At 62.5% G+C, this 43,409-nt stretch carries 35 protein-coding genes and 1 tRNA gene; 11 read left to right on the top strand and 25 right to left on the bottom strand.

Annotated elements, in window-relative coordinates; all coding sequences use genetic code 11:
- Nucleotides 1–17: 17 nt before the first annotated feature.
- The 3 genes from Y703_RS16985 to Y703_RS0100360 all read right to left on the bottom strand — a co-directional run bounded on the left by Y703_RS16985 (nt 18) and on the right by Y703_RS0100360 (nt 3,526).
- A complete protein-coding gene (locus Y703_RS16985) occupies nt 18–527 on the bottom strand; it encodes a hypothetical protein (protein WP_035763178.1) in 510 nt (169 codons plus the stop codon).
- 154 nt (nt 528–681) lie between these two features.
- Complete coding sequence (locus Y703_RS16980; protein ID WP_035763187.1) at nt 682–1,704, bottom strand: MraY family glycosyltransferase; 1,023 nt, start codon at nt 1,702–1,704, stop codon at nt 682–684.
- The gene (locus tag Y703_RS0100360) at nt 1,697–3,526 is read right to left on the bottom strand and encodes a polysaccharide biosynthesis protein (protein ID WP_026551149.1); all 1,830 of its coding nucleotides are present in this window, start codon (nt 3,524–3,526) and stop codon (nt 1,697–1,699) included. The genes Y703_RS16980 and Y703_RS0100360 overlap by 8 nt, the downstream gene beginning before the upstream one ends.
- A 169-nt stretch (nt 3,527–3,695) precedes the next feature.
- Between Y703_RS0100360 and Y703_RS0100355 the strand changes: the two genes are divergently transcribed.
- From Y703_RS0100355 to Y703_RS0100345, 3 genes are read left to right on the top strand one after another with little or no spacing between them, the layout of a single operon-like run.
- Entirely contained in the window at nt 3,696–4,595 is a 900-nt protein-coding gene (locus Y703_RS0100355; RefSeq protein WP_026551148.1) for a glycosyltransferase, read from the top strand.
- A 1-nt stretch (nt 4,596) separates the two neighbouring features.
- Entirely contained in the window at nt 4,597–5,583 is a 987-nt protein-coding gene (locus tag Y703_RS16975; RefSeq protein ID WP_051427158.1) for a glycosyltransferase, read from the top strand.
- Complete coding sequence (locus tag Y703_RS0100345; RefSeq protein WP_026551147.1) at nt 5,571–6,518, top strand: NAD-dependent epimerase/dehydratase family protein; 948 nt, start codon at nt 5,571–5,573, stop codon at nt 6,516–6,518. The genes Y703_RS16975 and Y703_RS0100345 overlap by 13 nt, the downstream gene beginning before the upstream one ends.
- Here Y703_RS0100345 and Y703_RS0100340 read toward each other — a convergent pair.
- The 9 genes from Y703_RS0100340 to argS all read right to left on the bottom strand — a co-directional run bounded on the left by Y703_RS0100340 (nt 6,460) and on the right by argS (nt 18,484).
- Nucleotides 6,460–7,176, bottom strand: coding sequence for an L-threonylcarbamoyladenylate synthase (locus Y703_RS0100340; RefSeq protein WP_026551146.1), 717 nt, complete (start codon nt 7,174–7,176; stop codon nt 6,460–6,462). The genes Y703_RS0100345 and Y703_RS0100340 overlap by 59 nt on opposite strands.
- A gap of 4 nt (nt 7,177–7,180) precedes the next feature.
- On the bottom strand, nt 7,181–8,077 hold the full coding sequence (gene prmC, locus Y703_RS0100335; protein WP_026551145.1) for a peptide chain release factor N(5)-glutamine methyltransferase: 897 nt from the start codon (nt 8,075–8,077) through the stop codon (nt 7,181–7,183).
- Between the two features lie 11 nt (nt 8,078–8,088).
- The gene (gene prfA / locus Y703_RS0100330; RefSeq protein WP_026551144.1) at nt 8,089–9,165 is read right to left on the bottom strand and encodes a peptide chain release factor 1; all 1,077 of its coding nucleotides are present in this window, start codon (nt 9,163–9,165) and stop codon (nt 8,089–8,091) included.
- Nucleotides 9,166–9,317: 152 nt separating this feature from the next.
- On the bottom strand, nt 9,318–11,510 hold the full coding sequence (rho, locus tag Y703_RS0100325) for a transcription termination factor Rho (protein ID WP_026551143.1): 2,193 nt from the start codon (nt 11,508–11,510) through the stop codon (nt 9,318–9,320).
- Between the two features lie 352 nt (nt 11,511–11,862).
- Nucleotides 11,863–12,819 carry a homoserine kinase gene (thrB, locus tag Y703_RS0100320; RefSeq protein ID WP_026551142.1) on the bottom strand — a complete coding sequence of 319 codons (957 nt, stop codon included), beginning with the start codon at nt 12,817–12,819 and terminating at the stop codon, nt 11,863–11,865.
- 46 nt (nt 12,820–12,865) lie between these two features.
- Nucleotides 12,866–13,993, bottom strand: a complete 1,128-nt coding sequence (thrC, locus tag Y703_RS0100315; protein WP_026551141.1) for a threonine synthase — start codon at nt 13,991–13,993, stop codon at nt 12,866–12,868.
- Complete coding sequence (locus Y703_RS0100310; RefSeq protein WP_051427157.1) at nt 13,994–15,346, bottom strand: homoserine dehydrogenase; 1,353 nt, start codon at nt 15,344–15,346, stop codon at nt 13,994–13,996.
- 16 nt (nt 15,347–15,362) lie between these two features.
- Nucleotides 15,363–16,832: a diaminopimelate decarboxylase gene (gene lysA / locus Y703_RS0100305; protein WP_026551139.1), complete on the bottom strand. Its 1,470-nt coding sequence runs from the start codon at nt 16,830–16,832 to the stop codon at nt 15,363–15,365.
- Between the two features lie 2 nt (nt 16,833–16,834).
- On the bottom strand, nt 16,835–18,484 hold the full coding sequence (gene argS / locus Y703_RS0100300) for an arginine--tRNA ligase (RefSeq protein ID WP_026551138.1): 1,650 nt from the start codon (nt 18,482–18,484) through the stop codon (nt 16,835–16,837).
- Between the two features lie 149 nt (nt 18,485–18,633).
- Here argS and Y703_RS0100295 point away from each other — a divergent pair.
- Nucleotides 18,634–18,706: transfer RNA gene (locus Y703_RS0100295), tRNA-Arg, on the top strand.
- Between the two features lie 61 nt (nt 18,707–18,767).
- On the opposite strand, the gene Y703_RS16970 is transcribed toward Y703_RS0100295, so the two are convergent.
- Complete coding sequence (locus Y703_RS16970; protein WP_051427156.1) at nt 18,768–19,112, bottom strand: hypothetical protein; 345 nt, start codon at nt 19,110–19,112, stop codon at nt 18,768–18,770.
- 62 nt (nt 19,113–19,174) lie between these two features.
- On the opposite strand from Y703_RS16970, the gene Y703_RS0100285 reads away from it, so the two are divergent.
- Nucleotides 19,175–20,131, top strand: coding sequence for a helix-turn-helix transcriptional regulator (locus Y703_RS0100285; RefSeq protein ID WP_026551137.1), 957 nt, complete (start codon nt 19,175–19,177; stop codon nt 20,129–20,131).
- 42 nt (nt 20,132–20,173) lie between these two features.
- Entirely contained in the window at nt 20,174–24,154 is a 3,981-nt protein-coding gene (gene hrpA / locus Y703_RS0100280) for an ATP-dependent RNA helicase HrpA (RefSeq protein ID WP_026551136.1), read from the top strand.
- 30 nt (nt 24,155–24,184) lie between these two features.
- Here hrpA and Y703_RS0100275 read toward each other — a convergent pair whose 3' ends face one another.
- Complete coding sequence (locus tag Y703_RS0100275) at nt 24,185–24,616, bottom strand: HIT family protein (RefSeq protein ID WP_026551135.1); 432 nt, start codon at nt 24,614–24,616, stop codon at nt 24,185–24,187.
- Nucleotides 24,617–24,721: 105 nt separating this feature from the next.
- Complete coding sequence (locus Y703_RS0100270; protein WP_026551134.1) at nt 24,722–25,552, bottom strand: sulfurtransferase; 831 nt, start codon at nt 25,550–25,552, stop codon at nt 24,722–24,724.
- A 138-nt stretch (nt 25,553–25,690) separates the two neighbouring features.
- On the opposite strand from Y703_RS0100270, the gene Y703_RS0100265 reads away from it, so the two are divergent.
- Together Y703_RS0100265 and Y703_RS0100260 are read left to right on the top strand one after the other, a co-directional pair.
- Complete coding sequence (locus Y703_RS0100265; protein ID WP_026551133.1) at nt 25,691–26,773, top strand: PLP-dependent cysteine synthase family protein; 1,083 nt, start codon at nt 25,691–25,693, stop codon at nt 26,771–26,773.
- A 44-nt stretch (nt 26,774–26,817) separates the two neighbouring features.
- The gene (locus tag Y703_RS0100260; protein ID WP_026551132.1) at nt 26,818–28,476 is read left to right on the top strand and encodes an alkaline phosphatase D family protein; all 1,659 of its coding nucleotides are present in this window, start codon (nt 26,818–26,820) and stop codon (nt 28,474–28,476) included.
- On the opposite strand, the gene Y703_RS0100255 is transcribed toward Y703_RS0100260, so the two are convergent.
- Nucleotides 28,473–29,132 carry an MBL fold metallo-hydrolase gene (locus Y703_RS0100255; RefSeq protein WP_026551131.1) on the bottom strand — a complete coding sequence of 220 codons (660 nt, stop codon included), beginning with the start codon at nt 29,130–29,132 and terminating at the stop codon, nt 28,473–28,475. The two genes, Y703_RS0100260 and Y703_RS0100255, sit on opposite strands and share 4 nt — an antisense overlap.
- A gap of 108 nt (nt 29,133–29,240) precedes the next feature.
- Here Y703_RS0100255 and Y703_RS0100250 point away from each other — a divergent pair, with 108 nt between their 5' ends.
- The gene (locus tag Y703_RS0100250) at nt 29,241–29,678 is read left to right on the top strand and encodes a Fur family transcriptional regulator (protein WP_026551130.1); all 438 of its coding nucleotides are present in this window, start codon (nt 29,241–29,243) and stop codon (nt 29,676–29,678) included.
- Here Y703_RS0100250 and Y703_RS0100245 read toward each other — a convergent pair.
- The 6 genes from Y703_RS0100245 to Y703_RS0100220 all read right to left on the bottom strand — a co-directional run bounded on the left by Y703_RS0100245 (nt 29,675) and on the right by Y703_RS0100220 (nt 36,749).
- The gene (locus tag Y703_RS0100245; protein ID WP_026551129.1) at nt 29,675–30,565 is read right to left on the bottom strand and encodes a metal ABC transporter permease; all 891 of its coding nucleotides are present in this window, start codon (nt 30,563–30,565) and stop codon (nt 29,675–29,677) included. The genes Y703_RS0100250 and Y703_RS0100245 overlap by 4 nt on opposite strands.
- Before the next feature lie 2 nt (nt 30,566–30,567).
- A complete protein-coding gene (locus tag Y703_RS0100240) occupies nt 30,568–31,353 on the bottom strand; it encodes a metal ABC transporter ATP-binding protein (protein ID WP_026551128.1) in 786 nt (261 codons plus the stop codon).
- A 99-nt stretch (nt 31,354–31,452) separates the two neighbouring features.
- Nucleotides 31,453–32,436 (bottom strand): metal ABC transporter solute-binding protein, Zn/Mn family, encoded by a 984-nt coding sequence (locus Y703_RS0100235; protein WP_026551127.1) that lies wholly within the window; start codon nt 32,434–32,436, stop codon nt 31,453–31,455.
- Nucleotides 32,437–32,532: 96 nt separating this feature from the next.
- Complete coding sequence (locus tag Y703_RS0100230; RefSeq protein ID WP_026551126.1) at nt 32,533–33,627, bottom strand: hemolysin family protein; 1,095 nt, start codon at nt 33,625–33,627, stop codon at nt 32,533–32,535.
- Nucleotides 33,624–34,970, bottom strand: a complete 1,347-nt coding sequence (locus Y703_RS0100225) for a hemolysin family protein (RefSeq protein ID WP_026551125.1) — start codon at nt 34,968–34,970, stop codon at nt 33,624–33,626. The genes Y703_RS0100230 and Y703_RS0100225 overlap by 4 nt, the downstream gene beginning before the upstream one ends.
- Before the next feature lie 315 nt (nt 34,971–35,285).
- Nucleotides 35,286–36,749, bottom strand: a complete 1,464-nt coding sequence (locus tag Y703_RS0100220) for a GMP reductase (RefSeq protein WP_026551124.1) — start codon at nt 36,747–36,749, stop codon at nt 35,286–35,288.
- Between the two features lie 265 nt (nt 36,750–37,014).
- Between Y703_RS0100220 and Y703_RS0100215 the strand changes: the two genes are divergently transcribed.
- Nucleotides 37,015–40,932: a multifunctional oxoglutarate decarboxylase/oxoglutarate dehydrogenase thiamine pyrophosphate-binding subunit/dihydrolipoyllysine-residue succinyltransferase subunit gene (locus Y703_RS0100215; RefSeq protein WP_026551123.1), complete on the top strand. Its 3,918-nt coding sequence runs from the start codon at nt 37,015–37,017 to the stop codon at nt 40,930–40,932.
- Between the two features lie 62 nt (nt 40,933–40,994).
- Nucleotides 40,995–41,594 (top strand): GDSL-type esterase/lipase family protein, encoded by a 600-nt coding sequence (locus Y703_RS0100210; protein WP_026551122.1) that lies wholly within the window; start codon nt 40,995–40,997, stop codon nt 41,592–41,594.
- Between the two features lie 94 nt (nt 41,595–41,688).
- Here the strand turns inward: Y703_RS0100210 and Y703_RS22465 are convergent, their stop codons facing one another.
- The 3 genes from Y703_RS22465 to Y703_RS0100195 form a co-directional block, all read right to left on the bottom strand.
- Nucleotides 41,689–41,859: a hypothetical protein gene (locus Y703_RS22465; RefSeq protein ID WP_173400593.1), complete on the bottom strand. Its 171-nt coding sequence runs from the start codon at nt 41,857–41,859 to the stop codon at nt 41,689–41,691.
- A 67-nt stretch (nt 41,860–41,926) separates the two neighbouring features.
- Nucleotides 41,927–42,625, bottom strand: coding sequence for a hypothetical protein (locus tag Y703_RS16965; RefSeq protein ID WP_051427155.1), 699 nt, complete (start codon nt 42,623–42,625; stop codon nt 41,927–41,929).
- Nucleotides 42,626–42,634: 9 nt separating this feature from the next.
- On the bottom strand, nt 42,635–43,409 hold a 775-nt coding region (locus Y703_RS0100195; protein WP_026551121.1), incomplete at its 5' end, for a YsnF/AvaK domain-containing protein.

Raw genomic sequence — 43,409 nt, 5'->3', positions numbered from 1 at the left:
CATTGTCATTGTCATTGTCATTGTGCTTCATGGTCGCGCTCCTTTCCACTGGTGCGGTCTACTGTCTCAGGATCGTCATAGAGCAGGTGGCGGGACTTAGAGAACAGATACAGTTCAACGATCTGCCATAAGACCACCGTGGCCAGTCCTCCGACGAGGAACCATGTCCGGTCCAGCCAGTCCGGGGTACCGACGACGATTAGTAGCGCGCCAAAACCGACAACTTTGACCAGGTACGTCAGGGCAAAAAGGGTCATGGCGCGGGTTGGATTGCGCCGACCTCCGTAGTGGCCGACGAGAAGACTGATAGAGAAGAACGTCGCTACCAGGCTGAAGCTAGCTACGTAGCTGAGTGCTGCCCGCAGATCAACTGCCACCAATCCCAACAGGAAGGCAAGCAACGCCAGCGCGCCAGTGACCGTTAGGCAACCCCGCAAGATCATCATCCACAGTGACCCGGTTGGCCCTGAGATTGGGAGCACTGCGTCACCTGGTGAGCCAGCGCGTACTGCATCCGGTGTACTCATGGGTGATCCATCCATAGATTTGGGCGCAGGGCACAGCTGAAGCTTGCCGCGGCGAGAACGCTACAAATTCTACCGTAGATAGAAATCACTGAGGAACACCCGTTGCATGAAGCAATGAGGCCAGAGCGCGATCTTCCTGAGGTAGTCGGTAGATTCATCGCTCCAACGAGATACGGCCGGTGGACTTTTTGGCCAGCAACCGCGGTGTGTAGAGATACAGCACAACCGCTGCTGCGGCGAGGAGCGAAAAGGCCACAGCGACCAGCGGCGGGGCGGTCGCGGCGACAAACCCCGCAGCGCCGGTCAGCATCGACGCAACCGTTACCACCAGTGCCGACTGCACATGGGTCAGCCCCACGTCGGTGAGACGTTGGTAGACATGTTCCCGGTGTGGGGCGTACCAGCGGTCACCGGCGCGCACCCGGCGCAGGAAGGTGGTGAACGTATCAGCGAGGTAGATCAGCACCGGCGAGAGCAGATATTCGAGATATACCCCCGCGAGGAGGCCGGTGACAGCAATAGCAGCGACCGATGCGCCCAACAGGTAGCTGCCGACGTCGCCGAGGAACACGGTTCCCCTGCCGAGGTTCCAGGGCAGGAAGCCAGCGAAGGCAGCGGCGAGGACCAGTCCCGCGACGACCAACCACAGCTGGGAGCTGAGCATCCCAGCAACCGCATAGAAAATACCGACCACCACACCATGCATGCCGGAAATTCCGTTGATTCCGTCCATAAAGTTCGCTGCGTTAACGTAGGCTGCCACAGCGAGCGCACCGACCGGCACCCACCAGAAGCTCTGGCCAATGGTCCAGGCTAAAGCTGCAGTGCCTACGGCCCCGATGGCCAGCTGGAGGAGCACCCGCACCTGAATCGAGATCCCACGATAGTCCTCAATCCAGCCGAGGAGCGCTGCCGCGGAGAGCATGGCCAGGATAATCAGGATCAGGGAGCGATCCACCGCCACCAGACCTGTCACCAGAGAGAGCGCCAGTCCTGCCGCAATACCCACTGCAACAGTGATGCCGACGCCGCGGATGACTACCGCTGTGTGGGACGAGCGTTCGTTGGGAATATCCAGCACACCGAGCTTCGCCAGCAAGGGCTTGAGGGCAAACGGGAGCAATGCGCTCAGGACCAGAGCCACGCCGACCACCAGTGCGAGCTGCAGCTCATTCACTGAGAATCCCACCCTTCCGCTTCCAATCGATCAGATTGAGTTGCAGGGGGTCAAGGGTGGATACGGAGGTGTGGGAAATCTTTGGATGCAGCGGCCGGGCTCCGTCCTCACCGAATCCCACCAGATCCTCGTGCATCTTCTCCCCGGGCCGAAGCCCGGTGAAGACCACTTCAATGTCTTTCCCGGACATGGCGATCATCCGCTGGGCGACGTCGAGAATTTTCACTGCCTCGCCCATGTCAAGGATCAGCACCTCCCCGGGACGCCCGATGGCACCCGCCTGAATAACCAGCTGGCAGGCCTCCGGGATGGTCATGAAGAATCGGGTGACCTCGGGATCGGTCACCGTGATGGGCCCACCCACCCGGATTTGCTCGGTGAACAATGGCAACATCGACCCCCGGCTCCCGATCACGTTGCCGAACCGAACCGACACGTAGCTATTGGCCGTCTGGATGGCTTGCCAGGCCGTGAGCTTCTCGGCGACCCGCTTGGAGTGTCCCAGCACGCTGGTGGGATTCGCTGCCTTATCGGTCGAAATGTTAACGAAGTGCTTTACGCCCGCCGCTGTGGCGGCGTCCAACACGTTCTGCGTGCCGAGCACATTGGTCTTCCAGGCCTCTTCCGGGTACTGCTCCAGCAGCGACACGTGTTTGAGGGCCGCTGCATGGAAGACCACCTCGGGTCTGCGCGACTCAAAGATTCCCAGCAGAGTGTCCGCGTCGCGGATGTCGGCAAGCACCGTGTCCTTGCCGGTCAGCAGGCCGCGCCCGGTCATGGACAGCTGGGTGGACTGCAACCCTGTTTCGTCCCGGTCCAACATGATGAGCTCGGCCGGACTGAAGTGCGCGAGTTGGCGGCATAGCTCAGATCCAATGGAACCGCCGGCACCCGTGACCAGGATCTTCTTGCCGGTGATATACCCGGCCACCTCGTCAGCGTGGATATCCACCGGACGGCGGCCAATCAGGTCCTCGACCGCTACCTCGCGGAAGTCCGAGAACCCTGCGCCTGAGCTGCTGGTGGCCAGCATGTCCCGCAGCGGCGGGAGCACCAGTACCCTGATATTCATCCCTGCCACCAGGTCGGACACCTTGCGCACCTGGGCCGCCTCGACGTCGGCAAAGGCTATGACCAGAATCGAGGCACGGGTACGCGAAATAATGCCCGGGAGATCCTCGAGCCGGCCCAGCACCGGTACGGTCGCCAGCCGAAGGTGCTTCTTTGCCGGGTCGTCGTCGATCAGGCCCACGGGGAAGTACGGAGAGTCCCGGTCCTGGAGCATCCGGCCAACCAGGGAACCGCCCAGGAAGCCCGCGCCATAGATAAGGGTGCGCTGTGCATCTTCACCGGGTTTCGCCTTGCTCTCCACGAACATGCGTTTCAGATAGCGGGTCGACGCCATGAACATGCAGGCAAAGGGAAAGGCGATGATGCCGATGCTGCGGGGAATCTCGATGATCGAGAAGAACGCAATGCTCACCAGTAGCAGGATGACCGAGACGATGACCGTCACGATGACAAGCAGTTTCGCTTCGTGGAAACTGCCGAAGCTGTACCGCCCGCGATAGAGGGCAAAGCTCAGGCCGACCGCCAGCTGCGCGACAAGGGCGACCGCGCAGAACACCACTACGCCGGGCACGTTGATCTGATTGATGAGTAGTTCGTACCGGAGGACCAGCGCCAGCAGAATTGCCACGACCCAGGCGACTGAATCGAAAATGTACTGCGACCAGAGCCAGAGGGCTGGCTTCTCCGACCGGGTGGTCCTGCGGTTCCCGGGCCCGTCCCGGGCTGGATCCACGCTGTCAGCGAGTTTCATGGTTCCTAACAACGGCTCGGCGATTATTGCAAACGTGCTCTTCGAGTCCTCACGGCAGAATCTCAGCTCGTGCTGGTGTAATAGACTCTCTCTACCCGAGAATACTAACCGCACTACCCGGCCCTGACCGCTTTCGAGGCGTGTTGCGAGTGGACCGGAAAGGACTGTTTTGCAGGATACCGTGGCCGTTGCGGCAGTAACATTTGACCGCCCCGACGACCTCCGTACCCTCCTGCTGGCATTGTCCCAGCAGAGTGTGAACCTCACGTCGGTAGCGCTGGTTGACTCCGGAACCCACAATATCGAGGCCATCGCCGCCGAGTCTGATGCACCAGTGAACTACATCCGTTCTCTGAGTAATCTAGGCGGCGCTGGCGGCTTTTCCCTGGCAATACTCTCCGCGATGGCGAGCGGCGCCGAGTGGGTCTGGATTATGGACGACGACGCCCACCCCGAAGACCCCCTCGCACTCGCGACCCTGCTGGAGGCGGCAAAAACCCAGCGGCTCGACGTCGTCGTCCCGCTGATAGTTGCCCCCGGTGAACCGACAAAACTATCTTTCCCCTTCCGCATGGCGGGCCGTTCGGTGCACGACCGCGCCGAAGTCGAGAAGCTGGGGATCATCAGGGATGTCGGTCAGTTCTTCAACGGTGCCCTGATCCGCACTGAAGTGTTTTTCCGGGTGGGGCTTCCTGACCTGCGACTGTTCATCCGCGGGGACGAGACTGACTTCATGCTGCGCCTGCGCAAGGCTGGAATCCCGTTCGGCACTGTGACCACTGTTGCACTCAGCCATCCGCCGGGCTGGGCCGAGACGCAGCAGGTGCTCGGTGACCGGCTTCATGTTCTGGTCCCTGAGACAGCATTCAAACGTTTCTACTACTACCGCAACCGCGGATACCTGACCCGCCGCTACGGCCGGGTGAGATCGCTGATCGCCGATGGGGTGGGCTACCCGCTGTATTTCCTGAAGCACCGCGATTTGCGCGGCTTCACCGAATGGTTCTCTGCATACTTCACTGGCGTCCGCGCGCGAGGCTTCGGACCGCCGTCGGACCAGGGCTTTTAGGATGTCAGCTGCTGGCGCCTCCGTGACGGTGGTGGTCACCACCTTCAACCGGGCCGGTTACCTGCGAGTCCTGCTGCAGACAATCGCGCGCCTGGACCCTGCACCCAGCGCCGTCATAGTGGTCAACAACGCGAGCACCGACGACACGGACGAGGTAATCGCCTCGGCGAACCTGCCCGTTCCGCTGATTCACCATCGCCTGCACAAGAACGTTGGCGGGTCCGGCGGCTTCTCTGTTGGCGCTGAACGAGCCCTCGCGGAGGGCGCAGAATGGCTGTGGCTGATGGACGACGACGTCGAGGCCTTGCCTGGCGCGATCGCTGCGTTCCAGCCCTGGATGGGAACCTACCGGTGCCTGCACGGTCGCCGCTACGACCACTCTGGCAAGCCCTTTTTCTGGCAACACCACTTCAACGCATTCCTTGGTGTTCATTTTCCGGTTCGCGGAAACGTCTTCCGACACCGCGAAGTGTTTCTTACCAACGTGGGCTGCTTCGAAGGAATGCTGGTGCACGCCGATGTGGTGCGCCGCGTCGGCCTGCCAGATCCGCGATTCTTCCTCAACGGTGACGACACCACCTACGGCTGGCTGATAGCCCAGTCTGAGCCCGTCGCCTACATCAACGGGTACGTACTGAAGAAGGCTCGTCCGCAGAAGCAGATCGACCTCGGAGTCCGGCATCTCAATGATTCCAATGACCTGGGCCGGTATTGCGGCATGCGGAACCGGGGCCATCTGGCACGCTATCTGAGGGCCAATGGCAAGTTCAACCGCTGGGGATTCGGAATGGGCACGCTGCTCACCGCTGCCAAGGAGTTGCTGCGACTTGTCGCGGTGGAGCATTCGCTTTCCGGACTGGCTTCCCTGTGGCGGGGGTGGCGCGAGTCGCGTGGGATCCTCACGGACCCCGGATGGCAGCCGATGCCGCCAGTGGATCCTGACCGGATAGAACAGCAGAAGGGACGACGCTCACGATGCCCTGGCTGATCCTTGGTGCCACCGGTTTTGTCGGTTCAGCGGTGATGCACGCCGCGGAAGCCGCCGGTCTAGACGTCGCAGCAATTTCTGCGCCCCGCCTGACCAGTAACGCCACAACGGTAGTCGAACTTATCGCGGAGGCGGCCGATCACCCGGCTCTCGCCGAGCTCACCGCTGCAGTAGCTGGTGGAACAGTAGTGGTAAATGCCGCCGGCCTTGCCGCTCCGCGAAGCGGTGACACTCCCCAGCTGCGCGGTGCCAACTCGCTGCTCCCCGCGTTACTGGCGCAGGCCTGCGCTGCGGCGGGTGTCGATCGCCTGATCCATCTCAGCAGCGCTGCAGTCCAGGGACAACGGGATGTGCTTGACGAGTCATTCGAACTCGCGCCGTTTTCGCCCTACTCCCGGAGCAAGGCTCTGGGGGAGCAGACGCTCCGGGGTGCCGTGGCCGGTCTCAGCACAGTTGTGCTCCGGGCTACCTCAGTTCAGGGTCTTGATCGGCCGACAACTACTGCCCTGGCCAAGCTGGCCGGTTCGCCTCTTGCGTCGGTAGCTGCCCCCGGCACCGCTGCGACTCCCGTCACATCGGTGGAATCATTGGCGGATTTTGTTGTCCAGATCGGAACTTTTGAGGGATCGGTTCCGGCAGTCGTTCTGCAGCCGAGCGAGGGAATGACAGTCCGCTCCGTCCTGGAAGCTGCCGGCGGTACCCCGATCGTGCTACCCCGGCGGCTGTGCCGCGTGCTGCTCCGCGTGGGCTACGCTGTGTCGGCGGCTGCCGGAGAACGACTCCATGGCAGCCTGCGCCGCGTGGAGCTAATGTGGTTTGGGCAAGCTCAGGAGACGGGCTGGTCGGACACCCACGGCATACGCGTAGAACACCGAGTCAGCGGGGTGTTGGAGAAGGCTGCGTCCCGGCGTCGTCAGGGCCGTGCGGGACGTTAAGGTCAGTCGACTCGCTAGGGGTGTCCTTGAGCCCAGGGACAACTTCCTGCAGTTCCTCAAGAGAGATGCTGCCCGTGCGGACCAGGACCAGGTCCTCCCCCGTCGCATCGACGATTGTCGACGCGGTGGCACTGCGCGGTCCACCCTCTAGGTATACCTCAACCGCTGCGGCTAGCTGATCGAACGCCTCAGCCCCAGTGGTCGAGGCAGGGGCGCCCGTGCGGTTGGCTGAGGAAACGGCCAGGGGGCCAGTGAACGCCAGCAGATCCAGTGCCACCCGATCGTCGGGTACACGCAACGCCACCGTGCCAAGGGTGTCACCAAGGTCCCACGTCAGGGAAGGCTGCGCCCGGAATATCAAGGTCAGCCCGCCGGGCCAGAACGCCTCGGCCAGCTTTCTGGCATCTGGGTGAATATCCGCAGCGAGTCCATCCATCGTCTGAACCCGGGGAATCAGCACCGGCGGCGGCATGCTCCGGCCACGCCCCTTCGACGCCAGGAGGGTAGCAACGGCCTGCGGCGAGAACGCGTCAGCGGCGATGCCATACACGGTGTCGGTGGGGAGCACCACACACTGATTGGCTGCGATAGCTCGTTGGGCATGGGCTAACCCGTCGCTGCGTTGAGCGGGATCGGAACAGTCATAGCTGGTGGTCACTGACTTATTCTTTCACTGGTGCGCCTGAGTTGGCGTATTGGCTGCGCACAGCCGAGGTTGAGCGGTCACGCCCGGTAAGATCCTGATGGCTCTGCACTGTTGACCAGCGGGGGTCGGAGGCCAGGAGCGCGGCGATCGACTGGGCCTGCACTTCAGCATGCTCCATCACAAAGTATCCGCCGGGGACTAGGAGCCGCGCTGCACTTTGCGCCGCGGCCAAAGGGAGTTCCAGCCCGTCCCTTCCACCGCCGTAAAGCGCAATGTGGGGGTCATGATCAGCCACTTCAGGTTCTCGGGGCACAGCTGCCGACGGAATGTAAGGAGGGTTGGAGACCACTACATCGAACGTGCCGTCAGCGTCATCCAATGCGTCCCGCAGGTCCCCCAGGATTAACCTCACACCCCGGCCTGAGAGGTTACGTTCCGCCCACGCATGAGCCAGCGGGCTGTATTCCACCGCGTAGACGTCGGCATCAGGCACCTCATCGGCGATAGCTGCGGCTATCGCGCCGCTTCCCGTGCCGAGGTCAACCACTTTGGGCCGTGTCAGCGTCAGTGAGTGATCGATGGCGAGCTGCGCCACCGATTCCGTTTCAGGGCGCGGGATGAACGCGCCGGGCCCAACCGACAGCTCCACCCGACGGAAATAGGCCGTTCCCGTGATGTGCTGCAGCGGCACCCGCTGCGCGCGCTCGGCGACCAGCTCGAAGTAGCCTGCTGGTGCGCCGGCACCGAGCAGCGCCAGCGTCTTCACCCGCCCTACCGGCTCCCCCAGCACGTGCGCTGCCAGCAAATGGGCGTCGACCCGCGGGCTGGGCACACCGGCGTCGGCAAGGATGCCAACTGCACGCTCGAGGGCGCTCTCCAGCGACTCTTCAGACGGTCGTTGATCATTAGTCATTCAGAGGGAACTCAGTCGTCCTCGCCAATTGCGTCAAGCCGGGATTGCTCGTCCATTTCGATGCCTGCCTGGACCACCGCTTCGAGGTCACCGTTCATTACCGCATCAAGGTTGTAGGCCTTGTACCCGGTTCGGTGATCAGCGATGCGGTTCTCAGGGTAGTTATAGGTGCGGATGCGCTCGGAGCGATCCATCGTGCGGATCTGCGACTTCCGGATATCGGAGTTCGCTGCATCAATCTGCTCCTGCTGGTGTGCCAGAATCCGGGACCGGAGCACCCGCATCCCCGCTTCACGGTTCTGCAGCTGGGACTTCTCGTTTTGCATCGCAACCACAATTCCCGTCGGGAGGTGAGTGATCCGCACGGCCGAGTCAGTAGTGTTCACTGACTGACCGCCAGGCCCTGATGAGCGGTAGACGTCGATCTTCAGATCGTTCTGGCTGATCTCCACTTCCTCCGGCTCGTCAACCTCAGGCAGGATGAGAACTCCCGCTGCGGAGGTGTGGATCCTGCCCTGCGATTCGGTGACTGGAACACGCTGCACGCGGTGAACGCCACCCTCGAACTTCAGGCGGGCGTAGACGCCCTCCCCGGGGTCGTTGGACGAGCCCTTAATCGCCATCTGGACATCCTTGTACCCGCCAAGATCGGACTCGTTGGCGGAGATGATCTCGGTCTTCCAGCCGCGGGTTTCAGCGTAGCGGGTGTACATGCGCAGCAGATCGCCGGCGAACAATGCTGCCTCGTCGCCGCCTTCGCCGCCCTTGACCTCAATGATGACGTCACGGCTATCGTTGGGGTCGCGTGGGATCAGGAGACGGCGCAGACGTTCCTGTGCCGCGGCCAACTGTTCCTCGAGGACCGGCACTTCGGCCGCGAATTCGGGGTCGTCAGCCATTTCCTGCGCTGCCTCAAGGTCGTCCTTGAGCGCCTCCCACTTGGTATGCGCATCGACAATACCGCTGAGCTCGGCGTACCTGCGGCCGAGCTTGCGGGCCAGGACCTGGTCGGAATGCACTGCCGGGTCCGAGAGCCGTAGCTGCAGCTCGGCGTGCTCGTCGAGCAGGTTCTGGATCGACTCAAACATTTGGAAAATACCTCTTTCGGACGAATTCCATTCAACAGATATAACCTACCCCGGGCGGCAAACCGGTCATTTCTGTTGACTCGATTGGTTAAGCACAACACCGCCCACGCTCTATCCGGCGGACCGGACGAGCGTGGGCGGCGGCTGGCTTGCTAGTCGTCGTCGTTCTTGGAACCGAGCGTGGTCTTCTGGACCTGCATCAGGAACTCGACGTTCGACTGGGTTTCCCGAATCTTGTTGGTCAGTAATTCAAGTGACTGCTGCTCGCCCAGTCCGGACAGAACCCGGCGCAGCTTCCACATGATCTTGACCTCGTCCGGGGACAACAGCTTCTCTTCACGACGGGTACCTGACGCGTTCACATCAACCGCCGGGAAGATCCGCTTGTCGGCGAGGTTCCGGGACAGGCGCAGTTCCATGTTGCCGGTGCCCTTGAACTCCTCAAAGATGACCTCGTCCATCTTGGACCCGGTCTCCACGAGTGCAGTGGCAAGGATGGTGAGGGATCCACCGTTTTCGATGTTGCGGGCTGCACCGAAAAAGCGCTTCGGCGGGTAGAGAGCAGCGGAGTCCACGCCACCGGACAGGATCCGGCCGGAGGCCGGCGCTGCCAGGTTGTAGGCACGGCCCAGACGTGTCATCGAATCGAGCAGCACCACCACATCCATTCCCATCTCCACGAGACGCTTGGCGCGTTCGATGGAGAGTTCGGCGACCGTGGTGTGGTCATCAGCTGGCCGGTCGAAGGTCGAGGCAATGACCTCCCCCTTGACCGTGCGCTGCATGTCGGTGACTTCCTCGGGCCGTTCGTCGACCAGCACCATCATGAGGTGAACCTCAGGATTGTTGATGGTGATCGCGTTGGCGATGGCCTGCAGGATGAGTGTCTTGCCTGCCTTCGGCGGCGAAACGATCAGACCGCGCTGGCCCTTGCCGATGGGCGCCACCAGGTCGATGACTCGAGGCCCGATTTTCTTCGCCTCAGTCTCAAGGCGCAGGCGTTCGGTGGGATACAACGGGACCAGCTTGGCGAACTCAACGCGGTCCTTGAGGTCCTCTGCGGGCTTGCCGTTCACCGAAGTGACGCGGATCAGCGCGTTGAACTTCTGGCGCGTGTTGTTCTGGTTCTCGCCGTCACGGGGCGCCCTGATGGCGCCAACCACGGCGTCGCCCTTGCGCAGATTGTGCTTCTTGACCTGGGCCAGGGATACGTAGACATCGTTGGGGCCGGGCAGGTAGCCCGAGGTCCGCACGAACGCGTAGTTTTCCAGGACGTCGAGGATGCCAGCGACGGGCAGCAGGACGTCGTCGTCAGTGACCTCGACGTCGTCGACCTCGGGGTTCTGGTTGCGGTTGCGACGACGGTCGTTCCTGTCGTTGCGGTCACGGAACCGGCTGCCACGGTCATTGCCCTGTCCGCGGTCGTTTCCGCGATCATTGCCGCGGTCGTTTCCGCGATCATTTCCGTTGCCGCTGTCATCGCGGGAATTACGGTTGCGGCGGTTGCGGTTGCGGCCCCGGCTGTCATCATCCCGGTTGTTGTCGTTCCGGTTGTCGTTGTTCCGGTTGTCGTTGTTGTCGTTCCGGTTGTCATTCCGGGTGCGTCCGCCACGATCATTGCGGCCGTTCGACTCGGTCTGCTCGTTGGAACCGGTGGCCGAGTCGCCACCCTGGCTGCCCCGGTCGGCGCCACGCGAGGATTCATCGGACGACGACTCGGCTGCCTCACTCGACGTGCCCTCAGCGCGCTCTTCGCCGCGACGGCCACGGCGATTCTCGCGGGGGGAACGTCCACGTGACCGCTCTCCGCTGTTGTCACGGCCGCTGTTGTCGCTGCCGTTGTTGTCGGCATCGTCGCCTGTTGAACCGTTAGTCGCCTCCGGCTGGGCGGCGTCAGCGGTCGGTACGCTTACAACGCCGTCGGATCCGGCACGCCGATTACGGTTCCGGGTACGCGAAGGACGTTCGGTCTGCTCTGGTGCAGTCTCCTCGCCGTCCGATGAAGCGGCAGCGGCGGGGCTTCCGGCGCGGCCGGACGAACGGCGCGAGGAACGGGTGGACCCGTTTGACTGGCTGGATTCTGGCTCCGCGGCACCGTTTCCTTCGGTTGCTGAGCCGTCCTTGGGACGGTCTGCAACCGCTGAACCACGCTGATGATCTGAGATGGCCGAGACCAGGTCGCCTTTGCGCATCCTGGACCCGCCGGTGATACCCAGTTGGCCGGCAAGGGCCTGGAGCTGGGCGAGCTTCAGCCCGGCAAGGCCGGAGCTTTTGGAAGCGGGAGCGTCGGCTGTGCCGGCGGTTGATGTGTCCACACCTGATAACAGGTCAGTGGTTTCAGTCACGAAGGATCCTTCCCCCTCGTCGGGCGGTCCAACTCTGATGTGGACCGCGTTTGGTTAGCCCCGCCGCCGTTATACGAACTGGCGGTAAGGGTTCGGTCCTGCCGGAAGAGTCCGGCCTGGCCGTACGTGCTAGGAACCTTCGGAAGTAAGTAGGCTTTCGGTTTATCTTCAAACCGATGGCACTCTGACGTTCGTGGGAGGTTACACCGGAGGTGATGCGACTGCTGATAATCATGCAGCTTTGCAGCGGTCAAAAGACAATGACGGCCATTTCAGCAGAAGCACTCAGCTGAACAGTAATCCATCCTGCCACCTTGCGACTGCTTGAAACAGTTACGACAGTAAAGACGGGTCACGGTCCATTCCGTTGGTGCACCACCAGTTTAGCACCCTCAACGGCCACAGGCAGCTTTAGGACGCGCCACCGGGGCAGGGAATCTGCATTGGTTTGATCTACGGATAGCGACTCAATGACTTCCTTGACCGCCTCAGCCTCGGCATCACTGGTGGCCAGGGTCATTACTGTCGGGCCAGCACCGGAGATCACCGCCGGAAATCCCTGCGCCCGAAGTTGCCGCATGAGAGTGGCACTGGGCAGCATCGCCTGAGCGCGATAGTCCTGATGCAGTAAATCGGCAGTGGCGTCCAACAGGAACTCAGGCCTGTGCGACAACGCGTGGACCAGGAGTGCGGCGCGACCAGCGTTGGTCGCGGCGCTTGAGTGGGAAACGGAAGCCGGAAGCAGCGCCCGTGCTGTCTCAGTCGACAGGGAAGTCGAGGGGATTGCCGCTACGGGGACAATCGCTTGATGAACCGGCACACGGGTGCTTCGAAAAAGTCTTCCCGTTTCCCACGAGATAGCCAGGGCCCCCAGCAGGGCAGGTGCCACGTTGTCAGGATGACCCTCAAGAGTCGAGCACAGTTGGAGGACTCCCGCCTCGTCCACCCGGTTATCCTCCGGAAGCAAAAAATTGGCAGCCAGGACGGCCGAGACAATAGCCGCCGCAGAGGAACCGAGGCCCCTGCCGTGGGGGATCAGATTCTGTGTTTCCAGTTCAAGGCCGGGGCAACCGAATCCTGCCCTTTCGAGGGTGCTCAGGAGAGTACGGGCGACCAGATGGGTTCCGTCGCTGGGCAGCTCATCGGCGCCCTCGCCAGTCACAGCGACACTGACAGTTCCGCTGGTGGTGGTTCGCACCCTGACAGTGTCGAACAGGGAGACCGCAAGACCCAGGCTGTCGAACCCCGGCCCCAGGTTCGCGCTGGTTGCGGGGACCCGGATCGTTGCCTCCTGACCCGCCGCCACCATCCTGGTGCTGCCGACAGCGTGGTCAACCTCCGGCGCGGGCACCCGTTCACTCACCCGCGCGGTCCTCAAGCCCCAGCGCTGTAGCGACGCTGACGACGTCGAAATCCACTTTGGTCGGCTCCACGTCGGACCCGTCCGCGGCTTTCAGTGCCCACTGGGGGTCCTTGAGGCCATGGCCCGTTACGGTGATCACTATGGTTTTGCCGACGGGCGCTGCACCCGCTGCATGCTTTTTCAGGAGGCCCGCGACCCCTGCAGCCGACGCTGGCTCGACAAAGACACCTTCGCGCGCAGACAGCCAACGGTGCGCTTCGAGAATCTCCTCATCGGTCACTGATTCAATCAGTCCTCCGGATTCATCCCTCGCCGCAATTGCCTGATCCCATGATGCAGGGTTGCCAATCCGGATCGCCGTCGCAATGGTGTCGGGTTCGGTAACGGGGTGGCCCTTGACCAGAGGCGAAGCGCCTTCAGCCTGGAAGCCCCACATCACCGGACGTTTGGTAGCGACGGGCGGCAGCACAGTCCCGTCGTCAACACCGTGTGGGTTGGTGTACGGCTCAGAGTACTCCCGGTAGCCCTTCCAGTAAGCGGTGATGTTGCCTGCATTTCCAACCGGTAACAGGTGGTAGTCAGGTGCGTCGCCCAGGACGTCAACTACCTCAAAGGCAGCGGTTTTCTGACCCTCAATCCGGGCGGGATTGACCGAGTTAACCAGAAAAACCGGGTACGCCTCGGCAAGCTTTCGTGCCACGTCGAGGCAATTGTCGAAGTTGCCGTTAACCTGCAACAGTTCGGCGCCATGCGCGATGGCCTGGCTGAGCTTACCCATTGAGATCTTGCCGTCCGGGACCAGCACGGCGCAGGTGATGCCTGCCTGGGTAGCATAGGCGGCCGCCGAGGCTGAGGTGTTACCGGTCGAGGCGCAAACCACTGCCTTCGCCCCGGATTCGATCGCCGCTGTGATGGCCATGGTCATGCCCCGATCCTTGAACGACCCAGTGGGGTTCATTCCTTCCACTTTGAGGAAGACTTGGGACCCGGTCAGCTCGGAAAGCGCCTTGGCTGGCACCAGTGGAGTCCCACCTTCGCCCAGGGTGATGATCGTTGTGGTCTCCGAGACGGGCAAGCGTTCTGCGTATTCGCGGATAACGCCGCGCCATTGGTGAGCCACTTAGGCTCCTTCCACTCGAAGGACACTCGTCACTGAATTGATGACGTCCAGGTCCTGGATCTGTTCAACTGTTGCAGCGAGCGCTGCCTCGCTGGCCCGGTGTGTCACGATGCGTAGCTCTGCCGTGGCTTGTCCCGCGTCATCTGCGTGATGGATGCTCTGCCGAAGGGTTTCGATTGACACACCCTGTTCTGTGAACAGCTGGGCGATCCGTGCAAGTACTCCCGGCTGATCAGCGACATCGAGCCCGATCGAATAGCTGGTGCTGACCGAATCGATACTCAGGGCAGGTACGTGGCCGGTTGTGGTTTCGGTCCGTCCAGGTCCGCCTAGCACCAGCCGTCGAGCAGCGCTGACAACGTCACCCAGGACGGCCGAGGCGGTGGGTGTGCCGCCGGCGCCCTGGCCATAGAACATCAGCTCACCGGCGTTCTCAGCCTCGACGAAGACTGCGTTGAAGGCACCGTGGACCGCCGCCAGTGGGTGGTCCCGTGGCAAAAGAGTGGGGTGCACCCTGACGCTGACACCCTCAGTGCCGGTACCGTCGGCTCCGTCCCGTGGGACTAGCTCGGCGATAGCGAGGAGTTTGATGACGAACCCGGCATCCTTGGCAGCCGCGATATCAGCTGCGGTTACCTTGGTGATGCCCTCGCAGTAGACGTCCTCCAGCGCAAAGCGGGTGTGGAAGGAGAGGGAAGCAAGAATGGCTCCCTTCGCTGCGGCGTCGTGACCCTCAACATCGGCAGTGGGATCGGCTTCCGCGTAGCCCAGGCGCTGGGCCTCGGCCAAGGCGTCGTCAAATTGGGCGCCGGTGGTGTCCATCTGGTCGAGAATGAAGTTGGTGGTTCCATTAACAATTCCGAGAACCCGGGTGATGCGGTCGCCGGAGAGACTGTCACGGATAGGGCGCAGGATAGGGATTGCCCCCGCCACTGCTGCCTCATAGGAGAGCTGGACTTTAGCGGCGTCAGCCTTCTCATACAGGGTGGGACCATCGAGCGCCAGCAGCGCCTTGTTGCCGCTAACCACTGTCGCGCCGTGCTCGATGGAGCGCAGGATCAACGTCCGTGCTGGTTCGATCCCACCCATCAGCTCAATGACAATGTCGGCGTCCTCGACCAGTGATTCAGCATCTGTGGTGAAAAGCTCCCGCGGCAAGTCGACGTCGCGGGGCGCATCGATGGTGCGCACTGCGATGCCTGTCAGTTCGAGCCGGGCTCCGGTGCGTGCAGCCAGCGCATCGGCGTCTTCGAGCAAAATCCGGGCCACCTGGGAGCCCACGTTGCCGCAGCCCAGCAGTGCGACCCGGAGGGTGGACGCGTTGGGAGTTTTCGAAGCTGGATCAAATGAAATGGTGTCGCTCCTGCAATCAGTTGGTGGTGCGGGGAATGTCGCGGGCCAGGATGTCGTCCTCGGTTTCGCCGCGCACGATCAGCCGTGCACTGCCATCCCGGACTGCCACGACCGGTGGGCGGGCAACCCAGTTGTAGTTGCTGGACAGCGCCCAACAGTAGGCTCCAGTGCCTGGAACTGCCACGAGATCACCGGCGTCAGTGTCCTCGGGAAGGTAGACATCCCGGACCACTATGTCGCCGCTCTCGCAGTGCATCCCGACCACCCGGGACAATACTGGGGTGGCAGCCGACGCCCGGGAGGCGAGCACCGCTGAGTAGTCAGCATCGTAGAGGACTGGACGGGGGTTGTCGCTCATTCCGCCATCCACCGACACGTACCGCCGCGGCTGACTGTCGGCGCCGTCGACGTCAACCCTGACAGATTTGGTGGTGCCCGCCGTGTACAGAGTAAAGGTGGTTGACCCGACTATCGCCCGCCCGGGCTCAATGGAAATCCGTGGGACGCGCAGGCCCAGCAGGGCACAGGTGGACCCGACGACGTCGGCCATCGCCGTCGCGATTTCCGCCGGAGGGCGGGGCTTGTCGGCCTCGGTGTAGGCGATCCCGTAGCCGCCGCCGAGATCCAGTTCGGGGAGTTCGACGCCGTGGCGGTCCCGGACCTGTGCCAGGAAGGCCAGTAGCCTGCGTGCGGCAAGTTCGAAGCCCTCAGACTCGAAGATCTGCGATCCGATGTGGCAATGAACGCCCAGGAGGTTGATGGACTCGTGGGCTAGCGCGGCAGCGACTGCCTGGGCGGCGGGTGAGGCGTGGTCGCCTGAGGCCGCCACCGAACCCGCAGGACTCGAGCTGCCCGCTGCGCCAGCCAGGGAAAGCCCGAACTTCTGGTCCTCGTGGGCGGTCGCGATGAACTCGTGGGTAGAAGCATGGACGCCTGGGGTGAGCCTCAACATCACGTTGGCGGTGGTGCCGCGGGCGCCAGCCAGCGCGGCGACCCGCTCCAGCTCGGGCAGGCTGTCCACCACGATGCGCCCCACGTTCACATCCAGCGCCCGTCCCAGCTCGGCGTCGGACTTGTTGTTCCCGTGAAGTCCAAGGTGCTCCCCCGGTATACCGGCCCGCATGGCAATGGCGAGCTCACCGCCGGAGCAGGTATCCAGCCGCAGGCCTTCTTCGGCTACCCAGTGGGCAATTTCAGTGCACAGGAAGGATTTGCCTGCATAGTAGATGTCCACGCCCCCGCACAGGTCGGCGAAGGCTGCATTGAAGGCGTCCTTGAAGCTGCGCGCACGGGCCCGGAAATCGTTCTCGGACACCACAAACAGTGGAGTGCCAAACTGTTCAGCGAGAGCCCCGACGTTCAGGCCCCCGATCGAGAGCTCATCGCCGTCACGGGCGACATCACGAGCCCACAGGGCGGTGTTCAGCCGGTTGACGTCGTCAGGGTAGCTCAGCCAGCCAGGGGCCAGCGGTGAATCGTTGGTCATTGTTACATCCGCTCCGGTGCTGAGACGCCAAGGAGGCCCAGCCCGTTGGCTAGAACCTGCTGGGTGGCGTTGTTCAGCCAGAGCCTGGTGCGGTGCAGGTCGGTGACCGCTTCGTCTCCCAGTGGCGCGATCCGGCAGGCGTCATACCAGCGATGGTAGGTACCGGCGATGACCTCGATGTGGCGGGCTACGCGATGCGGTTCGCGGAAAGCTGCGGCCTGCGCAACCATCCCTGGGAACTGGCCGAGCGCCGCCAGCAGCTCACCCTCGGTGGGGTGGCTGAGCTCCGAGGCATCGAATGCGCTGGTGTCCACGCCGGCGGCAGCTGCGTTGCGCTCCACCGCGTGGGTCCGGGCGTGGGCGTACTGCACATAAAACACCGGGTTGTCGTTGGTGCGCCGGGTCAAGAGGTCAAGGTCGATGTCGATGTTGGAATCCGCCGAGAAGCGGGCAAGGGTGTACCGGGCAGCGTCAACCCCGACGGCGTCGACCAGGTCCTCAAGCGTGACAACGGTCCCCGCACGCTTGGACATCCTGACCGGGACACCGTCCTTCATCAGGTTGACCATCTGGCCGATCAGCACCTCGACGGTGTCCGGGTCATCTCCCAGCGCGGCAGCGGCCGCCTTGAGCCGGGCCACGTACCCGTGGTGATCCGCTCCGAGCATGATGATGTTCAGATCGAAGCCGCGGCGGCGTTTGTTGACGAAGTAGCCGATATCGCCGGCAATGTAGGCCGGGGCGCCGTCGGACTTGATGACCACGCGGTCCTTGTCGTCGCCAAATTCAGTGGACCGCAACCACCAGGCGCCGTCCTCTAGGAACAGGTTCCCTGAGAGTTTGAGGTTCTCGAGCAGACCTTCGACGAAACCGTCCTGAAAAAGTGAATGCTCATGGAAGTAGACGTCAAAATCGACACCGAAGTCGTGCAGCGACTTCTTGATGTCGCTGAACATCAGGTCGACGCCCAGCTCCCGGAACCGCTCGATCGACTCATCCCGTTCGAGATCGAGGATCGCAGGATCGAGCACAAGGACCCGGGCTGCGATGTCGTCAATGTAGGCGCCACCGTACCCGTCTTCTGGAGAGGGCTCGCCCTTGGCACTGGCCCAGAGGGACCGTGCGAACCGTTCAACCTGGGCACCGTGGTCGTTGAAGTAATATTCGCGGGTCACGTCGGCGCCCTGGGACTGGAAGAGCCGGGCGAGCGCGTCTCCGACGGCTGCCCAGCGGGTGCCACCGAGGTGGATGGGACCGGTGGGGTTCGCCGACACGAACTCGAGGTTGATCTTGGTGCCAGCCATCAGCCCACTGGCACCGAAGGCGGGGCCGGCGTCAACAATTGAGCGTGCCAGCTCACCCGCGGCGGCGGCGTCGAGAGTGATGTTCAGGAACCCGGGACCAGCGATGGCAACACTCTTGACGCCGTCGAGCTGCTCCAGGCGACCGCTGAGAATCTGGGCGAACTCACGCGGGTTCATCCCTGCCTGCTTCGAAAGCTGGAGAGCGATGTTGGTGGCCCAGTCCCCGTGCTCCCGGCTCCTGGGCCGTTCCACCCGCACCTCAGACGGAAGCACGACGTCGAATTCGCCAGCGGCGACAGCGTCTTTCAGGCAGGAGGAGATAGCGGCAGAGAGTTCTTCAGGAGTCACTCATCCAGCATAACGGCGCGCACCGCTGCGGCCGTTTCTGTGACGTTACGGCGTGCACCACACGTGGAGCGGTCAGGGGTTTTCGTCAGGGGGTCCTTCCCTGATAAGCTCAGTGAGTCCCATTTCGGGGCCGGTCTAACCGGCATCCCGCCTTCGTAGCTCAGGGGATAGAGCGTCTGCCTCCGGCGCAGAAGGTCGTAGGTTCGAATCCTATCGAGGGCACAGAACAACCCCCAGATTTCACTGAAGTCTGGGGGTTGACTGCTTTAAGGTGCAAGTCTGTTCAACGTGTCACGTCAGCGGTACCCGGATACTCGAACGTCTGATAGTCCATCGGCTCGCCCCCGAAGTGTGAGCCCACCCGGGCACCCAGTGCCCCGACCATCAGATGACCCATCCGCCAGGCAATCGTGGCGACAGGAGCCGGCACCGGCTCCGGATACTCAAAGTCGATGGTGAGTGCGCCGCTCCCCATCTGGAGGGCCGCGGTTCCCGCACCGCCGGGCCGCGGTTCCCGTACCGCCGGCTCCCAGAAGTACTCCTGATCAGTCAAACCGCCTAGCCGGGGGCGTGCCTGATGATCCCAGTGCCACCGAAGTTGCTCGGTCAATTCCTTGATGAGGTCCATCCGGCCAGAATAGAAAGCAATTCAGGACAGCTACTGACCTGGTTTGGGACTAACTTGGTGGCATGTTGAAAACCTCCGCACGGCTGCTTCAGTTGCTCTCGCTGCTTCAGCTACGCCGGGAATGGACCGGCTCGGCGCTTGCTGCCCGAATGGGCGTCACCGAGCGCACCGTCCGACGGGATATGGGAAAACTCCGCACCCTGGGATACCCCATCCACGCCTCACCGGGAGTGGCCGGCGGCTACCAGTTGGGCGCTGGCGCGCAGTTGCCCCCGCTACTGCTCGACGACGACGAGGCGCTCGCCGTCGCCCTCGGCCTCAGCGCCGTGACGGCGAGCCCCGTCGCGGGGATTGGCGAGGCGTCAGTGCGGGCGCTGACCAAACTGGAACAGGTACTCCCCAGCCGGCTTCGCCCCCGGTTTGCAGGATTGCGAAATGCAGTAACCCGGATGTCAGCCGTCAGCACGCCGGTGAAGCCAGAGATCCTCACCGCCCTCTCCGCCGCGATCACCGAACGACGGACAGTGGTCTTCAGGTATGCCCGCCAGGATGGTGAATCCTCGCGTCGGGTGGTCGAACCCTACCGGCTCGTAGATACCGGCCGCCGCTGGTATCTGGTGGCGTGGGACTCCACCAGGGAGGATTGGCGCACGTTCCGGGTGGACCGGTGCCAGAGCGTCCCGGCGCAGCGTGAGAGGTTCAGCCCCCGCCCACTTCCCGCCAGCGACCTTGCCCTGTACGTGCAGCAGTCCATCACGCGCTCACCGTACAAGTACGACGTCGTCGTCCGTCTGACGGGGAATATCACCGAGGTCTCGCAAAAGATTTCCCCAGGCACCGCCGAGCTTCAGAGCGACGGGGACTTGCACACCCTGATGCGGGCCGGCTTCGATTCACTCGACTGGCCGCTGATGCACTTGGTGGCCCTTGAGCTTGAGTTCGAGATACTGGAGCCACCCCAGATGCGCGAGCGCGCCCGGCTAGCGGCGGCACGCCTCACAAGGGCATCAGGAGGCTGAGCGGACCCGCTCACCATCAACCGCCTAGAATTGGTATCAACCATGGCACTGACTATCTCCTACCCCCCTGAACTCCCGGTTTCCGAGCGCCGCGCCGACATCATGGCTGCGATCGCCGCAAACCAGGTGACGATCATTGCCGGCGAAACCGGCTCCGGCAAGACCACCCAGATTCCCAAGATGTGCGTGGAGCTGGGCCTCGCCGACAATGGCCTGATCGGCCATACCCAGCCCCGACGCCTTGCCGCACGCACTGTTGCCGAGCGCATCGCCGAGGAACTGGATGTCAAGGTGGGCGCTGAGGTCGGCTTCCAGGTACGGTTCACCGGCGAGGTCAGCCGCAGCACCAAAATCAAGCTGATGACTGACGGCATCCTGCTGGCCGAAATCCAGCATGATCGACTGTTGAAGAAGTACAGCACCATCATCATCGATGAGGCCCACGAGCGCAGCCTGAACATCGACTTTATCCTCGGTTATCTGAAGCGGATCCTGCCGCAGCGGCCCGATCTAAAGCTCATCATCACCTCGGCCACCATTGACCCCGAACGCTTCGCCGCGCACTTCGCGGCCGACGAAGCCGTGAGCATCAAGGCCCCGGCACCAATCATCGAGGTTTCCGGCAGGACCTACCCGGTGGAAATCAGGTACCGCCCACTGAGCCAGCCGGCCGGCGAATCTGACGCCGGCGCCGATCCCGGCGAGCAGGAGGAGGACCGGGACCCGCTCGACGCCGTCTGCGACGCCGTCGACGAACTGGCCAAGGAAGCCCCCGGGGACATTCTGGTGTTCTTCTCCGGCGAGCGCGAGATTCGCGATGCGGCCGATGCCCTCCGTGCCCGGGTCCAGGTCAATCCCCGGCTCGAGGGCACCGACATCCTGCCGCTGTTCGCCAGATTGTCGCTGCAGGAACAGCACCGGGTCTTCCGGCCCTCCGGCCCGGGACGGCGAATCATTCTTGCCACTAACGTCGCCGAAACCTCGCTCACGGTTCCCGGCATCAAGTACGTCATCGACACCGGCACTGCCCGTATTTCGCGCTACTCACACCGCACCAAGGTGCAACGGTTGCCGATCGAACGCGTATCCCAGGCCTCGGCCAACCAGCGCTCCGGCCGGTGTGGCAGGGTCTCCGACGGCATCGCCATCCGCCTGTACTCGGCGGAAGACTTCGAGGCCCGCCGCCCATTCACCGACCCTGAGATCCTGCGCACCAACCTGGCAGCAGTGATCCTGCAGATGACCGCCATGGGGGTCACCCGCGGGCCCAAGGATGTTGCCGACTTCCCGTTTGTTGAGCCCCCTGATTCCAAGGCCATCAACGACGGGGTGACCCTCCTGAAGGAGCTCGGTGCGCTGGAGGCTTCGGGTGGCATCTCCCCAATTGGCCGCAAGCTGGCGCAACTGCCGGTAGACCCCCGGCTGGGCCGCATGATCGTGGAGGCAGGTCACCGCGGGTGCGCCAAGGAGGTGATGGTGCTCGCGGCTGCCCTCACCATCCAGGATCCACGAGAGCGTCCGCAGGCGGACCAGGGCGCGAAGCTGCAGACCGCCACGACGATGCACAAGCGCTTCCTCGACGAGAACTCGGACTTCACCGGATATCTGAACCTGTGGCGCTACCTGCAGGACCAGCAAAAGGAGCTCTCCTCTACCCAGTTCCGCAGGCTGTGCCGCAACGAGTTCATCAACTACCTGCGGGTCAGGGAATGGCAGGACCTGTTCGCTCAGCTGCGTCAGTTGGCCAAGCCGCTGGGGATCACACTCTCCCCCGATCCGGTGGACCCGGTCGGAAACGACACAGTAATCCATATCAGCCTGCTCGCCGGGCTGCTGAGCCACATCGGCCTCTACGATCAGCGCAAGCGTGAGTATGCCGGTGCCCGAGGTACCCGCTTCGCCGTTTTCCCCGGCAGCGCTCTGTTCAAAAAGTCACCCGACTGGGTGATGGCAGCCGAGCTGGTGGAGACCTCACGGCTCTGGGCGCGGGTTGCGGCGAAGTTTGACCCCCTGTGGGCCGAGGAGGTGGCGCCGCACCTGGTGAAGCGAAGCTACAGTGAGCCACACTGGTCCCGGAAGATGGGCGCGGTCATGGCCCACGAGAAGGTCACCCTGTATGGCGTCCCAATCGTCCCGCAGCGCCGGGTCAACTACGGGCGGATCGACCGCGAGGTTGCCCGCGAAATGTTTATCAGGCATGCCCTGGTGGAGGGCGACTGGAAAACCCACCACAAGTTCTTCCACCGCAACAAGGCACGCCTCGCCGAGATCGAAGAGCTGGAGAACCGGCTGCGCCGCCGCGACCTGATGGTCGATGACGAAACCCTGTTCGAGTTCTACGATTCCAGGGTAGGGCCAGAGGTCGTCTCTGAACGGCACTTCGACTCCTGGTGGAAGAACATCCGACATGGGCAGCCGGATCACCTCGACTTTTTGCCCGGGGATTTACTCGCCGCCAATAGTGACCTGGATGAGTCAGCGTTCCCCACGACCTGGCATCAGGGCGGCTTCGAGCTGCCCCTCAGTTATGAGTTCTCGCCCGGGGTCCAGGGCGCGTCCGACGGCGTCACGGTCCAGATCCCGGTGGTGTTCCTGAACCAGCTCGAAGCAAGGGCGTTTCATTGGCAGATTCCCGGGCTGCGGGTGGAACTGGTGACCGCCCTGATCAAGTCGCTGCCGAAACAGGTGCGCAAGAATTTCATTCCCGCCCCCGACGTTGCACGGAGTGCTGTCGCAGCGCTGAATACCGACTTCGATCCGACGAGCGATGATCTTGAACAGTCCCTGGAACTGGCCCTGCGCAGGCTCAAGGGACACATCATCGCACCGGGTTCATGGAATCGCGGCGTGCTGGCCGATCACCTGCTGATGTCCTTTCAGGTGGTTGACGGCCAGGGAAAGATCCTCGATGAGGGCACCGACCTGGCAGCCTTGCAGGAGCGGCTTGCACCCCAAACACGCCGGGCGATCGCCGAATCGTTGGGCGCCACCCCTGCCACCGCCCGGCTAGCGAAGAAGGCTGCGCAGGCGGGAGCAGCAGGGTCCCGACGCGGGTTCAACGGCGCCGCGTCCGGCTCTGCAACCGGCGCCCAGGCACCGTCTGACTCGACAATCGGCAGTGGGGTCACCGAGCAATCCGGCCTCACAGCGTGGACATTTGGTGACATCCCGCGGCAGGTGACCCGGTTGGTGAACGGGCACACCGTGACCGGCTACCCGGCGTTGACCGACGAGGGCGGCTCCGCTGGACTCGCCGTCTTCCCCAACCCGGCCGAGCAGGGCGCCTTCATGCGCGACGGCGTCATCCGGCTCCTGACCGTGCGCGTTCCCAGCCCCGCCAAGTACGTTCTGGAGCACCTCAGCAACGCGGAAAAGCTCACGTTCAGCCAGAACCCACATGGGAGTGTCGCGGGGCTGATCGAGGACTGCACGCTCGCCGCGGTCGACAAGTTGACACCGCAGACCCTGCCCTGGACGGAGACCGGGTTCAACTCACTCTATGAAACAGTCCGCGCCGAGCTCATTGACACGGTGTTCGCTGTCACCGCCACTATCGAAAAGATCCTGTCCAGCACCCGCAGGATCGAGAAACACCTCAAAGGGTCCACCAGCCTTGCCCAGATCACCGCGCTCAATGATGTCCGGAGTCAGCTGGAACAGCTGGTGTACCCGGGCTTCGTGGCGAAAACCGGGTACGCCCAGCTGAGCCATCTGCCCCGCTACCTGGCCGGCATCGAGACTCGGCTCGCCAAGCTGTCCGGTAATGTCCAGCGGGATTCGCTCGGCGTCGCCGTCGTCCAGCGTCTGGAAGATGAGTACGACGACGCCGTCGCAGCCCTCGCGCCGGGCGGCCGTAAAACCCCTCCCGCTCTCGCAAGAGTCCGCTGGATGCTTGAAGAGCTCAGGATCAGCCTGTTTGCCCAGGAGCTGGGCACCGCGTACACCGTGTCGGAGAAGCGGATCCGTGCTGCCATCGCCGAGGCGATGGCAGCACAGCGGACCGGGGTGGGCTCAGCCGGTTAGCCAGCTCGGCCCGTGAACCAGCTCTGCCGGCTAGCTCGTCTCGGGAACGTGCGCCCCGTACCCGGCCGAGCGGAGGGCTTCCCGGAGGGCGTGGGCGTTGGCGTCCAGGATGGCAGGATCGGGGTTGTGGTCGACGGCGTGCACGTCGAAGTCCTTGGCGCTCTGCGTCGGCCAGACATGGACGTGCAGATGAGGCACCTCGTACCCTTCCATCAGCACCCCCACCCGTTTCGGAGCGAACACAGCCGTCTGGGCCTTCGCTACCGTTTGAGCCACCGCCATCACCTTGGCGAGGAGCTCCGGTTCCGCCTCCACCCAGTGTGCTACCTCCTGCCGTGGGAGGACCAGGGTGTGTCCATCAGTGAGCGGGGCAATGGTGAGGAACGCCACGACGTCGTCGTCCTGCCAGATAAACCGCCCGGGAATGTCGCCGTCGATAATCTTGGTGAATAGGGTACTCATGCAACTCCTCTGGTTCCGGATCGAGTCAACAGAAATAACGTGTTTCGCGCCGGAAACCGGTCATTCGTGTTGACTCGACGATGGGGTGACAGTTGTGGCGGGTCTTCAGGCGCCCGTTGCCACTGGTAGATCGGACCGTGAGGACCATTGCGACCAGGACCCCGGGTACAGCGCAGCTGGATAACCTGCGATCTCCAGGGCTGCTATCTGATGGGCGGCGGTGATCCCCGATCCGCAATACACAGCGATCTCGACGGCATCCCTGACACCCAGTGCCTCAAAGCGGCGGCGCAGATCGGCCGGCGTCCTAAACCGCTGATCAGCGGTGAGGTTTCCAGTCGTTGGAGCGCCGACCGCCCCGGGAATGTGACCAGCCTTGGGGTCCAGCGGTTCCACTTCCCCACGAAATCGCTCGTCCGCCCGGGCATCGAGCAGCACGCCGTGCTCTGCAATCTCCGGAACTCTGTCAATGTCCACAACCGGCATGGACCCGTGGTTCAGTTCCACCTCGCCGAGGCAATGCTGTTCCTCTCCGCCCTCGGTCTCGAAGCCAGCGCTGGTCCAGGCGGCCAGCCCACCATCGAGCAGGTGCACAGCATCCAGGCCCGCCCAGCGCAACAGCCACCACAGCCGGGCGGCTGACGTATTGCCTGAGTTGTCATAGGCCACCACCACATCGCCGTCGTTGATGCCCCACTGGCGCGCGGCTTCCTGCAGCCGATCGATGCCCGGGAGCGGGTGCCTACCCTCCCGTGCCGACGGTTCACCGCTGAGCGTGGCTTCAAGGTCAACGTAGACCGCGCCGGGAATGTGGGCTGAATGGTAATGACCGTGGCCGTGGGGATCGCCCAACGCCCAGCGGACATCCAGCAGGACCGTCTGCGCACCGGAGGTCATCCGGTCCCGCAGGGCCTGCACGTCCATCAGAGTCTTCATCAAGATCTCCTTTTGAATGTGACCGGCAACACTGCCGGGCCTTGTCAGCACAAGTCCACCACAGCCCGGGCCCGTACTCCAATCCACAGCCCGTCAACTCCTCCGAGCTGGAACGGGTGGGCCCGGTAGGCTAAACCAGTGAACACCCTGACGCCCCTCCCGGACCGCTCCTGGGCAGCCGAAGCCATCCGCCGGATCGAGGCTGAAAACAACCGATCCGCTGATACTCATCTCTATGCGGTTCCGCTGCCGGAGCACTGGGGAATCGAACTGTTCCTGAAGGATGAGTCGACTCACCGCACAGGAAGCCTCAAGCACCGGCTGGCACGCTCGCTGTTCCTCTTCGGCCTGGTGAACGGCTGGATCGGCGAGAGCACGACCATCGTCGAAGCGTCCAGCGGCTCCACCGCCGTCTCCGAGGCATACTTTGCCCAGCTACTGGACCTGCCGTTCATCGCCGTGATGACCCGCACCACCAGCAGGGAAAAGATCGACCTGATCGAACAATACGGCGGCGCGTGCCACTTCGTGGATCACGCGTCAGAGGTGTACGACACCGCTGCAACCCTGGCAGCTACGGCAGGCGGCCACTATATGGATCAGTTCACCTACGCTGAGCGCGCCACCGACTGGCGAGGCAACAACAATATTGCTGAATCGATCTTCGGCCAACTTGCCCTCGAACAGCACCCCATCCCCGACTGGATCGTCGTGGGGGCAGGTACCGGCGGGACCAGTGCGACCATCGGCCGGTACATCCGCTATCAACGTCACCCCACCCGGCTGGCAGTCGTCGACCCGGAGAACTCAGCTTTCTACCCGGCGTGGCAAACCTCCGGCACGGCCGCGGCGGGCAGTCCCTCCCGGATCGAGGGCATCGGACGGCCCCGGCTGGAACCCAGCTTCGTGCCCGGCGTGATCGACCACATGATCCAGGTGCCCGACTCCGCCTCGGTCGCTGCGATGCGCCACCTTCGTCAGCTCACCGGCCTGCATGCTGGCCCATCCACCGGGACGAATTTGTGGGGTGTCTGGACCCTGATCGCCGGGATGATGGCCGAAGGGCGCCGGGGCAGCGTCGTCTCCCTCATGTGCGACGCTGGAACCCGGTATGCGGGCTCCTACGACGATGACGCCTGGCTCTCCGCGCGCGACCTGGAGCCGACCCCCTACACCGCTGTGTTGGAGCACTTCTTCGCCACTGACACCTGGCAGGACTGAACTGCCGGATAGCGGCAGTCGCGGGAACCGGGTAGAACTGAGTAATGACTGATTCCCTGGTGCTTGGTCCCATGATGCGTTATGTCGATCTGACCTCGGCCAGTATCTGGGTGGAAACCCGACACGCTGCGCAGGTAACTGTTGCTGCCGGCGATCAGTCCTGGGACGCCAGGACGTTCGGCGTCCACGGCCACCACTACGCCCTGGTGGAGGCTGACGGCCTGGAACCCGGAACCGTCACCGAGTACACGGTGTCGATAGATGGCGAGCAGGTATGGCCCAAAGCCGGGACAGCGTTTCCCCCGTCAATGATTGCCACGTTGACCCCGGGTCGACCGATCAAGTTGGCCTTTGGCTCGTGCCGGACCAGTGTGCCGCACAACGAAGCCGGGAACGGCAAACACGGCGTCGACTCGATGCGTGCCTACGCCCTCAACATGGCGGGGGGGGTCGACGACGTGGCCTGGCCCGATCTGGTGGTGTTCCTCGGCGACCAGGTGTACGCCGACGTGACCAGCGACGCGATGCAGGAGTTCATCAGGGCACGGCGGAACATTGAGGAAGAACCGGGCGAGGAGCTCAAGGACTACGAGGAGTACGCCCACCTGTACAACCTCGCCTGGTCCGACGACGCCAACCGGTGGCTGCTTTCCACCCTGCCCAGCGCGATGATCTTCGACGACCATGACATCCGGGACGACTGGAACACGTCACTGAAATGGAAACAGGCGATGGAGGCGACCTCCTGGTGGCAGGGGCGAATCGTCTCGGGCCTGGCGTCCTACTGGGTGCACCAACATTTGGGTAACCTCTCCCCAGAGCACCGCGCGGAGGACGAAATCTGGCAGCTGATCAGCGCCCACCACGGTGAGGCGGAACTGGACATCAGTGATGTGCTGGACCGATTCGCCGACCGGACCAACCAGCAGCCCTCCACTTACCGGTGGAGCTTCGCCCGGGAGATCGGCGACGTCCGCCTGGTGGTCCTCGACTCCCGAGCGGGCCGGGTGCTCACCCCCGAGAAGCGGGCGGTGCTGGATGAGCAGGAGTTGGCCTGGCTCGATGGGCAGATGCAGGGCGGCTTCAGGCATCTGTTGGTTGCCACCTCGCTCCCCTTCCTGCTGCCCCCTGGGCTGCACCACATTGAGGCGTGGAACGAAGCGCTGGCCGACGGCGCCTGGGGTACGTTTGGCGCAAAGATCGGTGAAAAAATGCGGCGCACCGTCGATCTTGAGCATTGGGGTGCTTTCCAACGCAGCTTCAGGGCGGTGGCAAAGATGGCGGTTGAAGTGGCGGACGGGAAACGTGGCAAGGCACCCGAGACTGTCACATTCCTCTCCGGCGACGTGCATTTCTCGTACGTTTCCGAGGTGGAGCGCTCGTCAGGAAGCCGGATCATCCAGGCCGTCTGCTCGCCGATCCGTAACCCGCTCCCCCGCGCGATGCGCTTTGCGACTGCCATCCTCTCCTACGGCGTCGCCAGCCCGGTGGGCGCACTGGTAGCCCGCTCCGCCAAGGTCCCTGATCCGCCCTTCCGCTGGACCCGGTTAAAGGGCCCCTGGTTCGACAACAACCTCGCCGGTCTCGAAGACGGGCCGGACGGTCTGCGCCTCTGGTGGGAGCGCGGCGTAGTGGTCGACGGCGATCATCTCTCGCCGGAGCTGGAACAAGTCTCCACTGTGACCGTTTCGCCAAGGAGCTAAATCATCACGCTTTCACCGGGGGCAAGGTGACGGAACTCGGTGCCGTACAGGTTGCCAAGACGGGCCACGTGGCTCTCGACCAGTTGCAGACCTTGCTCGTTAAGCAGTGCGTCGTGAATCTGGAACGCACGTGCAGCCCTGACCGAAGTGACAAAATCGATCACTTCGGCGGTCTTGGACCAGGGCGCATGCACCGGAACGAGGAGCGCGGAGACATCAACGCCATGCGGGACAATGAAGGAATCCCCCGGGTGGTAGACGGAGCCGTCGATGAAGTACCCGACATTGGCGACCATCGGAATGTGCGGGTGAATTAGAGCATGCTGACCGCCGAAGGTCTGCACCTCAAAGCCAGCGACACTGTACCGCTGCTCCGGCTGGGCCGTGTGCACCCGGACTGGGCCGTCGTCGTCGAGCCGATTCGCCAGGAGGCTTGCCACCGCCGCCGGAGCATAGATCAGCAGCGACGGATCCTCCTGCAACGCCGCTACTACTTTTTCCTCATCGAAGTGATCGGCGTGCTCGTGGGTGATCAGCACGGCATGGGCGCCTGCGAGGGCAGTCTCCACGTCGGAGAACGATCCTGGATCGACGACCAGCACCGCCCCGTCCTTCTCCAGGCGGACACAGGAGTGGATAAACTTGGTGAGCTTCATCGCGTTAGCCTACCGCTGGGGCGTGCCTGCCAACAGCCGAACCTGCTACCGCTGGTAATCTTGTCGCGAAGGTCAGTAATATTCGAGCCATCAGGAGGCGATCCATAGGTGCCACCAACAGCAGAGCCAGTAGTGCGCAAAGGCTCAGAACAACGGGTCACCAAGCAGCGTCTGGCGGTGAGCGCGGCCCTCGATACGCTCGATGATTTTGTCAGCACCCAGGAACTTCACCGGCGGCTGCATGAGACTGGCAACGCGGTTTCCCTCGCCACCACGTACCGTATCCTGCAGTCCATGTCCGAGGACGGACTAGTCGATGTGCTACGGAACGGTGAGGGTGAAGCGGTCTACCGCAGGTGCGATGCGCCGCACCATCATCACCATCTGCTCTGCCGGAACTGTGGCCGCGCCGTCGAAATCGAAGCACCAGCGGTGGAGAAATGGGCAGCACGCATCGCCGATGAGCATGGGTACACCGAGGTAGCTCACACAGTTGAAATCTACGGTCTGTGCCCGGCCTGCACTGCCGAACAAACAGCTGGTTAGGCGGATCCGGCCAGCACTGGGCGGCGGGCAGCGGTCGACGTCGTCCTGCGGCCCCGCTGCCAGCTGATTCCCCGACACACCAGATAGATCATGAAGGAAATAGTTGTCACGTACGGGCTGATCGGGATTCGACCACCCAGCGCCAGCAGGATTCCACCGACCACTGACACGCAGGCGAAGACCACGCTGAGTAACACCACGATTCGAGGCGAGGATGTCACCTTCAGAGCTGCCGCGGCGGGCGTGATCAGGAGGGCGAGCACCAGCAGTGCACCCACCACCTGAATGGACAGCGCTACGGATACGCCCAACAGGAACATGAACATGATCGATAACCCACGGACGGGTACGCCGCGGGCTTCGGCCAGGTCGGCGTCGGCGCTGGCAAACGTGAGCGGCCGCCAGATAGCCAGCAGCGCCACCATCACCGCTACGGCGCATCCAGCCAGGAGTGAAAGTTGGACGTCGTCGACCGAGACGATCTGGCCGGTCAGGAGGCCAAATTTGTTGGCTGCCCGGCCCTCGTAAAGGGCGAGGAAGAGAATTCCGAGGCCGAGACCAAACGGCATAATCACGCCGATGATTGAGTTCCGGTCCCTCGCCCTGATCCCCATCACCCCAAGCAGCACTGCGGCGAGCACCGATCCGACCAGGGATCCGTAGATGACGTTGGCGCCGATGAGCAGGGCGAACGCTGCGCCGGCAAACGAGAGTTCGGCGATACCGTGCACGGCGAAGGCCAGATCCCTCATCATGACAAAGGTGCCAATCAGTCCGCCCAGAAGCCCGAGCACTGCACCCGCCCACAGCGAGTTCTGCACCAGGGGGAGCAAGTCGGAGTAGTTGTCGAAGTTGAAGACTGCGGTAAAGATCTCCTGCAGGTCCACTCTCAGTGTCCTTCCGCGTGGTGGTGGGTGGTGTCATCGGGGAGCCCGACCACAATGATCCGTCCCTTGCTGTGGAGCACCTCGACGTTGGAGCTGTAGAGCTCGGACAGCACCTCGCTGGTCATGACTTCATGGGTCGGCCCGACTCTGAACTGTCCTCCCGCCAGATAAAGCACGCGGTCGACATAGTCAATGATCGGGTTAATCTCGTGGGTGACAAACACCACGGCCGACTCATTGTCACGGCATTGTGAGTTGATGAGTCCGCTGACAGCCTGCTGGTGGTGAAGGTCCAGGGACAGCAACGGCTCGTCGCAGAGGAGCACCTGCGGGTTGGTGGCAAGTGCCTGGGCGGCACGCAACCTCTGTTGTTCCCCTCCTGACAGACGGCCCACCGGCGCATCAGCGTAGGCGGACGCCCCCACTTTCTCCAGCAGCGCGTCGACTACCGAGTTGTACTCCCGCCCCTTCCACCGGACGCCCCAGCGATGTCCATCGACGCCAAGCCCTACCAGATCGCGCGCCCGCAGCGGAGTTTCAGGTGGAAACGACTTCTGCTGGGGTATGTACCCGATCTCGCGGCTTCCGCGGCGCACCGCGGCGCCGTTGACTGTGGCTGACCCCGAGTCCAACTGCTGCAGACCCAGCAGCACCTTGAGGAGACTGGTCTTGCCTGACCCATTGGGCCCCAGCACCGCGAAGAACTCACCCTTGCGGATGTCCAGGTCAAGGTTTTGCCAGAGAACGCGCTCGCCGAAGGATAGGGAGGCCGACCGGAGGCGAACCACGGGCTCGGCGCTACGGTGCTCAGTCGTGAGGTGGTCATAGGTCAGAGCCAGTTAGTTCATCTCCAGCGAAGGGTAGTGTGGTGGCGTTGCCGCCAACGATCAGGGGTTGAGAACGCTTTCGATACCGTCCACATTGGAAGTCATCCAGGTCAGGAAGTCTTCCCCATCAGGCACTGTCTCGGTGAAGTTGACGATTTCCACCCCCGCCGCGTCCGCTGCGTCACGGACGGCCTGGGTCTGGGGACTCTCCGTCTGCTCATTATAGGCAAGGAAGGCCAAGGATTCGTCTTCCATGAGGGTCATCATTTCGTTGAGGACGGCCACTGATACGTCCGACCCTTCCTCAATCGCCTCGCTGTAGTCCCCCGGCGTGATGTTCTCGAGCCCTGCTGCTTCGAGGAGGTAGACCGGAACCGGTTCGGTAATTGCAACCGTTTCGCCGTCTGAATCAGCGCTCATCGCGGCGAGCCTGTCGGTAAGCGCTGCGATGCCGTCGTTGAATTCTCCGACATTGGCACTGTATGTTTCAGCGTTCTCCGGATCTATTTCTGAAAGCTTGTCACCGATGGCGCCGGCAACCGCACCCATCGCCTCAAGGTCATACCAGACATGCTCATTAAATGATCCGTGGGCGTGCTCAGCGTGCTCCTCTTCAGACTCACCCTCGTGCTCAGCGTGCTCCTCTTCAGACTCACCCTCGTCGTACCCGGCAATGCTCACGGCCGAGATCATGAAGTCGTGGTCCATTTCCACCTCGTCGGCAAGATTATGGAGGAACGGGTCATACCCGCCACCATTTTCGATCACGAGATCAGCTTCGGACACAGCCAGCTTGTCCTGAACCGTTGCCTCATAGGAGTGCGGATCCTGCGCCAGGCTGTCAACAATAGAGGTGACCGAGACGCCGTCCCCACCGATGGTCTCGGCGATATCGCCGTAGACGTTGGTCGAGGCGACGACCTGAATGCTGTCCCCAGCGGTGTCGACTGAAGCGCTTTCACCCTGAGACTGCCCGCACCCGGTCAGTGCCAGCGCCACGGCTGCTACCCCAATAAGGCCTGTGGATGTGGAAAGGCGTCGCATGTATCCCTCGATCTACGTGTAGTTGCTCGGATCACTAACTCTTGACTCCGAGTCTAACGCAAACGCGAATCATTCGCATAAACAGGTTCAGGTGGGCTACTTGACGCTTCGGTCCAAACCAAGGTCCTCGACGCTGGCACCTGTCCGCCGGTGGCCCTGACTTTGGGTGGCATCCCGGATCTCGCCGATCAGCTGCTCAATGATGTCCTCAAGAAACAGCACCCCATGGGTGGCACCGTCGGGACCCAACACCCGGGCGAGATGCGATCCGGTGCGCTGCATGGTGCTCAGCGCCGTCTCGATTTCGTCATCCATTCGCAGGTTCGCCAAGGTCCGCACCTTGTTCTCGGTGATGGGCTTGGAATACATCTCCTCCGAGATGGACATGATGTCCTTGAGATGCATATAGCCCGTCAGGGCATCGTTCTCATCCATCAACACGAAGCGGGAGAACCCAGTCCTGCCCACTGTCTTCTCAAAGTCAGCGGGTGTGGAGTCGGTACGGACACTTACCAGCTCCTCCAACGGAACCATTACTGTTCCAGCAGTCTGGCCCGAGAACTCAAGGGCACCGGAGATCAGACCCGAGCCATCATCCACGAGGCCATGGCGGGTCGACTCCTGAACAATAGACTGCACTTCCTCAAGGGTGAAGGACGAGGTCACCTCATTCTTGGGCTCCACCCGCATGGCCCGCAGAATGTGGTTCGCCAGCCAGTTCAGTGAACTGATAATCGGGTTCACAACCTTGGCGATCATGACGAGCGGCGGAGCGAGCAGCAATGCCGCCTTGTCGGCGACAGACACTGAGATGTTCTTCGGGACCATCTCGCCGAACGTCACGTGGAGGAACGTCACTATGAGCAGCGCTATCGCGAACGCGATGATGTCGGCGGGTCCGGCACCAATACCCACCGTTTCGAGAGGCACCACCAACAGGTGGTGGATCGCCGGTTCAGCGACCTGCAGAATCAATAGGGAGCACACGGTGATGCCCAGTTGAGCGCACGCAAGCATCAACGAAACGTGCTCCATTGCCCACAGAGTGGTCTTGGCCCGCTTCGAGCCTGCGTCAGCCAGCGGTTCAATCTGGCTACGGCGGGCAGACATCACAGCAAATTCGGCACCAACAAAGAAGGCGTTGCCGATCAACAGGACTACCAGCCATACGATTCCTGCCCAGTCGTTCATCGCTGACCTTCCATCGCCACTGTTGCCAGTTCCACAGCATCCTCTGCCGGTTCCATCGGGATAAAGCTGACCCGGTCGATCCGGCGGCCGTCCATGCGCTCCACTTCGAGGATTCCGCCGGGGACGTCGACCCGGTCTCCGGGTGCCGCGATGCGTCCCAATTGGGCCATGATGTACCCGGCCACGGTTTCATAGCCTGCCTCATCAGGCACCGACAGGCGCGGAATCTGGTCGGTCACCTCATCAGGCCGCATCAGGCCAGGGAAGAACCAGTTCCCGGAGGCACTCTGCAGCACTCCCGGTTTGAGCTTGTCGTGTTCGTCGGCAACCTCGCCGACAATCTCCTCGACCAGGTCTTCGAGGGTCACCACGCCGGCTGTTCCGCCGTACTCGTCGAGCACAACCGCCAGTTGAAGATTTGCCTCCCGAAGCTCCGCGAGGAGCGAATCCAGGTGAACAGTCTCCGGAACACGGAGGACCTCGGTCATGATCGTGCCAGCCGGCAGGCCTGCACGCTTACCGCGGGGCACAGCCACTGCCTTCTTGACATGGACCACTCCCCGAATGTCATCGGGGGAATCAGCGATCAGTGGGAACCGGGAGAAGCCGGTCCGCCGGGCGAGGTCGACGACGTCGGCCACGCTCTGGTCCGACTCGATAGTCTCCATCCGGATCCGCGGCGTCATGACGTCGGCGGCAGTGCGTTCGGCGAAGCTGAAGGTTCGCGCGAGGAAGTTGGCGGTGCCAGCGTCGAGCGTCCCCATTTCAGCCGACCGACGGACCAGGGAGGACAACTCGGACGGTGTCCGTGCGCCAGAGATTTCTTCCTTCGCCTCCAGCCCAAACAGGTTCAGTACCCGGTTCGAGAAGCCGTTCAAGACGACTATCGCAGGCTTGAACACGCCAGTGAAGATCAGCTGCGGGCGGGCCAGCAGCTTGCCAATCTTGAAGGGGAGGGCGATGGCAAGGTTCTTGGGAACCAGCTCGCCAATCAGCATCGACAACAGGGTGGCAAGGGTCATCGCGATGACGAGTGACACAGTGCCAAGGATCGCGTCCGGAATGCCGATGGTGGTCAGCGGACCCTGAATCAGCCTGCCCACCGACGGTTCCATCACATAGCCGGTGAGCAGAGTGGTGAGGGTGATCCCCAGTTGACAGCTCGAGAGCTGGGTGGACAGCGACTTGAGGCACTTCAGCAGAGGGACTGCGCCCTTGTCGCCATTGTCGACTGCCCGCTGGACATAGGCCTGGTCGAGCGCGACAAGGGAGAATTCGACTGCAACGAAGAAACCGGTTCCCAGGACGAGCAGCAGGCCCGCTATCAGGAAATAAATCTCCACGGTGTGCTCACCGCCATCCGGGCGGTACGGTAACTCTCACTGCTGCGGCCACGCAGATAACCGGGTAAGCCCGGTCTAGAAGGCTCCGATAGCGGCTCCGTTGAACAACCGCCTGAATCGCTTGACCGGGTGGGATCAGGTTCCACCGGGCTCAGTAGTGCCGGAAGTAGATGATGGGCATGAGTGCGGGGTCTGCCGGCGCGAGTCGAGCGTGCTGCGGAGATCCGCTGCTGACGCATCGAGGGCCGGCCCCTAGAGGAACTGTCCATAAGAGTTCCAGTTTACATCAGCGACTAACCAACACCAGTACCCTTGCTACCAGCTCTGCGGCAGTGGCCTCCCCTCTTCATAACCGGCGGCCGACTGGATTCCCACCACTGCGTTGTCCCTGAATTCCGCAAGGCTGCGTGCCCCGGCGTAGGTCATCGAACTGCGCAAACCGGCAGTGATCATGTCCAGCAGATCCTCAACCCCGGGGCGGGCAGGATCCAGGTACATCTTCGATGTTGAGATCCCCTCCTCGAAGAGACCCTTTCTGGCGCGAGCGAAGACGTCGTCGCGCTGTGTCCGATGCTGAACGGCGCGCGCTGACGCCATACCGAAGCTTTCCTTGTATTGCCTGCCGCTGCTGTCAGTCTGAAGATCGCCTGGGCTTTCGTACGTTCCGGCGAACCAAGATCCGATCATCACCTGGCTCGCGCCGGCCGCCAGTGCCAGAGCAACGTCCCTCGGATACCTCACCCCGCCGTCAGCCCAGACCTGTGCCCCGAGTTCGCGCGCCGCCTCAGCGCACTCCTGCACGGCAGAAAATTGAGGGCGCCCAACAGCAGTCATCATGCGGGTGGTGCACATGGCACCCGGGCCCACACCTACTTTGATGATGTCGGCGCCGGCCTCCACGAGATCACGGACACCGTCCGCGCTCACCACGTTGCCCGCAACAATCGGCACGGGCCGGGCGATCCCATTGGCCACACCGCGGACCGCCCTCAGGGCATCGATCATCTTCCGCTGGTGCCCGTGAGCGGTGTCGACCACCAGGACATCCACGCCGGCATCGAGTAACTCAGCGGCCTTCGCCTCAACGTCCCCGTTGATCCCCACTGCCGCAGCGACCCGCAGGGACCCGTTCGCGTCAGTAGCCGGCCGATAGATCGTCGACCGGAGCGCACCCTTGCGGGTGAGGATGCCAAGGAGCGCGCCGTCGCGTGAGACAGGAGCGAGACTTGTGCTGGCAGCGTCCAGTTCTTCGAAGGCGCGCTGCAGTCCTGCCGCCGTGTCGCCCGAGAATCGGGAGGCCTCGAAATTGACGAAACTGGTGCGCATGACCGATTCCAGGGAGGCGAACCGGTCGACTCCCTCGCAATCGGAAGCACGGACAATGCCCACGCAGCGGTTCTGTCCGTCAACTACCACCACTGCCCCGTGGGCGCGCTTGTGAATCAGGTGCAGCGCGTCAATGACTGTATTCCCTGGCTGGAGCTTCAGCGGAGTCTCATAGACCGCATCTCGGGTCTTCACCCACTCAGTCACCTCTGCGATCACTTCCGAGGGAATGTCCTGCGGCAGGACCGCAAGCCCACCGCGACGCGCAACGGTTTCCACCATGCGCCGTCCGGTGACGGCTGTCATGTTGGCTACCACCAGCGGGATGGTTGTGCCGGTCGAGTCGTCACTAGAAAGGTCAACGTCGAATCGGGAGATTACCTCGGAGGCGGACGGGACCAAAAAAACGTCCGAGTAGGTGAGATCGGTAGCTGGCGGTGTGATAAAACGCATTGTTGTGCTCCTGGATCGGCTTCCCCAAGAGTCTAGGGGTTTGTCCTGCCGCCTCCGTCATCTGGATGAGTGCGCAGCTGAGTCCTCATCCACGTGCCCACGACCCGTCCCCCGGCATCGCCCGAGATTGGCTGAGGGATTGGCTTGTTGCCCAAGACTGTCATTAGACTGACCGCGGGTCTGTATACAGTTTTCTAGAGCGGCGAATTTGCTTCAGGCCTTCCCCACCGGGCTCACGGCAACTTACGGAAGAGGCGTATTACTAGTGCCAGAACAACCCAACCACCGTCTACCTGAAGAATTCGGCGGAAACGAATGGCTTGTCGACGAGTTATACGAACAGTTCCAACAGGACCGGAATTCGGTGGACAAGAAGTGGTGGACCCTGTTTGATTCCTTCGCCGCCGAAGATACAAAATCAGAGAACGGCCGCCATTCCGCCCCCCGCAGCGCCAGTAACACCGGCGTCACCGGCGGCAGTATCAACAACAGCAGTGGCGACCTCGGCCATAATCCTGCTACCCGCGAGCTGCCCGTAGTCAATGCTGAGACCGCCGCGCCCAAGTCTTCTGGCGAATCGCCCGCCAGTTTCGAGGAATCAGCAAAGCCGCCGGTTCCCAAAGAGACTCATTCACAGGCCGCTATCAAGGCCGAGGACAACGCCGACCGTGCCATCGAAAAGGCAGCCCAGGAAAGAGCCGAAAAGCCCGTGTCGAAGCAGTCAGAGAATGCCAAGGCCGAGAAGCCGTCGGCGACTCCGATTCCCGCCCAGTTGCCGAAGTCCGACCGCACAACCGACATGGACGAGGACACGGTCAAAGTCCTTCGCGGACCGGCCAAGGCTATTGCCACCAACATGGACGCCAGCCTGACGGTTCCCACCGCCACGAGTGTGCGCGCCATTCCCGCCAAGCTCCTCATTGATAACCGGGTGGTCATCAACAACCAGCTGGCAAGAGCCCGCGGCGGAAAGGTGTCTTTCACTCACCTCATCGGCTACGCCATCATCCGCGCGCTCGCCCAGTTCCCCTCCCAGAACGTCTACTATGACGTCGTCGACGGCAAGCCATCAGCAGTTCAGCCAGCCCACGTCAACTTCGGTCTCGCTATCGACATGCCAAAGCCTGATGGCACCCGGTCATTGGTGGTACCCAACATCAAGAAGGCCGAGACGATGAATTTCTCGGACTTCTGGCACGCCTACGAGGAACTGGTCAAGAAGGCGCGCGGCGGCAAGCTCGGCGCCGACGACTACGCCGGAACCACTGTTTCCCTGACCAACCCCGGTGGAATCGGCACCGTCCACTCGGTACCGCGCCTGTCCAAGGGCCAGGCCTGCATCATCGGCGCTGGCGCACTCGAATACCCAGCAGAATTCCAGGGTTCCAGCGAGAAAACCCTTGCGCGGCACGCGATCAGCAAGACCATCACCCTGACCTCCACCTACGATCACCGCGTGATCCAGGGTGCAGGCAGCGGCGAGTTCCTGCGGATTATCCACCAGCTCCTGCTCGGGGAGCAGAACTTCTACGACGAAATCTTCGAAGCTCTGCGGATTCCTTACGAGCCGGTCCGGTGGAGCGCCGATATTCAGGTTGATCCGATGGATGAGATCAACAAGGTTGCTCGTATCCAGCAACTCATCCACGCCTACCGGGTCCGCGGACACCTGATGGCTGATACCAACCCGCTGGAGTATGTGCAGCGCAAACACGCTGACCTCGATGTCCGGACGCACGGTCTCACACTCTGGGACCTGGACCGGGAATGGCCCACGGGCGGGTTCGGCGGCAAGCCGATGCTGAAGTTCCGCACCATCCTCGGTGTGCTCCGTGATGCTTACTGCCGCACCACCGGCATCGAGTACATGCACATCCAGGATCCGGAGGAGCGCCAATGGTTCCAGGACGAGTTGGAGCACCCGTATTCCAAACCGAGCCGCGAAGAACAGATGCGGGTCCTTCGTCAGCTGAACGCTGCTGAAGCTTTCGAGACGTTCCTCCAGACCAAGTTCGTCGGGCAGAAGCGTTTCTCGCTGGAGGGCGGTGAGTCGCTGATTCCGCTGCTGGACTCCGTAATTTCCAACGCGGCCGACGACGGTCTGGACGAGGTGGCCATCGGCATGGCCCACCGCGGACGGCTGAATGTCCTCACCAACATCGCGGGCAAGACCTATGGCCAAGTGTTCCGCGAGTTCGAGGGAACCCAGGACCCACGCTCCGTGCAGGGGTCGGGTGACGTGAAGTACCACCTCGGCACCGAGGGGACGTTCACTTCGGACAACGGCAACGAGACAAAAATCTACCTGGCCGCCAACCCGTCTCACCTCGAGGCGGTGGACTCAGTGCTGGAAGGAATTGTCCGTGCCAAGCAGGACCGCCTGGACCAGGGCGACACCTTCCCGGTACTGCCCATCCAGATCCACGGCGACGCCGCCTTCGCGGGTCAGGGAGTTGTGGCTGAGACCCTCAACCTGTCCCAGTTGAGGGGGTACCGCACCGGCGGCACCATCCACATCATCGTGAACAACCAGGTAGGCTTCACCACCTCCCCCACCGCCTCACGGTCCTCCGTCTACTCGACGGACGTTGCGAAGATGGTTCAGGCGCCGATCTTCCATGTCAATGGGGACGACCCCGAGGCAGTGGTGCGCGTCGGCCAAATGGCCTACCAGTTCCGGCAAAAGTTCAACAAGGACGTTGTGATCGACATGGTGTGCTACCGCCGCCGTGGTCACAATGAGGGCGACGACCCGTCGATGACCCAGCCGATGATGTACAACCTCATCGAGGCGAAACGGTCAGTCCGTAAGCTGTACACGGAGGCCCTGATCGGCCGCGGAGACATCAGCCAGGACGAAGCAGAGCAGGCGCTACGGGACTACCAGGAACGCCTGGAACGGGTATTTGCGGAGACGCATGCGGCCCAGACGTCACCCATCCCGATCGTTACCAAGGATGCAGCAGCCGTCTCCGACATCGAACGCCCGCTGGCCCAGCAGTCCGACTCTGGAGTCGGCGTACCGTCGAGCACCGCTATCACTGCCGAGACCCTCGCCCACATTGGCAAGGTCCACGTAACAGTGCCTGAGAACTTCACCGTGCACCCGAAGCTGAAGGCGTTGCTCGACAAGCGCGAGCAGATGTCTCGTGAGGGGGGCATCGATTGGGGCTTCGGCGAGCTTGCCGCGTTCGGTTCGCTCCTCATGGAAGGTGTTCCAGTCCGCCTGGCAGGGCAGGACTCGCGCCGCGGAACCTTCGTGCAGCGTCATGCGGTATTCCACGACCGGGCGACCGGCAAGGAATGGTTGCCACTCGATGATCTGAGCGAAGCGCAGGCGAAGTTCTGGATCTACGACTCCCTGCTGTCGGAATACGCTGCAATGGGTTTCGAGTACGGCTATTCTGTCGAACGCCCCGACGCACTGGTTCTGTGGGAGGCCCAGTTCGGTGACTTCGTCAATGGCGCCCAGACAATCATCGATGAGTTCATCAGTTCTGCCGAACAAAAGTGGGGCCAGCGCTCATCGCTGGTGCTGATGCTGCCGCACGGTTACGAGGGCCAGGGCCCTGACCACTCTTCAGCCCGCATTGAACGCTTCCTACAGATGTGCGCCGAAGACAATATGGTGGTGGCCAACCCCACTACCGCAGCGTCCCATTTCCACCTGCTGCGCCGCCAGGCCTACACCAGGCCTCGGAAACCGCTCATCATTTTCACCCCGAAGCAGTTGCTGCGCCTGAAAGCTGCCGCAAGTTCAGTTGAGGACTTCACCAACGGCACCTTCCAGGAGGTGATTCCGGACAAGCAGGAGCCCAATGTCAAAGACGTGGACCACGTCATTCTGGTGTCGGGGCGCCTCTATTACGATCTGCTGAACTCGCGCCAAAAGACCGATGACCAGAAGACAGCGATCATCAGGGTGGAACAGTTGGCGCCGCTTCCAGTTGAGGAGATCAAAGCGGCAGTAAACAAGTACCCGAACGCCGACCTCGTGTGGGCCCAGGACGAGCCGGCCAACCAGGGACCCTGGCCATTTATCGGCCTCAACCTGCCGGAACACCTTGATCGCCCCCTGCGCCTGGCGTCCCGTCCAGCCTCGGCGTCCACTGCAACCGGCTCGGCAAAGCGCCACGCCGTGGAGCAGGAGATCCTGGTGAAAAAGGCGTTCGAACGTCAGTAGTTTGACCTCGGTTCGAACCACGGATCACAGGTGAACAATCAATGAGTGGACAAAGGTAAACAGTGGAACAACGCAGAATCCGGCTCGCAGCCGTAGGTGACGAACTGCTCGCGGGCCTTGGAGATCCTCGCGCGCTCGGCTGGTTTGGCCGTGTCCTCGCACGGACGGCTCCCGACGGCGTCTCGCTCCAGGCCTTCACCCTCGCTGCCCCTCACGAGGGCACAGAGGCCCTGGCAAACCGGTGGCAGCAGGAGTCAGGGCGACGTTTCGACGACGGCTTCGAGAACAGGTTGGTGATCGGCCTGTCGGACCGCGATCTTGACCTTGACCTGTCAACCGCGCGCAGCCGTCTGAACCTTGCCAACATTCTGGACGGCGCTGCGCAGATGAGCGTCAAGGTACTTGTCGTCGGGCCTCCCCCGGGCCTCGATGCTGAAAGGAACCGGAGGCTAGCGGATCTCTCGGCGGCCTTCGCCGACGTCACCACCCGGCGCAAGCATGTGTACGTTGACACGTTCACACCGCTGCAGGCACACGAACAGTGGCGCAGTGACCTGGCTGCCAACGGCGGCGGGCCGGGCCAGGCCGGCTACGGGCTGATGGCTTGGCTGGTCCTCCACCGCGGGTGGTTTCAGTGGCTGGAAGTACCCGCACCCCAGTAAATAAGGGGCCCCTGCCGGGGAGCCTAATGCTGGACGTCCGGTTGCCGGGCCGGTGCCTGTAAAGACCTCGGCCCGGCAATGCGGACGTATCTGGTTACCCGCCGAGGCCGCCTGGAAGCTTGCCCACTAAGTCCTGGGGATTGATACCAAACTTACTGAGCATCCCCTGATCCTTGTCTGTGTCGACCTGATCGGGCAGTTCCTTCTCGGCCTGGTCGGCCTTGCTTTTCAAATGATCCAGGATCTGCTGCTTGTCGATCTGCATGATCTTCTCCTTCGTTTCGGTTCTTTTCGATCTTTCCCCAACGATGCGGGCTGGAGGTACGGTTACCTCAGTTTCCGAGTCCTGCCTTGTCAACCTTGCGGTGGAATCGCATGCCCGCCAGGCCACCGAGGATCGCACCAATCAGCGCAACGACGGCGGCGACCACGGCGGCGATGATCGCCGGAGTGGTCAGTTCAGCAGGGTTCACCGGGATCTGCGGGAAGCTTTGGATCTGGGCAAGGATGTTGAACTGGTCCCCGGCGATGACACCGAGGATTGCCACGATGATGGCGATGACTACGGCCCATACCCACACGGCGATGCCCTGTTTCATGCCGTTGAACCGCGCCATTCTGCCAGCAACGTATCCGCCGCAGTAGTAAGCCACCAACAAGATGACCAGCAACACGACGATGCCGACGATCCCAGCGGTTTGTGGATCTTCGGTCGCGCCGGCTGCGACATCGGTGCCGGTGACCGCGCTGACGGCCGCGCCGAGGGCAGTGGCTAAAGCACTCAGTAGCACTGCGGTGCCGGTGGCAGTCAGCCAGCCGAAGAACGCCGAACCGATCTTAATTCCGCCGAACTGCTCCTTCTCGCGTTCGACGACGCTTTCCCGGTCCCACCGCTGATCGGGGTCCGTGCCGTGAGAATCGGATTCGCCATGGCGACGTTCGGAACGCTTCCTCGGAGCTGTGTCTTTTCGGCTGTCCCCACGGTTCGGACTGTCGTCCCGGGGCTGGGCTGAACCTGCGCTCGTGCTCATCTGCTTTTCCTACCGGTTGTCCCGGCGTGAGTTGTCGTCACCCTCGGTGTCGATTTGTTCCTTGCGGACTTCCTCGGTGACAGTTTCCTCGTCCGTGACGGTTTCCTTACCCATCCGCACGCGTTCCACCGGAACCGTTTCCTTCTCCACGACCGGAGTTTCGGCGTGAAGGATCACTTCGTGTTCCTCTTCGCTGATAGCCGGACCGTCAACGGCATCGCCGCGGTTGGCATCAGTGATCGGCTCGCGCTCGATCGTGACCTCTTCACGGCTCACGGGGACGGTCTTGGTCACCATCTCCGTCACAACATGCTTGCGCAGCCGTGCCCGCCCGGTTTCCCGGCTCTCGGTACCGACGTTCACGCGCTCCTCGGAACGCGTCATCGCATCATCAGTGGTGGGACCGGAGGTGTCGTGGCCGACAACACTGGACTCGCCAGCAGGATCAACGCGCTCATCCCCGGACTGGTAACCGGGCTGGTTTTTAACGTCAATATCCCTGGACTGGGACTCAGCGTAGTTTCCGGTGCCTCCAGGCGCGCTGAGTCCGTAATGCTGGTACAGACGGCTCTCCTCTTCAACACTGAGGTCACCATCGGGATCCACCCGCGGCGCGTCCTTGATCTGGTCCTTGGAATACCCGACCCGGACGTCGTCGCCGTCGACGCTTGCCCCTTCGAGCGGTGCGAAGGACTCCGATGTGCCGAACATTCCGGTCTTCACGGTGACCCAGCTCGGGTTCCCGGTCTGATCATCAAGATAAATCTGACCAACCGATCCGACT

The sequence above is a fragment of the Arthrobacter sp. H20 genome (assembly GCF_000520515.1).
In the GTDB taxonomy this organism is placed as follows: domain Bacteria; phylum Actinomycetota; class Actinomycetes; order Actinomycetales; family Micrococcaceae; genus Arthrobacter_D.
This window is presented reverse-complemented; position numbering and strand designations above follow the sequence as displayed.

What these genes read in the sequence shown, in the direction of transcription:
- Y703_RS0100220 (WP_026551124.1), bottom strand. Translation starts at nt 36,749, where the DNA reads ATGCGTTTTATCACACCGCCAGCTACCGATCTCACCTACTCGGACGTT.
- Y703_RS16970 (WP_051427156.1), bottom strand. Translation starts at nt 19,112, where the DNA reads ATGGACCTCATCAAGGAATTGACCGAGCAACTTCGGTGGCACTGGGAT.
- Y703_RS0100270 (WP_026551134.1), bottom strand. Translation starts at nt 25,552, where the DNA reads ATGAAGACTCTGATGGACGTGCAGGCCCTGCGGGACCGGATGACCTCC.
- Y703_RS0100345 (WP_026551147.1), top strand. Translation starts at nt 5,571, where the DNA reads ATGCCCTGGCTGATCCTTGGTGCCACCGGTTTTGTCGGTTCAGCGGTG.
- hrpA (WP_026551136.1), top strand. Translation starts at nt 20,174, where the DNA reads ATGGCACTGACTATCTCCTACCCCCCTGAACTCCCGGTTTCCGAGCGC.
- prmC (WP_026551145.1), bottom strand. Translation starts at nt 8,077, where the DNA reads ATGACTAATGATCAACGACCGTCTGAAGAGTCGCTGGAGAGCGCCCTC.
- prfA (WP_026551144.1), bottom strand. Translation starts at nt 9,165, where the DNA reads ATGTTTGAGTCGATCCAGAACCTGCTCGACGAGCACGCCGAGCTGCAG.
- Y703_RS0100260 (WP_026551132.1), top strand. Translation starts at nt 26,818, where the DNA reads ATGACTGATTCCCTGGTGCTTGGTCCCATGATGCGTTATGTCGATCTG.
- Y703_RS16985 (WP_035763178.1), bottom strand. Translation starts at nt 527, where the DNA reads ATGAGTACACCGGATGCAGTACGCGCTGGCTCACCAGGTGACGCAGTG.
- Y703_RS22465 (WP_173400593.1), bottom strand. Translation starts at nt 41,859, where the DNA reads ATGCAGATCGACAAGCAGCAGATCCTGGATCATTTGAAAAGCAAGGCC.
- Y703_RS0100285 (WP_026551137.1), top strand. Translation starts at nt 19,175, where the DNA reads ATGTTGAAAACCTCCGCACGGCTGCTTCAGTTGCTCTCGCTGCTTCAG.
- Y703_RS0100275 (WP_026551135.1), bottom strand. Translation starts at nt 24,616, where the DNA reads ATGAGTACCCTATTCACCAAGATTATCGACGGCGACATTCCCGGGCGG.
- Y703_RS0100235 (WP_026551127.1), bottom strand. Translation starts at nt 32,436, where the DNA reads ATGCGACGCCTTTCCACATCCACAGGCCTTATTGGGGTAGCAGCCGTG.
- Y703_RS0100230 (WP_026551126.1), bottom strand. Translation starts at nt 33,627, where the DNA reads ATGAACGACTGGGCAGGAATCGTATGGCTGGTAGTCCTGTTGATCGGC.
- Y703_RS16965 (WP_051427155.1), bottom strand. Translation starts at nt 42,625, where the DNA reads ATGAGCACGAGCGCAGGTTCAGCCCAGCCCCGGGACGACAGTCCGAAC.
- thrB (WP_026551142.1), bottom strand. Translation starts at nt 12,819, where the DNA reads ATGGTGGCGGCGGGTCAGGAGGCAACGATCCGGGTCCCCGCAACCAGC.
- Y703_RS16975 (WP_051427158.1), top strand. Translation starts at nt 4,597, where the DNA reads ATGTCAGCTGCTGGCGCCTCCGTGACGGTGGTGGTCACCACCTTCAAC.
- lysA (WP_026551139.1), bottom strand. Translation starts at nt 16,832, where the DNA reads ATGACCAACGATTCACCGCTGGCCCCTGGCTGGCTGAGCTACCCTGAC.
- Y703_RS0100360 (WP_026551149.1), bottom strand. Translation starts at nt 3,526, where the DNA reads ATGAAACTCGCTGACAGCGTGGATCCAGCCCGGGACGGGCCCGGGAAC.
- Y703_RS0100255 (WP_026551131.1), bottom strand. Translation starts at nt 29,132, where the DNA reads ATGAAGCTCACCAAGTTTATCCACTCCTGTGTCCGCCTGGAGAAGGAC.